General features: G+C 48.7%; 60 protein-coding genes and 1 pseudogene (2 of these 61 running past the window's edge). 42 read left to right on the top strand and 19 right to left on the bottom strand.

Translation table 11 applies throughout. From position 1 onward, the window contains the following. The 6 genes from ACFQZT_RS29730 to ACFQZT_RS29705 form a co-directional block, all read left to right on the top strand. A protein-coding gene (locus ACFQZT_RS29730; RefSeq protein ID WP_379306118.1) for a sensor domain-containing diguanylate cyclase crosses the window boundary here: on the top strand, positions 1–899 show its 3' portion. It extends 706 nt beyond the left edge of the window; only the last 899 of its 1605 coding nucleotides appear in the window; its start codon lies off the left edge, out of view; it ends in the stop codon at positions 897–899. Positions 900–1016: 117 nt separating this feature from the next. Then, positions 1017–2156, top strand: coding sequence for a hypothetical protein (locus tag ACFQZT_RS29725; protein WP_379306116.1), 1140 nt, complete (start codon positions 1017–1019; stop codon positions 2154–2156). Beyond that, positions 2149–2796: a DUF4129 domain-containing protein gene (locus ACFQZT_RS29720; RefSeq protein WP_379306115.1), complete on the top strand. Its 648-nt coding sequence runs from the start codon at positions 2149–2151 to the stop codon at positions 2794–2796. The genes ACFQZT_RS29725 and ACFQZT_RS29720 overlap by 8 nt, the downstream gene beginning before the upstream one ends. Next, positions 2783–3967, top strand: a complete 1185-nt coding sequence (locus tag ACFQZT_RS29715) for a DUF4350 domain-containing protein (RefSeq protein WP_379306113.1) — start codon at positions 2783–2785, stop codon at positions 3965–3967. The genes ACFQZT_RS29720 and ACFQZT_RS29715 overlap by 14 nt, the downstream gene beginning before the upstream one ends. Before the next feature lie 6 nt (positions 3968–3973). After that, the gene (locus ACFQZT_RS29710; RefSeq protein ID WP_379306111.1) at positions 3974–4894 is read left to right on the top strand and encodes an AAA family ATPase; all 921 of its coding nucleotides are present in this window, start codon (positions 3974–3976) and stop codon (positions 4892–4894) included. Beyond that, positions 4845–6218: a DUF58 domain-containing protein gene (locus ACFQZT_RS29705; RefSeq protein ID WP_379306109.1), complete on the top strand. Its 1374-nt coding sequence runs from the start codon at positions 4845–4847 to the stop codon at positions 6216–6218. The genes ACFQZT_RS29710 and ACFQZT_RS29705 overlap by 50 nt, the downstream gene beginning before the upstream one ends. On the opposite strand, the gene ACFQZT_RS29700 is transcribed toward ACFQZT_RS29705, so the two are convergent. Further along, on the bottom strand, positions 6213–7187 hold the full coding sequence (locus tag ACFQZT_RS29700) for a stage II sporulation protein M (RefSeq protein ID WP_379306107.1): 975 nt from the start codon (positions 7185–7187) through the stop codon (positions 6213–6215). The genes ACFQZT_RS29705 and ACFQZT_RS29700 overlap by 6 nt on opposite strands. 75 nt (positions 7188–7262) lie before the next feature. Here ACFQZT_RS29700 and ACFQZT_RS29695 point away from each other — a divergent pair, with 75 nt between their 5' ends. The 3 genes from ACFQZT_RS29695 (at position 7263) to ACFQZT_RS29685 (ending at position 9774) form a co-directional block, all read left to right on the top strand. Next, positions 7263–8060 carry an RDD family protein gene (locus ACFQZT_RS29695; protein ID WP_379306105.1) on the top strand — a complete coding sequence of 266 codons (798 nt, stop codon included), beginning with the start codon at positions 7263–7265 and terminating at the stop codon, positions 8058–8060. A 24-nt stretch (positions 8061–8084) separates the two neighbouring features. After that, a complete protein-coding gene (locus ACFQZT_RS29690) occupies positions 8085–8753 on the top strand; it encodes an NAD-dependent epimerase/dehydratase family protein (RefSeq protein ID WP_379306104.1) in 669 nt (222 codons plus the stop codon). Positions 8754–8868: 115 nt separating this feature from the next. Further along, positions 8869–9774 carry an ATP-dependent DNA ligase gene (locus ACFQZT_RS29685; protein WP_379306102.1) on the top strand — a complete coding sequence of 302 codons (906 nt, stop codon included), beginning with the start codon at positions 8869–8871 and terminating at the stop codon, positions 9772–9774. Between the two features lie 22 nt (positions 9775–9796). Here ACFQZT_RS29685 and ACFQZT_RS29680 read toward each other — a convergent pair whose 3' ends face one another. Together ACFQZT_RS29680 and ACFQZT_RS29675 are read right to left on the bottom strand one after the other, a co-directional pair. After that, positions 9797–10123 carry an ArsR/SmtB family transcription factor gene (locus ACFQZT_RS29680; RefSeq protein WP_379306100.1) on the bottom strand — a complete coding sequence of 109 codons (327 nt, stop codon included), beginning with the start codon at positions 10121–10123 and terminating at the stop codon, positions 9797–9799. Positions 10124–10772: 649 nt separating this feature from the next. After that, positions 10773–11603 carry a CPBP family intramembrane glutamic endopeptidase gene (locus ACFQZT_RS29675; RefSeq protein WP_379306099.1) on the bottom strand — a complete coding sequence of 277 codons (831 nt, stop codon included), beginning with the start codon at positions 11601–11603 and terminating at the stop codon, positions 10773–10775. 77 nt (positions 11604–11680) lie between these two features. On the opposite strand from ACFQZT_RS29675, the gene ACFQZT_RS29670 reads away from it, so the two are divergent. The 3 genes and pseudogenes from ACFQZT_RS29670 (at position 11681) to ACFQZT_RS29660 (ending at position 15173) form a co-directional block, all read left to right on the top strand. Beyond that, entirely contained in the window at positions 11681–12373 is a 693-nt protein-coding gene (locus ACFQZT_RS29670; RefSeq protein WP_379306097.1) for a response regulator transcription factor, read from the top strand. Continuing rightward, positions 12370–13800, top strand: a complete 1431-nt coding sequence (locus tag ACFQZT_RS29665; RefSeq protein WP_379306095.1) for a HAMP domain-containing sensor histidine kinase — start codon at positions 12370–12372, stop codon at positions 13798–13800. Before ACFQZT_RS29670 ends, ACFQZT_RS29665 begins: the two co-directional genes overlap by 4 nt. A 571-nt stretch (positions 13801–14371) precedes the next feature. Next, positions 14372–15173, top strand: a pseudogene (locus ACFQZT_RS29660) (NAD(P)-dependent oxidoreductase). A 6-nt stretch (positions 15174–15179) separates the two neighbouring features. Here ACFQZT_RS29660 and ACFQZT_RS29655 read toward each other — a convergent pair. Further along, positions 15180–15557, bottom strand: coding sequence for a MerR family transcriptional regulator (locus tag ACFQZT_RS29655; RefSeq protein ID WP_379306093.1), 378 nt, complete (start codon positions 15555–15557; stop codon positions 15180–15182). 90 nt (positions 15558–15647) lie between these two features. On the opposite strand from ACFQZT_RS29655, the gene ACFQZT_RS29650 reads away from it, so the two are divergent. The 3 genes from ACFQZT_RS29650 to ACFQZT_RS29640 all read left to right on the top strand — a co-directional run bounded on the left by ACFQZT_RS29650 (position 15648) and on the right by ACFQZT_RS29640 (position 18180). Next, positions 15648–16520, top strand: coding sequence for an NAD(P)-dependent oxidoreductase (locus tag ACFQZT_RS29650; RefSeq protein WP_379306091.1), 873 nt, complete (start codon positions 15648–15650; stop codon positions 16518–16520). 442 nt (positions 16521–16962) lie between these two features. Continuing rightward, the gene (locus ACFQZT_RS29645) at positions 16963–17277 is read left to right on the top strand and encodes a hypothetical protein (RefSeq protein WP_379306089.1); all 315 of its coding nucleotides are present in this window, start codon (positions 16963–16965) and stop codon (positions 17275–17277) included. Between the two features lie 48 nt (positions 17278–17325). Next, positions 17326–18180, top strand: a complete 855-nt coding sequence (locus ACFQZT_RS29640; RefSeq protein WP_379306087.1) for a hypothetical protein — start codon at positions 17326–17328, stop codon at positions 18178–18180. 397 nt (positions 18181–18577) lie between these two features. Here the strand turns inward: ACFQZT_RS29640 and ACFQZT_RS29635 are convergent, their stop codons facing one another. Then, positions 18578–19495 (bottom strand): ArsR/SmtB family transcription factor, encoded by a 918-nt coding sequence (locus ACFQZT_RS29635; RefSeq protein ID WP_379306085.1) that lies wholly within the window; start codon positions 19493–19495, stop codon positions 18578–18580. Positions 19496–19838: 343 nt separating this feature from the next. Between ACFQZT_RS29635 and ACFQZT_RS29630 the strand changes: the two genes are divergently transcribed. The 6 genes from ACFQZT_RS29630 (at position 19839) to ACFQZT_RS29605 (ending at position 26234) form a co-directional block, all read left to right on the top strand. Continuing rightward, positions 19839–21149, top strand: a complete 1311-nt coding sequence (locus ACFQZT_RS29630; protein WP_379306083.1) for an ABC transporter substrate-binding protein — start codon at positions 19839–19841, stop codon at positions 21147–21149. Between the two features lie 102 nt (positions 21150–21251). Beyond that, positions 21252–22187, top strand: coding sequence for a carbohydrate ABC transporter permease (locus tag ACFQZT_RS29625; RefSeq protein WP_379306081.1), 936 nt, complete (start codon positions 21252–21254; stop codon positions 22185–22187). 4 nt (positions 22188–22191) lie between these two features. Further along, positions 22192–23037: a carbohydrate ABC transporter permease gene (locus ACFQZT_RS29620; RefSeq protein WP_379306079.1), complete on the top strand. Its 846-nt coding sequence runs from the start codon at positions 22192–22194 to the stop codon at positions 23035–23037. Positions 23038–23090: 53 nt separating this feature from the next. After that, positions 23091–24491 carry an arabinan endo-1,5-alpha-L-arabinosidase gene (locus ACFQZT_RS29615; RefSeq protein WP_379306156.1) on the top strand — a complete coding sequence of 467 codons (1401 nt, stop codon included), beginning with the start codon at positions 23091–23093 and terminating at the stop codon, positions 24489–24491. 21 nt (positions 24492–24512) lie between these two features. After that, positions 24513–25496 (top strand): glycoside hydrolase family 43 protein, encoded by a 984-nt coding sequence (locus tag ACFQZT_RS29610; protein ID WP_379306077.1) that lies wholly within the window; start codon positions 24513–24515, stop codon positions 25494–25496. Between the two features lie 171 nt (positions 25497–25667). Further along, on the top strand, positions 25668–26234 hold the full coding sequence (locus tag ACFQZT_RS29605; protein WP_379306076.1) for a DUF1697 domain-containing protein: 567 nt from the start codon (positions 25668–25670) through the stop codon (positions 26232–26234). 28 nt (positions 26235–26262) lie between these two features. Here the strand turns inward: ACFQZT_RS29605 and ACFQZT_RS29600 are convergent, their stop codons facing one another. The 3 genes from ACFQZT_RS29600 to ACFQZT_RS29590 are packed head-to-tail and all read right to left on the bottom strand — an operon-like array spanning position 26263 to position 28010. Further along, positions 26263–27039, bottom strand: coding sequence for a spermidine synthase (locus tag ACFQZT_RS29600; protein ID WP_379306074.1), 777 nt, complete (start codon positions 27037–27039; stop codon positions 26263–26265). 56 nt (positions 27040–27095) lie between these two features. After that, positions 27096–27626, bottom strand: coding sequence for an SRPBCC family protein (locus ACFQZT_RS29595; protein ID WP_379306072.1), 531 nt, complete (start codon positions 27624–27626; stop codon positions 27096–27098). 33 nt (positions 27627–27659) lie between these two features. Further along, positions 27660–28010, bottom strand: a complete 351-nt coding sequence (locus ACFQZT_RS29590) for an ArsR/SmtB family transcription factor (RefSeq protein ID WP_379306071.1) — start codon at positions 28008–28010, stop codon at positions 27660–27662. A 196-nt stretch (positions 28011–28206) separates the two neighbouring features. On the opposite strand from ACFQZT_RS29590, the gene ACFQZT_RS29585 reads away from it, so the two are divergent. From ACFQZT_RS29585 to ACFQZT_RS29570, 4 genes are read left to right on the top strand one after another with little or no spacing between them, the layout of a single operon-like run. Beyond that, complete coding sequence (locus ACFQZT_RS29585) at positions 28207–28905, top strand: Crp/Fnr family transcriptional regulator (protein WP_379306069.1); 699 nt, start codon at positions 28207–28209, stop codon at positions 28903–28905. A 15-nt stretch (positions 28906–28920) separates the two neighbouring features. Next, positions 28921–29349, top strand: a complete 429-nt coding sequence (locus ACFQZT_RS29580; RefSeq protein WP_379306067.1) for a DMT family transporter — start codon at positions 28921–28923, stop codon at positions 29347–29349. A 21-nt stretch (positions 29350–29370) separates the two neighbouring features. After that, positions 29371–30537, top strand: coding sequence for an MFS transporter (locus ACFQZT_RS29575; RefSeq protein ID WP_379306065.1), 1167 nt, complete (start codon positions 29371–29373; stop codon positions 30535–30537). 24 nt (positions 30538–30561) lie between these two features. Further along, complete coding sequence (locus tag ACFQZT_RS29570) at positions 30562–31074, top strand: GNAT family N-acetyltransferase (protein ID WP_379306063.1); 513 nt, start codon at positions 30562–30564, stop codon at positions 31072–31074. A 45-nt stretch (positions 31075–31119) separates the two neighbouring features. Here ACFQZT_RS29570 and ACFQZT_RS29565 read toward each other — a convergent pair whose 3' ends face one another. After that, positions 31120–31293 carry a hypothetical protein gene (locus ACFQZT_RS29565; RefSeq protein WP_379306060.1) on the bottom strand — a complete coding sequence of 58 codons (174 nt, stop codon included), beginning with the start codon at positions 31291–31293 and terminating at the stop codon, positions 31120–31122. 87 nt (positions 31294–31380) lie between these two features. Here ACFQZT_RS29565 and ACFQZT_RS29560 point away from each other — a divergent pair, with 87 nt between their 5' ends. Then, positions 31381–32253, top strand: coding sequence for an aminoglycoside 6-adenylyltransferase (locus ACFQZT_RS29560; RefSeq protein WP_379306058.1), 873 nt, complete (start codon positions 31381–31383; stop codon positions 32251–32253). 199 nt (positions 32254–32452) lie between these two features. On the opposite strand, the gene ACFQZT_RS29555 is transcribed toward ACFQZT_RS29560, so the two are convergent. Together ACFQZT_RS29555 and ACFQZT_RS29550 are read right to left on the bottom strand one after the other, a co-directional pair. After that, positions 32453–32968, bottom strand: coding sequence for a CBO0543 family protein (locus ACFQZT_RS29555; RefSeq protein WP_379306056.1), 516 nt, complete (start codon positions 32966–32968; stop codon positions 32453–32455). A gap of 79 nt (positions 32969–33047) precedes the next feature. After that, the gene (locus ACFQZT_RS29550; RefSeq protein WP_379306054.1) at positions 33048–33908 is read right to left on the bottom strand and encodes a helix-turn-helix domain-containing protein; all 861 of its coding nucleotides are present in this window, start codon (positions 33906–33908) and stop codon (positions 33048–33050) included. A gap of 145 nt (positions 33909–34053) precedes the next feature. Here ACFQZT_RS29550 and melA point away from each other — a divergent pair, with 145 nt between their 5' ends. From melA to ACFQZT_RS29520, 6 genes are all read left to right on the top strand, one after another. Continuing rightward, positions 34054–35352, top strand: a complete 1299-nt coding sequence (gene melA / locus ACFQZT_RS29545) for an alpha-glucosidase/alpha-galactosidase (RefSeq protein ID WP_379306052.1) — start codon at positions 34054–34056, stop codon at positions 35350–35352. Positions 35353–35694: 342 nt separating this feature from the next. Continuing rightward, positions 35695–37290: a PucR family transcriptional regulator gene (locus ACFQZT_RS29540; protein WP_379306050.1), complete on the top strand. Its 1596-nt coding sequence runs from the start codon at positions 35695–35697 to the stop codon at positions 37288–37290. 85 nt (positions 37291–37375) lie between these two features. Next, a complete protein-coding gene (gabT, locus tag ACFQZT_RS29535; RefSeq protein ID WP_379306048.1) occupies positions 37376–38731 on the top strand; it encodes a 4-aminobutyrate--2-oxoglutarate transaminase in 1356 nt (451 codons plus the stop codon). A 25-nt stretch (positions 38732–38756) separates the two neighbouring features. Beyond that, positions 38757–40181 (top strand): aldehyde dehydrogenase family protein, encoded by a 1425-nt coding sequence (locus ACFQZT_RS29530; protein WP_379306046.1) that lies wholly within the window; start codon positions 38757–38759, stop codon positions 40179–40181. A 583-nt stretch (positions 40182–40764) separates the two neighbouring features. Further along, entirely contained in the window at positions 40765–41199 is a 435-nt protein-coding gene (locus ACFQZT_RS29525; protein WP_379306044.1) for a Calx-beta domain-containing protein, read from the top strand. Positions 41200–41443: 244 nt separating this feature from the next. Beyond that, on the top strand, positions 41444–42544 hold the full coding sequence (locus ACFQZT_RS29520) for a stalk domain-containing protein (protein ID WP_379306042.1): 1101 nt from the start codon (positions 41444–41446) through the stop codon (positions 42542–42544). A gap of 14 nt (positions 42545–42558) precedes the next feature. Here ACFQZT_RS29520 and ACFQZT_RS29515 read toward each other — a convergent pair whose 3' ends face one another. From ACFQZT_RS29515 to ACFQZT_RS29490, 6 genes are all read right to left on the bottom strand, one after another. Continuing rightward, on the bottom strand, positions 42559–43062 hold the full coding sequence (locus ACFQZT_RS29515) for a DinB family protein (protein ID WP_379306040.1): 504 nt from the start codon (positions 43060–43062) through the stop codon (positions 42559–42561). A 101-nt stretch (positions 43063–43163) separates the two neighbouring features. Continuing rightward, positions 43164–43481: a dehydrogenase gene (locus ACFQZT_RS29510; protein ID WP_379306038.1), complete on the bottom strand. Its 318-nt coding sequence runs from the start codon at positions 43479–43481 to the stop codon at positions 43164–43166. A 108-nt stretch (positions 43482–43589) separates the two neighbouring features. After that, on the bottom strand, positions 43590–44969 hold the full coding sequence (locus ACFQZT_RS29505; RefSeq protein ID WP_379306036.1) for a sensor histidine kinase: 1380 nt from the start codon (positions 44967–44969) through the stop codon (positions 43590–43592). Beyond that, positions 44966–45646 (bottom strand): response regulator transcription factor, encoded by a 681-nt coding sequence (locus ACFQZT_RS29500; RefSeq protein ID WP_379306034.1) that lies wholly within the window; start codon positions 45644–45646, stop codon positions 44966–44968. Before ACFQZT_RS29500 ends, ACFQZT_RS29505 begins: the two co-directional genes overlap by 4 nt. A 142-nt stretch (positions 45647–45788) precedes the next feature. Beyond that, a complete protein-coding gene (locus tag ACFQZT_RS29495) occupies positions 45789–46235 on the bottom strand; it encodes a cupredoxin domain-containing protein (RefSeq protein WP_379306032.1) in 447 nt (148 codons plus the stop codon). A gap of 72 nt (positions 46236–46307) precedes the next feature. Next, a complete protein-coding gene (locus ACFQZT_RS29490; RefSeq protein ID WP_379306030.1) occupies positions 46308–46778 on the bottom strand; it encodes an HPP family protein in 471 nt (156 codons plus the stop codon). Positions 46779–46922: 144 nt separating this feature from the next. Here ACFQZT_RS29490 and ACFQZT_RS29485 point away from each other — a divergent pair, with 144 nt between their 5' ends. From ACFQZT_RS29485 to ACFQZT_RS29455, 7 genes are all read left to right on the top strand, one after another. After that, complete coding sequence (locus ACFQZT_RS29485; protein ID WP_379306028.1) at positions 46923–47807, top strand: LysR family transcriptional regulator; 885 nt, start codon at positions 46923–46925, stop codon at positions 47805–47807. Positions 47808–47876: 69 nt separating this feature from the next. Beyond that, complete coding sequence (gene uptA / locus ACFQZT_RS29480; protein WP_379306026.1) at positions 47877–48482, top strand: undecaprenyl phosphate transporter UptA; 606 nt, start codon at positions 47877–47879, stop codon at positions 48480–48482. An 83-nt stretch (positions 48483–48565) separates the two neighbouring features. Continuing rightward, a complete protein-coding gene (locus ACFQZT_RS29475; RefSeq protein WP_379306024.1) occupies positions 48566–49132 on the top strand; it encodes a thioredoxin family protein in 567 nt (188 codons plus the stop codon). Between the two features lie 36 nt (positions 49133–49168). Next, the gene (locus ACFQZT_RS29470) at positions 49169–49792 is read left to right on the top strand and encodes an MBL fold metallo-hydrolase (protein WP_379306022.1); all 624 of its coding nucleotides are present in this window, start codon (positions 49169–49171) and stop codon (positions 49790–49792) included. A gap of 235 nt (positions 49793–50027) precedes the next feature. Further along, positions 50028–50351, top strand: coding sequence for a hypothetical protein (locus tag ACFQZT_RS29465; protein WP_379306020.1), 324 nt, complete (start codon positions 50028–50030; stop codon positions 50349–50351). A gap of 177 nt (positions 50352–50528) precedes the next feature. Beyond that, the gene (locus tag ACFQZT_RS29460) at positions 50529–50894 is read left to right on the top strand and encodes a cupredoxin domain-containing protein (RefSeq protein ID WP_379306018.1); all 366 of its coding nucleotides are present in this window, start codon (positions 50529–50531) and stop codon (positions 50892–50894) included. 392 nt (positions 50895–51286) lie between these two features. Then, positions 51287–52558: a methyl-accepting chemotaxis protein gene (locus ACFQZT_RS29455; RefSeq protein WP_379306016.1), complete on the top strand. Its 1272-nt coding sequence runs from the start codon at positions 51287–51289 to the stop codon at positions 52556–52558. A 48-nt stretch (positions 52559–52606) separates the two neighbouring features. On the opposite strand, the gene ACFQZT_RS29450 is transcribed toward ACFQZT_RS29455, so the two are convergent. Continuing rightward, positions 52607–52786, bottom strand: coding sequence for a hypothetical protein (locus tag ACFQZT_RS29450; protein WP_379306014.1), 180 nt, complete (start codon positions 52784–52786; stop codon positions 52607–52609). 135 nt (positions 52787–52921) lie between these two features. After that, entirely contained in the window at positions 52922–53947 is a 1026-nt protein-coding gene (locus ACFQZT_RS29445) for an acyltransferase family protein (RefSeq protein WP_379306012.1), read from the bottom strand. A gap of 180 nt (positions 53948–54127) precedes the next feature. Here ACFQZT_RS29445 and ACFQZT_RS29440 point away from each other — a divergent pair, with 180 nt between their 5' ends. The 3 genes from ACFQZT_RS29440 to ACFQZT_RS29430 all read left to right on the top strand — a co-directional run. Beyond that, positions 54128–54637 (top strand): hemerythrin domain-containing protein, encoded by a 510-nt coding sequence (locus tag ACFQZT_RS29440; RefSeq protein WP_379306010.1) that lies wholly within the window; start codon positions 54128–54130, stop codon positions 54635–54637. A 27-nt stretch (positions 54638–54664) separates the two neighbouring features. Beyond that, positions 54665–55093 carry a universal stress protein gene (locus ACFQZT_RS29435; protein ID WP_379306008.1) on the top strand — a complete coding sequence of 143 codons (429 nt, stop codon included), beginning with the start codon at positions 54665–54667 and terminating at the stop codon, positions 55091–55093. 103 nt (positions 55094–55196) lie between these two features. After that, a protein-coding gene (locus ACFQZT_RS29430) for a formate/nitrite transporter family protein (protein WP_379306006.1) crosses the window boundary here: on the top strand, positions 55197–55704 show its 5' portion. 311 nt of this gene lie beyond the right edge of the window; the window shows 508 of its 819 coding nt (coding positions 1–508); it begins with the start codon at positions 55197–55199; its stop codon lies beyond the right edge, outside the window.

The raw sequence follows: 55704 nt of genomic DNA, 5'->3' as shown, positions 1-55704 counted from the left end.
ATAAAGTCAATTCGAATGAATCATATATTGGATTTCACGGTCAGAGCGTGTATGGGCAATACAAATGGTCTTTGGGCAACAATTGGATCGTGGTTGGGGAAATCTCCAAAGATGAAGTTTTTGAGAATCTTAATGAACTGAGCATTACGATTATGGTGATCACCTTCATTGCACTTATATTGAGCTATGCGGCGGCTGTCGGCGTCACATCGCGTATCGAACGATCGATTCGTTATCTCATTCGAGGTACGAAAATCATTCAAAGCGGCAACTATGACTACAAGATCGATGAAGATAAAATTAAGCTTGCGCCCGTTGAGCTGAGACAGTTATGCAGAACGTTCAATTTAATGTCCAGTAAGCTTAAAGATAACATAACGCTGTTGGAACATTCGGCGCTTATAGACCAGCTAACGCAGATCCATAATCGACGTTATATGATGATGGAAGGCGGCAACCGATTGCAGGCCTGCATCGCAGCGGGCGATACATGTTCGGTGATGATGATCGATATTGATCGATTTAAGAAGATCAACGATACCTACGGTCACTTAATCGGGGACCGTGTCCTTCATCATGTGGCATCCCTATTGAGCCAGCATGCGGCTAAAGAGATGATCGTCGCCCGTTATGGCGGGGAAGAGTTTATTATTTTGGCGCCACACCTCAATGCGGAAGCGTGCGCCCGGCAGGCAGAGAAATTGAGACAGCAGCTGCTGGCACAGCCATATGTGGAAGAAAACATCAACATTCCGATAACGGCAAGTATCGGCGTGGCCGAGTACTCGCCAAATCCTGAATATGGAACCAATATCCTGGAAGACATGGTGTCCCGTGCTGACCACGCTCTATATCGGGCAAAGTCAGGAGGACGCAATAGAGTGGAACTAGATCGATGACGACGACGTTCGTTGATCTAGTTTTTTTGATTCATGTAAAATGTGGTCGGAAACCCGAATGTTTAGTGTATAATAGGCAGTGTGTTGAATAAATTACCAACTTTTAGGGGGATTTCCATGCTGAACACGCCGTTAAGGCCAATGGGAATTGGAAGAATCTTAGATCGAAGCTTCCAGTTGTATCGTAGACATTTTGTGAAATTAACACTAATCATGCTGATCTTATATGGTCCATTCTATTTGCTGCAGCATTTGCTGTTCTATCATGAGGCAGTGAACTCATCCGCTTCCTCTATACTGGATCAACTTCGGACTGGAGCCTCATGGCAGGATATCGTTCAATCGGGGGGGGCTTTTAAAAGAAATACGACAGGCATTGATTGGTGGAAAGTGGTTTTTTTCTTGCTAGTGCTGCTACCACTGTTCCTGCTCGGATTGATGCCGGCTTCGGTAGCATCCGTCGTGCACTTGGTGAAAGCGAATATGCTGGGTGAAGAAATACCCGATGTTGGACAACTGCTGAAAAAATCGTTTCGCCGGTTCTGGCCGTTAGCGGGCAGCACGGTTCTGAATTTGTTAATCATGGTCGGGATGTACATAGGGTTTGTACTCATTGTCGTAATCTTTGTAATGATCTTCGTGTTTGGGGCAGGCATTTCGACCGTTGTAGGCGGAGGAGCCGGCGGGGTCGCCGCATTTGGTATCCTTTTTTTCATTCTATTAGCATTAGCCATTATCGTAACTTGGTCTTATTTCTTCATTCGCTGGGGTTACTTTCTCCCGATTGTAGCGCTAGGGGAAGATTCGATTGGTCTGGGCCACAGCTGGAGATTGACGCGCAAAAATTTTTGGCGTTTATTCCTTATGTACGTCGTGCTCGTATTGATATTGTACTTTTTCCAATTGGTTATTGAATTGATTATTAACGTCGTGTTTGGCATGGGGTTGGGCGGACAACTGCTGCAAAGCCTCGTTTCCATCTTGGTCTCTCCGCTTTGGCTGCTGCCTTATGCGGTCAGCTTTTTTGATTTGAAGGTAAGGAATGAGGGGTTAGGGCTTGAATCTTTGATCAACAATACGGTACATACGGGACCGTTTGAACAGCCTTCACAGCCTGAATCGGAACTGCATGACCCGTTTGATCCATTCCAAGAACCTCACGAGCGAAACCAAGCATCGGAGATCGAACGAACCGGCAAGGAAGCTGCGCCGGAGAACGATCCAAAACCGGAGGATGCGGATAAAAAGAATGATTAGTGCAGGGCCGACTACTTCCGTACAGCAAGATAAAGAGCAGCTTCAAACCATTTTAAACCAAGATGAATATACATCTTACTACCCTAAGTCGCACGGTTCATTCTGGGATTGGCTGAAACCCTTTTGGCGTAAAATACGGAGCTTGCTGCCGGATTTTCATGTATCTGAATCGGCTAGCAATTGGCTTACGCTGGTTGTTATGGTCGTGATGCTTGGCATCGCGGTATTCGCGATCTTTTGGTTCTCGAGGCAAATCATCCGGCAGAAACGCATCCGGTCTGCGGCTTACTTGCCCGCTGGTGAGCTAAGCCGCTCCTATGAGTACTATTGGAGACAGGCGTTAGCGTTGAAACAATCAGGCGATTGGAGAGAAGGCGTGCGTTCGGTCTTCCTCTCCTTTCTGTTCTATTTGGAGTCCAAACGGTCCATTCGCGTGGAAACATGGAAGACCAATTGGGAGTATGCGGAGGAGTTGGCGGGAACTTCACCCCAGTTAGCTCCCTTATTCCAAGAAAGCTCGCTGGTGTTTGAGCGGATCTGGTACGGCAAAGAAGAGGTGACGGAAGAGCAGTTCGCTTCCATGTACGAGCAGGTGGCACAGGTGATCGGGATGGAGGTGGACGGCCATGAGACAGCTTAATAAGCTGCATGCGGGACTAGCGCTCAGCATAATGCTGTTTCTCCTGCTGGGTTACTGGACCGTAAAGCCTGCAGTTACCGATCAACCGCCTTTCTTGTCTTTTTCGGCGGATGTTGATGGGACTAAAGCTTGGAGAGAATGGCTAAGCAAGAAGCAGCAAAAGGTTAAAGAGTGGCGTTTGGGCTGGGCTTATTTGCCGAATCAAACCTCGATGCTGCTTGTTGCCATTCAGCCGTCGGTTGTAACGATGCCGGATCGCGAGAAGCTGCTCAGTTGGGTTCGGCAAGGGAATGATATGATTTTGTTCGATCAACATCCGGATGGTTGGCAGGAATGGGCGATCGATCCTGTAAAGGATGACCCGAAGGATAAAGAACGCGTGACAACGGCGAAGACGATTACAGCCTCGCCGGGTTATATCCAGACTGAAGGCTCTTTGACCGGTAAGGTGGACACGCTTTACAGGTTAAAGCCGAACGGGCAGGGACAGGATTTGTTCAGCGATGAGCAAGGCGTGCTCGCCAGACGCGTAGCCGTAGGAGCAGGCAGCATCACCGTGGTGCTGACGCCGAACTGGATGATGAATGGGACGATCGTTAAGGAGTCCCATTTTGAATTGATCTGGCCGCTGTTCGCGAAGTCCTGGAACGCCGTGTGGGTAGACGAGACCCACCACGGCTTCGGGACGAAGCCCGGACTGCTGGCCGTTTACCCCGCGTGGCTTGTGCTCGCAAGCACGCAGCTCGGCCTTGCGCTGCTGCTATGGCTTTGGCTGCGCGGCAAGCGCTTTGGCCCCGTCCACACGCCGCGGGCGTGGACGGTCCGGCGCGGCGACGAAACGCTGCAAGCTGTCGCCGCTTGGTACGAGCGCCTCGGCTATCGCGACGAGGCGCTTGCGCACCAGCAGCAGCTCCTGCGGCAGCTGCTGGCTCAGCGCTGGGGGCTCAGCCCCAGCGCCAGCACTGAGCAGGCCGCGGAAGCCGCGCGCGGCCGCTGGCCCGAGGCGCAGGCGGCGCTGCTGGCGCGCCTGCTCGGGGATCCGCCGCCGGCTGCGGGCGGCGGCGACGGCGCTTCGCCCCGCGCTGCGAAGCAGCGGGGCGTCAGTACGAAAGCGTTCGTGCAGCGAACGCGGGAGATGGGCGAGATGATCGCCTACCTGGAGAAGGAGTGAGCGAAAGTGAATCAATTGATCGAAACGATGGAGCAGCGCCTATATGGGCAGAAGCTCAATATTCGTCTGCTGGTAACAGCCATGCTGGCCGGCGGACATGTGCTGCTCGAAGGGGTGCCGGGTCTGGGGAAGACCCGAATGGCGCGCACGCTGGCCGAGTTGTCCGGCGGCGAATACCGCCGTATCCAATTTACGCCTGACTTGATGCCCGGCGACATAACCGGTAGCGTCATTTATCATATGCAAGATGCGACTTTCAGTACGATTCAAGGTCCGATTTTCACCAACGTGCTGCTTGCGGATGAAATTAACCGCTCCGGACCGAAGACCCAAGCGGCCTTGCTTGAGGCGATGGAAGAGCGTCAGGTGACGATTCAAGGAACCACCTATAAGCTTCCGGATCCTTTCTTTGTCATCGCCACGCAAAATCCCGTTGAATACGAGGGGACGTACCCGCTGCCGGAAGCGCAGCTGGATCGCTTCTTATTCAAGCTGGTGCTGGACTATCCGGGTGAAGACGCGGAAGTGGAAATCCTCCGCCGGCACGTGCCGTTCCGCCAGGAACAGGAACAATCGCTGCAGGCCGTATTGAGCCCTGAGCGGATTACTGAACTGCAGCGGCAGCTATCGGATGTCGTTGTGGAAGAATCGCTGTACACGTACATCGCTACGCTGGTTCGCAAAACACGCGAATCCAAACGTGTACAACTCGGAGCAAGCCCGCGCGCAGGCATCGCGGTATTGATGGCTAGTCGTGCTTGGGCGCTGCTGGAGGGACGTACGTACGTAACTCCCGACGATATTAAGCTAGTAGCGCGACCGGCGCTGAGGCACAGGCTGCTGCTCACGCCACAGGCGGAATTGGAGGGCGGAACCAGTGATCAAATCATCCAAGAGACGCTCGGCTCCATTCCGGTTCCTCGATAAATTCCTGCTGCAGGATTTTATCCTGCCGACAAGGCGTTTCATCGCACTCGTGGCGATTGGTGCTGCCGTTTCGCTGCTCGGTTCAGCGTTCGGTGCCGGGCTCCCGGTGTTCTGGAGTTATAACGCACTCATGATTGTTTTAAGCGTCGTCGATCTGCTCCTCCTGCCTCGGCGCAGCGTATGGACGATCCAGCGCAGGCTGCCGGATCGGATGGATGTCCGGCTGGGGTTTGAGATCGGTCTTGAGCTCCGTTCGCAGCGCCCGGAGTCTGTCCATGTAGAGCTGAGCGACGATTTGCCCGCTGTTTTCAGTGCAGTGAGAAATCGGCTCGATGGTTATTTTGACGGTTCGGAAGCGTCGTTTTTCTATACGACTATGGCCCTTGAAAGAGGAAGGTACGAACTGGGCTATGTCTGCCTTCGTTATTGGGGCGGCTTAGGGCTTTGGAAAAAGCAAGTTCGATTGGAACAAGCGGATACGATTGAGATTTATCCGGATTTGTCTCAAGTCAGGGGTGTGCTTGGCGCCGTACAGGATGCGCTTATTCTGGAAGGTCATCGGTTGTTCAAAAAACAGCGCAGCGGCTCGGAATTTCACTACATCCGCGATTATGTGCAAGGTGACGATATTCGTCACATCAACTGGAAAGCCTCGGCTCGCACAACCAAACTGATGACCAACCTTTTTCAACCGGAAAAAGGGAAGATCGTTACGCTCGTACTTGATTGCGGGAGGCAAATGGGAATCGAGCTGGAAGGCCAAGTGAAGCTTGACCGTACCTTGGAAGCCGCCTTGACAGTAGCCGCAGTCGCCTTAAAACAAGGAGATCAAGTGGCGCTGCTGGCCTACTCCAATCACGTGAAAGTGTTTGTGCCCCCAGGCAAAGGATTGCAGCACCTGCAGGAGTTAACACGGGCAGTTTACGATCTTCGGACGGATTTTGTGGAATCGAGCACCCAGATCGCGATGTCCCACGTGCTGCGCTTTCTCAAGAAACGATCGCTTGTGATGTTGTTCTCCGATATGGAGAGCTATCTGTACGATAAAGAGCTGCTGCCCTACGTGTCAAGGTTGCGCAGAGGTCATCATGTGCTCCTGCTTTCCCTGCAAGATCCGCTCCTGCATCAATGGGCGCGAATACGTGCAGAGGACAGCCGTCAAGCGTACAGGCAAAGTATTGCTCACAAGTTTACTAAAGATCGTTATGCCTATATAACGCAAATGGCCGGCCGAGGCATCCCGGTTATGGATGTCCCGGCCGACCAACTGGCGCTTAGCGCGGTCAACGTCTATTTGGATTTAAAGTCTCGCGATGCTTTATAGTCCATGTCGACTTGCTTCGTTTGCTGCATTTCTGACACCGTAGAGGTAGTACAGCGCAAGTATTAACAAGGTGATGCCTGCAATGAGATATTTGACTTCCAATGAGAGGGTGGAAGGTGTAATGTATCCCTCAATAATCCCGGCAATAACGAACAATGGAATGGTGCCGATCAAGAGCTGAGCCGACTCCTTGGCGGATTCCAAAAAACGCAATTTGCGCGGAAAAGGTCCGGGCACGAAAAAGCGGTAACCCATGTATAAACCTGCGCCACCCGCGATGAAAATCGCAGTGAGTTCAATTATTCCGTGAGGCAATATATAAGCCCAAAACACGTAGCTTTTGCCCGATTGCATGAACACAGCCGCTAAAGCGCCAACCAGGAGTCCGTTGCTGACCATCAGATAGACGGTTCCGATGCCGAGAGTCACGCCGCTGATGAAGGCCAACACAGCAACCCGAATATTATTCGTCATAATGGCGGTCGAAACGATCGGGCTGTGCAGATCACCGCGCGGGTCGGCGGTTTTGGAAGGGGCGATGTTATCCGCCATTGCTCCGGGCATGATCAGATGAAGATTGAGGGGATCGTTCCATACGGACAGGAAGCCGAGCAGACCTCCCAGCAGAAACAGCAGAAGTGCAAAGCCGACGAACAGACCTCTTGCTTGAATAAGCGCAGGAAAGTATTGGAGGAAAAACGCCTTGAGCTGTTTGCTGCTCCTGTTATTTTCTTGGTACATGGTGTTATGGGCTTGAGATACAAGATGGTTCAAATAAACGGTCGTTTCATCCGCAGGCCTGTGGGTTTGCATTGTGGCAAGGTGAACCGAAGCGATTTTGTACAGTTCGGTGAACCTGCTTAAATGTTCCGGCTGCAGGCGTCTTTTCCGCTTGGACAGTTGGAGAAGCAACTGCTCAAGCTCGGTCCACAATGCTTTGTTTTCTTTAATAAAACGCGATAGTTTCATAGGGCCCCCTAGCAAGTAGATTGCGTTTTGCGTAAGATTTATTTTACCATAATTTTGAAACAATGGGGAGACGCTATGAACGAGCCTCTGGATAAAGAACTGACGATTATGACCCCGGAGCAGGTTCAGCTGCAGTTTCAAACCGCAGGACTGGGCAGCCGGACGCTTGCGCATCTGATTGATACGTTAATTTTGTTAATCGTCAATGGCCTTTTATTATTATCTGCAGTCGGTGTCAGCAGGTTGTATGCGGGAAAATGGCTCCCGGGGGTTGCGGATTACATGATCGCGATCTTGATTATTTTGTTTATCATCTTGAATCTGGGATACTTCGTATGTACCGAGGCTTTCATGGGAGGGCAAACCCCGGGGAAGAGAGTGATAGGGCTTCGCGTCCTGCAAAATAACGGACAATCGGCAACGCTGCTATCCATTATCATTCGCAATTTGTTCCGGCTTTTGGATGTGCTGCCGAGCTCCTACTTCCTTGGGGCTGTGGTTATGCTGTTCAGCCCTAGAGATAAGCGTATCGGGGATATGGTAGCCGGGACGATCGTCGTCATCGAAGCGCGAAGCGAACGGATGAAGCGTAGACGCCGTATCGAAAAAGCATTATCGAAGTGGAAGGATAGTCTGCCTCTTGTGGAGTTGGACGAATCAAAGAGGCTAGCCATAGCGTCTGACGACTGGCAGCTCATGCAGGCTTGGATCGAACGACTTCCTACGATGCATATCGCCAGACTCCAGCAGCTTGCGATTCCGATTGCGCAGCATTTTGCGCGGAAATTAGACCATGATTTGAGCGGTCAATCCGATCTTGTTGCTTATTTAATTGTGATTTACGAGCAGATTCGAGAGGATTGGGAAGTGTAAGTTTTAAGAAAAGGAGGAGTTGCAATGACAACAACAGCGATTGTTGCAGGCGGTACAGGGCTCGTTGGCGGTGAGCTGATCCAACTTCTGCTGGCTGACCCATTCTATGATAGGGTTGTGGCACTAGTACGAAGAAGCATGAATTTGGAACACGCTAAGTTGATTCAAGTCGTGACCGATTACGACAATCTGGAAGATGTTTTGGATCCCTCTATGCTGCTGCATGCTCATGTATTCTGCACACTCGGTACGACCATCAAGCAGGCTAAAACACAAGAGCAATTTCGAAAAGTCGACTTTGAGTATCCGATGAGAGTTGGTGAAATGGTCAAAAAGCATAAGGCGGATGCTTATGCTGTCGTGACTGCGATGGGTGCGAACAGCAGCTCGTCTATTTTTTACAATCGGGTCAAAGGCGAGGTGGAAGAGGGGTTGAAGGGGCTGGAACTTCCGGCTTTATACTTGCTCCGGCCGTCGTTAATTCTCGGGGATCGGAGCGAGGCCCGACCAGGGGAGCGCATGTGGGTACTCTTATCGCGAGCTATTACACCGCTATTGATAGGTGGTTTGCGTACTTATAAGCCCATTCAGGCGAAAACAATTGCGACAGGCCTAATAAATGCGGTGAAATCGGGCGGTTCGGGCGTTCGGATTCTATCTTCGGCTCAAATTACCGAGATGGCAAAGGAGTGATGTCCATTCCAAAATATATGATAGTTGCTGCCGCTGCTTCGTTGCGCGGTTTTTTTGCGTCCATTGTTTATTATTGAAAGATAATTACAAGAATGGTTAGTGGGGGGGATTTATTATGCTCTTTACACCCATCAAGCCCATGATCCTCAGCATCGGTGAAGAAGCTTTTAACGACGAGAAGTACATATTTGAGCCAAAGTGGGACGGCTGGCGTATCTTGCTGCATAAGCAAGGAAGTCGGATTGAGGCCTATACGAGGAATGGCATAATCCTAACAAGCAAGTTTCCGGAGTTAAAGGAGGCTGCGGCTGCCATTAAGGCCCATACGGCGATCTTGGATGGAGAGGGAATTGTTTTACGCGATGGCAGACCTGTGTTCGACGATTTCGCCTATAGGGGGCGGATAAGCCAATCTGCGAGAATCAGAAGTGCAGTGTCTTCGCATCCGGCGACGTTCGTCGTGTTTGATGTTTTATATACGGACAGAGCACATCTGAATGAACCGTTGTTGGAGCGCAAGAAGCGCTTAAATGAGATTGTGGACTCAACGCCTGTTATTATGCCAACCATGTTCGTAGAAGGACAGGGGAAGGCATTGTTCGAGCTGACTGAGGAGCGGGACATGGAAGGTATCGTGGCTAAGCGAAAAGATTCCAAATACCTGCTGGATACGAGAAGTCCTGATTGGTTAAAAATCAAACACTTCAAGACCATTGATGTTGTCATCTTAGGGTACAGAACCAATCCGTTTGGACTTGTGATCGGTTTGCAATTTAGAACGGTGAAGAATAAGCCGGTTGGTATCGTCGAGTTTGGTTTTAAGCCGGAGGAAAAGCAATTATTCTTGGGACTGGCACAACAACTTCATACGGCCACGGACAATAAAACGCAATGGATAGAACCCCGCTTATGCTGCCGGATCGAATATCTGGAGCGAACAGATTCGCACCAGTTAAGGACATTGGTGTTCAGGGGATTCTTGTTTGATAAAAAGCCTGAGGAATGTGTATGGGGGCGTTAATGAGCCCTGAAATCCCATTATTCTAGGGATTCTTTTCCTTTCCTTGCAGCTCGCGCAAATAATCGTCCAAGCGATCGAATCTTTCCTCCCAGAGACGGCGGAATGACTCCATCCAAACGTTCAGATCGATGAGAGATTGTGGACGCAGCTTGTAGATCCGCCGATTGGCGACCGGATGCACCTCCACGATCCCAGCATCACTAAGTACGCGAAGATGTTTGGAAACTTGCGGCTGGTTGAGATGAAGTCGATCAGCTATCTCCCCGACGGTAAGAGGGCCGTCACGCAGCAGTTCGACCATGTTTAAGCGGTTGGGCTCGGCAAGAGCGCTGAAGGTTGTTGTATTCATGACTGAACCCACTCCAAATGAATTTGATTGCGAAGGCATGCCAAATGATTTTTTAAGGTCATCCTTATATTAGTAATTAAAGTACTTTTTTATCTTTGGTGCAAGGATTTTCACCATTGCGGTTTAGCGACCCATGGTATGGAGGTAAGAACACGGCCGAAATCGATGGAAAAAACAACAAGATCACGAGTGCGGGCTCCCTTTTTCGGGTGATGGCTAGGGGGAAACATGTGAAGGGGAATTGTACCCGGAATAAGAAGCTGTTAACCACCATGAAAGCTGCACAGCGTACAACAACAAACGGCAAGTGCACAGCTGTAGAGGTGTTTTTCATCTTTGCAGTGGGCGAGGGGAAATGAAGTCGTATCTCTAACGATGTATTGAATGCTTAGAGACGAGAAAAAAAGCAGTGTTGTACGCGGAGCGAAGCTGGAAAGATGTTTAACATCGTAACAGGCATGTGGGGATGTTGCAGTCGTGTCTCTAACGATTTTTTTCATCTTTACAGACGATACTAAGGACCTGACCATCGGCCGGGTTGTCTTATACAGATAATGGAGTATAAAAATTCGAGGCCACTGAAGCAGCCTCGTCATAGCATTTGTGGCAGGATAAGGTATACAACTTATTGTTTCTTAAGAGTAGCAGTTTATTGCTGATCTTTTAGGGACGGTTTCGGCAGCGTGAACCAGATCAGCAGTGCAATAACCGTCCAGAGCACGAGGGTTACGATGCCGGCCTCACCAGCCACGTAGGACCAGCCGGTTGTTTTCGTGTGGAACAATTGCTCCAGCCAACTGCGGGTCATATTGATGACGGTATGTATGAGGACCGCCGGCCAAAGGCTGCCGCTTTTCAAGCGCACCCATCCCATGAAGACGGATAACGGGAAAATCATGAGCGTAAACAACAGCATATCAACGAAAAGATTGCCGTCTTGATTATAGTCGTTCAGGTAAAAAGGGTAGTGGAACAGCGCCCAGATCGCGGCTGTGACAAGGATGGCTTTTCGCGCACCCATATCTTCCATAAGCTTAGGCTGCAAAAAGCCCCGCCAACCGATTTCTTCACCGAAAGCGAAAATCCCCATCGTGATAAGCATCTGCGGACTCCAAGCCATTTTCGTCATGTACGCTATGTATTCCGAAACAGTAAATTTGGCCGTTCCGGAATTTAAATATTCTGCAGTCGGCAGAGATACGAATCCAAGTAGCCAGGCAACCAGAAAACTAAGGATGATCGGGATCCCGGATAAAACGGCCACGGCGTACCATTTGACATTTCCAATTCTCCCCATTCCCGAGGCGCGCAAAGTTTCTTTTCGTCCCGGCAGCATCATGAATAACAACAGCACGATGATCAATGGCGTCATTTGACTCAAGGCTATAAAGCTTGTGTTTCTTGTAAGGTTGGCTAATAATGTGGTGATGAGCACCAGAGCGCTGTAAGCGAGGGAAGCGGTGATCCAGTTATTTTTCATGCTGCATCTATCCTTTCTGATTTCGTATAACGTCATCATAGAGGGAATTTCTCAAGAATTTATAAAGGAGCGCCGAAATGAAAGCGAAAATATTGCTTGTAGACGATGAAGAGGATATGGTTGCATTCATTCGGGATGCGCTGGAAGACTCGGGGTACGAAGTGTTTTCGGCTTTAAGAGCAGAAGAAGCGAAAGCGGAAATTGTGAAAAACAGTCCTGATTTGATCGTTTTGGATGTTATGATGCCGGACATGGACGGCTATGCTTTTTGCCGGGAAATTCGAGAGGACATCCATGTACCGATCTTATTTCTTAGCGCTAGGGAAAGTGAAGTCGATCGGATCTACGGCCTAGCTGCGGGCGGCGACGACTATTTGGTTAAACCTTTCAGTATGGGGGAGCTGAAAGCAAGGATTGAAGCGCACCTCAGGCGGGAACGGCGAGCCGGACAGCAGCAGGATCAGGGGAATCTGCACCGGGGGCCGTTTACGGTCGATCTCAAAGGATGCGAGCTTCGTTATCGCGGGCAAGCGGTGCCTTTGACTAGGCGCGAATTTGCAATCGTGGAACTGTTGGCGCTGCATCCGGGACAAATTTTTTCCCGTGATCGCATCTACGAGAAGGTGTGGGGATACGATGCGGCGGGGGACGATACAACCGTGACGGAGCATGTCAAAAATATCCGGGCCAAAGTGGCGGCCATAAACGCAGATGCCCGCTGCATCGAAACCGTATGGGGCGTTGGGTACAAATGGGAAATTGGGCCATGAAGATGTGGTCGATCAAACGCCAGTTTATCGGTTATTTCAGCCTTGTACTGGGAATTAGTTTGGTAGTCACTTTGCTCGTTTGGCTAGCGGTTTTTTGGCTTATCTCCAATCAGCCTGCATGGCTTAGACCTGCGAATTATTACGAGAAACAAATTCCGGCTATTGAAGCTTATACGGAAAAACAAGGAGATCAACTGCTGCAACCAAGTGCGCGAATGGAATTTGAACGTCTTATTCCGCAGGAGGGCATGACATATGCTGTTCTGGATAGCCATGGAGCAAAGCTGTACGGCTCTTTGGATGAAAATGAAGCAATAAACGGGAAACCGCTGGTCAGACTTCTGAATACCGGAGGGATGACGGATCGGAGCAACGCGTACAAGATTTGGCCCCTCATCAATCCGGTCGGGGAATGGAAAGGAACGCTCATTCTCAAATATTCTTTAACCGTTAGTGCAGCTAGCGAGCGGATGACGACTGTGATCCATGCAGCAAGCGTTGTGTTACTGCTCTTGCCTTTTTTACTCGTCATTCTGTTTACGTGGCTGTTAGGCAAGCGATTCGGGATGAAGCTAAGCAAACCGATCGCAGAGCTGATCGCTGGAACCAAGCGGGTACGTCAGAGGGATTTGGACTTTTCTTTTTCATATACAGGAACAAGAGAGCTGATGCAGCTTACTCAAGCATTCGAAGAGATGCGCATGGAATTACAACAGTCGCTTCAGCGGGAATGGCAGTTGGAGCAAGAAAGGCGCGACATGGTATCGGCGCTTGCCCACGATTTGAGAACCCCGATCACGATTATTCAAGGACATCTCGAGGGGCTGCTTGAAGGCGGTGCTGAGCGACCCGAACGTTTATACGGGTACTTGGCGACGATAGATAGAAATATAAAGCGGGTGGCTAAATTGGTCGGTGAAATTAATGTGGTTTCGGAGATGGAGAAGCCCGATTTTACGCTGGAGAAACGACCGGTCGATATCGAATCGTTTGTCCGTGAGAAAGCCGCTGAATTTAAAAAGCTAATCTTGCAGCGCACCTTCTATTTCAAGTACGAGGATCTTCGCAAGGAAAGTCTTCCAGTAGGCTTCGATCCTTACAGAGTATCGCAAATTATGGAGAATTTGGTGGCGAACAGTATTCGTTTTACGCCGGAACAAGGGGGCGTACGTTTCGTTGTTTCCGTCAAGGAGCGGGAATGGTATTTCGAAATATCGGACTCCGGACCTGGTTTTCCGGAGGGGGGATTAACCGTGGTTTTCGAGAAATTTTATCAAGGAGACCCTTCCAGATCGCAGCATAAAGGGCATACAGGACTTGGTTTATATATCGCAAAGCTTCTGACCGTGAAGCACGGCGGCACGATTTCGGCCTCTAATACCAATGAAGGTGGAGCATGTGTAAGGGTAACGCTGCCGGTTGTTTGAATCATTTCGAGGAGGAGAAAGATTTCGTTCCTTGGGTAATGATCTGGGGAATGTCGGTTATGGTATCCGACGCCGGTGTGCACTAGCGCTTCTCCGATTGAGGTTGTAGGGCGTTTCATTCTTAGGAGACCTTCGCCTTCGTCTACTGACTTCATCTGTAGAGAACGACGTTCTCTGATAGAGCCCAAAGGGACGCTAAAAGGGGAGGAATCTCCGTCTAGGGTTCGATTAAAGAACAAATGACCATATATAACGAACGTGGTTCTATAATTAAAGACCTTTGTTCTTTCGAGCCCCGTTTGGAACATGCCTCCAATAAAATTGCGTCTACAAGGTGCACTAATAGCGAACTTTTTCTCTAATCTGCTGACTATACCTATTTTCAATCACCCGCAGGGTGATTTTTTTTACTTTGCAGAACTCTTGACCTTTACACTAGTGTCAATCTTATAGAATACGTTGTGAACACATACAAGAGGAGGTGTTTTCATTGAGTAGTGAATTAGAAGCAAAAGAATTGGGAGTCACAGATGCGGATCGTTCGCCGGTGACGATCATCGGCCTAGGTCCGATGGGGCAGGCGCTGGCAGGTTCATTTCTCAAGAACGGCCACCCGACGACTGTATGGAACCGTTCGATCGGGAAGGCTGATGCACTTGTCGTGCAAGGAGCGAGCCTAGCGGCTACTGTCGCCGATGCGATTGCAGCGAGCCCGCTTGTGATTGTCTGCGTGCTCGATTACAACGCTGTGCACGCGATTCTCGATCCTGTGGGAGACGTCCTGAAGGGAAGGACGCTGGTGAATCTTACTGCCGACTCGCCAAAGCGGGCCCGCGAGATGGCCGGTTGGGCTGCTGGGCACGGTATCGACTACCTCGATGGGGCTATCATGACCCCGACGCCGACGATCGGTCAGCCCACGGCCGTTGTACTGTATAGCGGAGCGACGGACGTCTATGAAAAACACCGGCCGACGCTGGCCAGTCTGGGCGGTACGGCCACGCATCTCGGTACGGATCCCGGCCGTGCAGCTGCGTTCGACGTAGCCCTGTTGGATATTTACTGGACATTCGTGAGCGGTTACGTACATGCGCTTACCTTAGCACGCGCGGAGAATATCTCGGCGAAGGAACTCGCCGTGTATGCCCAAGGAATCACCGGCATACTTCCAGGGATCATGACCGATTTTGCCCGGCAGGTCGATGAGGGTCATTCATATTATTCTCACTACCGAGGCTCATGGAATCGATGCCAGTGTTCTGAGCGCTGCCAAGGCCATCGTACAGCGGGCGATTGATGAGGGCCACGGCAGCGACGGTTTCCCGCGACTGACCGAGATGCTTCGGAAGCGGTCGTCGTTGCCTGAAGCCTAAGATCAGCTATGTCACGATACCCAGCCGTTCCCTTTTTTTCTTCATGATGCGGATTTGCTTCTCCAACCGGTGTTGCAGCGTGGCCAAGGAATTCAGTTGGCTGTTGATTTTTTCTAATTTATCTTCGTAGGCTTTCAACATGTCATCGCAATATCCGTTCTTTGCGGAATTGCTATCCTTACAACTTAAAACTTGCTCGATTTCATTGGTTGTCATGCCTAAGCTTAGATATACCTGGACGTTTCGGATGCGCTCGACTGCGGATTCGTCGAACTCCCGATAATCGTTATCCAGGCGCATGGACGTAATTAACTTTTTCTTTTCATAATGCCTGATGGATCGAGCACTGACACCGGTTGATTTAGACAATTGACTGATCTTCAACGGACACGCCTCCCTGTCATAAATGTCAGTCTCCATTATAAAGCATGACATTGGTGTCAAGGTCAATAAAAATAATTGGAGGATATATACATGAGTGAAGTAACTATTATTGGTTTAGGCCCAATGGGCATAGCGCTCACTCGCGCGCTGTTAAAGGATGGCTACCGTGTCACAGTCTGGAACCGGACGGCGGAGAAGGCTGATCCGCTGGTGCGGGAGGGAGCCGTTCTGGCCTCCAATGCAGCTTCTGCGGTAGAAGCAAGTCCTATCACGATCATTTGCGTAGCCAACTATGAGACTTCGTACAAGATACTTGATACAAAGGAGGTAATCCCTGCCCTCGCTGATCGGGTGCTGATTCAGCTTACCACCGGAAGCCCCAAAGAGGCACGTGACTATGAAGCATGGGCACATAAGCACGCTGCCGACTATCTCGACGGCGCCATTGCTGCAACTCCGGGGCAGATGGGAAGGCCGGAGACCACTATTTTCGTATCGGGCGCACGCACAGCATTGCTGAAGAGCGAGGCCATTCTTAAGAGCCTAGCGGGTAATGTTCCTTATTTAGGAGAGCAGGCCGGTTCGGCTTCTGCCTTCGATCTGGGATTTCTCTCCTACTTATACGGTTCGTTTCTGGGATTCATGCACGGTGCACGCATTTTCGAATCGGAGGGTCATCGCGTGGATGCCCTCGGATCCATGCTTCTCACCATCGCTCCATTCATCGGGGAGATGATCAAACACATGGGTGAAACGATTCAAAAAGGGGATTTTGAGAACCCGGAAAGCTCATTGAAGACCTCTGCGGTAGGCTTGGAAATGTTTCTGCAGCAAGCCCGGGAAGCGAAGATCAACGCCGAGTTTCCGGCGTTCGCTATGGGGCTTTTCAAGAGAGCGATGGAAGCGGGCTATGGCGATGAGAAAGTTGCAGCGATCATCAAGGTGCTGCGCGAGGAAGTCTGAATTCTATCATCCAATTATCGGATTACTTTAAGCACAGGCAACGTTTGAAACATTTGAAGGGGAAATGTACCAAGGAATAAGGGGCTAACCACTATGAAAGCTGCAAGGCGTACAACAACAAATAGTAAGTTCGCAGCTGCAGAGATGTTTTTCATCGTTGCGGTGGGTGAGGGGAAATGAAGTCGTGTCTCTAACGATGTTTTGAATGCTTACAGACGAGAAAAAAAGCAGCTTTGTACGCGGAGCGAAGCTGGTAAGATGTTAAACATCGTTGCTGACATGTGGGGATGTTGCAGTCGTGTCTCTAACAATATTTTTCATCTTTACAGACGAAAAGTGGGTGTAGTTGAAAATGCTGGACGAATAACGGTTCAAATAAATTGGATAAAAATGGTCTGGAGGGGAACTATTTAATAAAAAGACGATGTGGAGGCTTGCAAAAATGTTGAATTTAACCGAGCTCGAAAATGTTCATGCGGATATTGAGGCCGTTCATGAGGTTGTCGGGCACTTAAAGGCTCGAGTCGATGGCACATCGATCGAGATTCTGATCCTTAAGAATCAAGCCGGCACTTATTTTTATGAGCTCAGTCATTATTACCGGGGAGCAGACAATGCTGGTCCTGTTACTGCCATGGAAAATCGGTATTCCTCCATAGAAGAGGCAGCCAAGGGGGCGCTCCAGTCAGCTACGATGTGTTACCGCAGCACCGATGAAGGTGGAGCTTGGCTGAGAAACGAATCCTTTCTTCACTAACTTTAAGAGGGTTGATTGCAGAATCGGTGAATGAAAGGATGGGTTAGGATGCAGCAAGATTTACTTTCGGACTTAGAGCAGCTCATCATCGCACTCAAACAAAAAGAAGCGGAGACCGTTTATACGGTTCCGGTTGAGATCATGAATGCCGTAAAAAAGGCGAAAAACCTGGAAAATCTTCTACACGAAATATTTCTTGCCGTTAACGGCAGCGGCGGAATTAATTTAATCAGCATCATACGCAGAGAGTTTGGCATGAGAGCGGAGCTCGCCAATCATATCGACCGATGGGCGCCTTACAGTAAGGAGCAATTCGAGGATAAACTCCATGATGCGATTGACCGGGCTGAGATTCGTCCGGGCAAGATGGGGTTGTTTTTTGAAGGTTCCGTTGACAAAAAAGGAATGGCAGAAGCTCTCCGGTTGCTGAAAGACATCGCACATGCAGCGGTTAGGTGCCAGTTCAATCCGAAGCGTGCCGGAACGGATGCGTATATTGAAATACTGGATCATCTCATCCAGTTTTATGGGCTTCCGAATACGCATGCGGCCGGCAATATGATTAATTACAGGAGTCTGATTTCCTCCGATCGACTTTACGCCATGTCGGGGAACAACGATATCATCACAGCCGCCTTGAAAGCTCATGCCAGAACCTGGTATCAACATGCATCGTTTACATTTCTGGAGAGCAGGGACTGGTATTACACGTATGAGTCCGTTCGGGAGTATTTGTACATCTTAAATGGGGAGCAGTTGGAGCGTTTGCGCGACGACGCAATCCAATATATCCGCGATGAATTCAACATGCTCAAAGCCAAGCCGGATCTGCACAGAGCGGAGCAGTTGAAGACCATGCTGGAAACAGCATTGAGCTGGGAGGCTCCGACCGCGGCTATCTAAAGTGAAAGGGCAATCGGAATCTCTGGATTCCTGTTGCCCTGTATAAGGTCAAGCCATCTTGAAAGTTGCAAAGCGGGAAACAACAAACAGCAAGTACACAACTGCAAAGGTGTTTTTCATCGTTACGGACATGTGGGGATATCGGAGTTGTGTCTCGAACGATGTTTTTCATCTTTACAGACGAGAAAAAAAGCAGCTGTGTACGCCAAGTGAGGCTGGAGAAGTGTTTTTTATCGTTACAGACATGCGGGATGTTGGAATCGTGTCTCAAACGATATTTTTCATCTTTACAGACGAGAAGACGGAGGATTGTCAAAGACAAGCTCGATGCCAAATATACGGCTTTAAGACAAGAACCTGGCCATCGGCCAGGTTCTTTTCATCTGAAATCAGTGGGCTATTCTTCCTGGTTGGTATACAGAACCCTCGCCAGCAAATCCTGGTTGTAGTTGCCAAAATGCTGGCCATAGATCGTTAATCCGCGCTTATTCTTCGATTTATCGTCCACAGCCATTTTGAAATTAATCTCACTCTTATAGTCCAGGTTGATATCGGACAAAGTGACGTCGGAAATGCGGCAGCCGTCGATGAAGCTGCCTTCGTCATTCACACGGATCAGCTTGAGCACCCCGTATTGATTAAGGTGCGGAGGCCACCAATCCGGGTTGAACGTGCCTCGCGCATCGCCGAAATCGCCCGGACTTGTCCAATAGCCAATCTCTTGGTCATTGATATAAAAATAAATATCGGAAGGATAGTTGTTACAGTAGCCGGGCGCTTCCGAGCTTAGCTCCATCGAAAACTGAATTTCTTTGAAAGTCTGATTCGGCTTTAAATAGTTCGGAATGCGGTATTCGAGAAAGCCTTCCGACAGCCAGATGATCTGGGAATCGATCCGCTGCGGATCGGCAAAATAGCGGGGATCGTCGAAATCGCCGATAATGCTGTCTTTTGTCGCAAGACCGCAGGTAGGCAGTGCTTGATAGTTGCTGTAATGGCCCACTTTCATATTAACTTCGTAGAGGTTATCGATTTCCTTGCTGCGCAGATCCACCATGAGCTTCTCTTCATTGAGGTAGCAAATCTTCTGAATGCCATGTTTGCCGACGGCGGTATTGATCTCGATTAAACCGCTTTCTTCCAGTTTTTTAATATGCATCGTAATGGCGCCATTGGTGAGATTCAATTTATTCGCCAAATCATTTAGATTCAGGCTTTGGTTTTTGGCCAAGAGCTCAAGAATTTCAATTCGAATCTCTGAGCTTAATGCTTTAAATATATTTAAACCAGAGCGGAGCTCTTTGATATAGATCATATGGCCTATCCCCTTGTTTATTTTAAATTTATTATAAATGATTGGGGGGCATAAAGGAAGAGTACCGAGCCAATATTTGTTAATTACATAAAAGAAAGCGGATTCATATATAAAAAGTTAAATTTATTCAGGTTTATTCGAAATATACCTGGTGTTTATTTTAAAATAAACAGATATAATAAAGAAAATGACGTAAGCGCATTCAAAAATTTCCTTGACAAAAATTTCAAGCAAAAATAAAATAATAATATAAAATGATTTAGATTTATCTAAAGCAAATCATTTTCAACATTAGAAATTGCTCGCAATCATTCATACCAATTTTTGAAGGGGGAAAGGATCAATGAAGAAAGCAATTGTCACAGCAATGGTATTGGTTCTCAGCATGGTCTTGGTATTGTCGGGGTGCAGCACAAGCACTTCAAGCGGAGGGTCAGGGGATTCGGGAGGGAAGAAGGGTGCCTCTACGAAGCTGGTTCTTTGGACATTCAATGAACTGCATGGCAAGTTCTATCAAAGCATGGCGGAGATGTGGAACAAAGCGAATCCTGATAAACAGATCGAATTGCAAGCGGATACACTGCCATACGATGATATGCACAATAAGCTGTTGGTTGCTCTGCAATCCGGTACCGGAGCTCCTGACTTGGCGGACATTGAGATCAGTAAATTCCCCAATTTTCTCAAAGGCACGCCTCAGTTGGCTGAGCTAAACAGCATTGTTGAGCCGGAATTGAAGAACATCGTGAAATCCAGGGTGGATATTTACGCGAAAGACGGCAAATATTACGGCATCGACTTCCATGTTGGCGCAGCAGTAATTTACTACAATAAAGAAATTCTCGATAAAGCGGGCGTGAATGCGGATTCCATCGTGACCTGGGCCGATTATGAAGAAGCCGGCAAAAAAGTGCTTGCAGCTACAGGCAAGCCGATGACGACGCTGGAAACATCCGACCAATGGTCGTTCTGGCCGCTCATTTCCCAGCAAAAATCCGATTACTTGGATAAAGACGGCAAAGTGATCCTCGATAATGACATCAACACCAAAACACTGCAATACCTGCAAAATCTCATTAAAGAAAAAGTGGCGGTTCCTGCGCCAGGCGGCGGTCATCATGCCGAAGAGTACTACGGCTTCATGAACAAAGGCGGCGCAGCTTCCGTCTGGATGCCAATGTGGTACATGGGCCGTTTCACCGACTACATGCCGGATCTCAAAGGCAAAATCATCATCAAACCGATGCCGGTTTGGGAAAAAGGCCAATTCCGCTCGGCAGGTATGGGCGGTACGGGAACAGCGGTTACCAAACAATCCAAAAATCAAGATTTGGCGATGAAGTTCCTCGCCTATGCGAAGCTTTCCAAAGAAGGCAACATTCAAATCTGGAAGCAGCTTGGTTTTGACCCGATTCGCATCGAGGTATGGAGTTCGCCGGAGCTGCAAGAAGAAAACAAATTCACTCAATTCTTCGGTAAAGATATCTTCAAAACGCTTGAATCCGTGAAAAATGAAATCTATCCGGTCAACGTAGGCGAGAAGATACCTGTGGTTTCGGATGCGGTAAAAACAAAAATCATGCCGAGCGTGCTGCAAGACGGAAAAGACGCTGCGCAAACGCTGAAAGATGTTTCGAACGAATTGCGGAAGTAACACGAACGACTGACAGATAGAGCACCGTCACTAGCTTTGTGAATAGCGAGACTATTTGCAAGGCTAGTGATTCATGCTTTCGTATTGGAGAGGAGGGCTAGGATGGAAACTCAACAAGTGGCTGCAACAACAGTTACAAAGAAACGGGCTGCCGGCGGCGGGCTGCTTTATTCGCAAAAGGTTGCGCCCTACGTATTTGTATTGCCGTTTGTCCTTTCATTCTTGATTTTTTTCGCTTATCCCGTTGTCAGCACGGTGATCATGAGCTTCCAAGAAGTGCTGCCGGATCATACGCGCTTTATCGGTATGGATAACTATAGAAAGCTGTTCAACCCGGATTTTTACAAGGCTTTGCTGAATAACACGAAGTATACATTCTGGACGCTTCTTATCCTGATTCCTATTCCATTGGTGCTGGCCGTTTTTTTGAATTCGAAAATCATGAAGGCGCGCAATTTTTTTCGGGCCTCTCTTTTTATTCCGGCCTTAACGTCCGTGGTTGTGGCAGGCACGATCTTTAGATTGATTTTCGGGGAGCTGGACGGTTCCTTATTGAACTCGTTCATGCATATGATTGGGCTGGAGAGCCAGAAATGGCTGAGAAGCTCGGGCACGGCGATGTTCGCTATGGTGCTGCTCGCTGCCTGGCGCTGGACGGGCATTAACATCTTGTATTTCTTATCGGCTTTGCAAAGCATCCCGAATGAACTTTATGAATCCGCCGAGATCGACGGCGCCGGCATCTGGCAGAAGTTCCGTAATATTACGCTTCCGCTCTTGAAGCCGGTGACGATTTACGTATTGACGATTAGCATCTATGGCGGCTATTCGATGTTCGTCGAGAGCTACACGATCTTTAGCGGCAATAACTCGCCGAATCAGATCGGTCTGACGATGATCGGCTACATTTATAAGCAGGGCCTGGAATCGAACAATCTCGGCTTCGGCTCGGCGATCGGTCTGACGCTGCTCGTGATCACGCTGCTCGTCAATATGGTGCAATTAAAATCTTTCGGATTATTCAAAAAGGAGGAGTAAATCGATGAAAGAACGCGGATCCTGGTCGCTGCCGGCCGTCCTGATGCTCCTTCTGTTTATCGTACTTGCGATTGCCTCGATTTTCCCCTTGTACGCTCTATTTCTAGCATCGCTAAAGCCATCCAAGGAACTGCTGCGCTACGGTCTGAATGTAAAGCTGCAGTGGGATTTGATGAGCTTGAAAAACTACACGTTCATCTTGTCGGGCGAAGCCAAAAACTATTTTAATTGGTACAAAAACAGCCTCGTGATCACGGTGATTTTCACGGTAGTCAGCTTGCTTTTCTCCTCTATGGTCGGGTATGGTCTCGCCAAATATAATTTCAAAGGCAAGAACCTGATCTTCACCATGGTGCTGCTCGTCATGATGATTCCGGTGGAGATTATTATGCTTCCTCTTTACAAACTTACAATCGGCTTGAAGTTGATCAACACCATCGCAGGGGTCATTCTGCCCTTTGCCGTTGCGCCGCTGCCGATTTTTTTCTTCCGCCAATATGCGGCGGATCTGCCGAAAGATTTTCTCGATGCGGGCCGTATCGACGGATGCTCGGAGTACGGGATCTTCTTCCGTATTATGGTGCCGCTGATGGCCCCGGCCTTTGGTGCGATGACGATTTTGCAAGCAATGGGAAGCTGGAACAACTTCTTATGGCCGTTAATCGTACTGCGAACAAATGAAAGTTTTACGCTGCCAATTGGGCTGTCCAGCCTGCTCACGCCGTATGGCAACAATTACGACATTCTGGTGGCGGGCTCGGTGCTGGCCATTCTGCCGATCTTGATCCTGTTCGTGTTCTTCCAGCGTTACTTCGTCTCAGGGTTAACCGTCGGTGGGGTAAAAGGTTAATGGGGTTAAGGAACACGGGGCGGCAAGTGAATAGGCTTGGCAAAACATTAGGCATCGTCTTGTTGATAGGATCGCTGCTGGCGGGATGCACCAGCCGAGCGGTACCGAAGCCGGTGTACCCCTCAGCGCCCATCGACTACCCGATGTATGATGTGAAGAATGCGGACAATGAGCAGGAGTGGCACGTGAACAACGCTCACGATCCTTCCATTGTCAAAGACAGGGACATCTATTACGTGTTCTCCACGGATGTGAAAGCGTCCGGAACGCTGCGTCCCGGCATCATGGTGCGGAAGTCGAAGGACTTGATCGCCTGGGACTGGGTCGGCTATGCGTTCAAGGAAGGCATCCCGAAGTCGGCGCTCGCATGGACGAAAGCGACGAACTTGTGGGCGCCTGACGTGGCGAAGTTCGGAGACACGTACTACCTGTACTATGCGGCCTCGCAGTTCGGGACGAACCAATCAGTCATCGGCGTGGCCACGAGCGCTTCGATCGAGGGGCCATGGGCCGATCAGGGCGCTGTCGTGCAGACGCAGCGCGGAGACGAGCCGAACGCCATCGATCCGAATATCGTCCGCGATGCGGACGGTCAGCCCTGGATGGCGTATGGGTCTTTCTTCGGCGGGATCTATATCGCGCCGATTGACGCTGCGACAGGGAAGCTGAAGGAGCAGGGCTTCGGGCGCAAGATCGCAAGCCGGGATCACAAGACGGCCGAGGGCGCGATCGAAGGGCCGTATATCATTTACAACAAAGAGACGAAAAAGTACTACCTCTTCGCCTCGTACGATTCGCTTTTCAAAGATTACAACGTCCGGGTCGGACGTTCGGATGCGATAACCGGCCCATACCTCGATATGAATGGGCGGGATCTTAATGATCCGACCTCGGCGCCGGCCGGCGAGATCGGCAATAAGCTGATCGGCGGATACAGCTTCTCGCAGGGCGAGGGCTGGATCGCGCCGGGGCATAATTCCGTGCTGCAGGATGGCGGCAGCACGTACATGGTTCATCACGCGCGGGGCGAGACGCGCACGTCGTGGCCCTACCTGCACGTCCGGCAGATGCTTTGGACGAAGGACGGCTGGCCGGTCGTTTCGCCGGAACGCTATGCCGGCGAGAAGGTGCAGCCGATCCCCAAGGCGTCCATCGCCGGCACGTGGGAGCGTATCTATCACGAGAAGGCCACGAATGGTCGCGTGAAGGCGAAGCCGCTGACGCTGTTCTCGAACGGCAAGGCGGAGGGTGAGCCTGGGAGCGGAACTTGGTCGTTTGACGGCGACCATACGATGACGCTCACGTGGCATGAAGGTGAAGCGGCAGGACGGACCGAAGAGCTATTGCTCCTCCCCTCCTGGGACTGGGAATTACAACGTCCTGCGCTTGTATTTACCGGGCTGGATCGGAGTGGAACAGCCGTATGGGGCAAACAGATAAGTGACAAGAAATAGATATAAAGAGAGGGAACCTACATGCATTCATCAGAGAAATTGGTGCGCGAAACTTTCGTCAATCCGGTCATTGAGCAGCGGGCCGATCCGTGGGTATATAAGCACACTGACGGGTACTACTATTTCACTGCGTCCGTACCCGACTATGACCGGATCGAGGTGCGCAGAGCACGGGGCATCCAAGAACTTGCCGCTGCCGACTCAGTTACAGTATGGCGCAAATACGCGACGGGACTCATGAGCGCCAACATCTGGGCGCCGGAGATTCATTATATCGCTGGCAAATGGTATATCTATTTTGCAGCGGCACGGACGACAGAAACGAATAACGGCCTGTTTGATCACCGTATGTTCGTGCTTGAAAATGCCTCGGAGAATCCGCTAGAGGGTGAATGGTTGGAAAAGGGCCAGCTTCGCACGAATTGGGAATCGTTCTCCCTAGATGCGACCCAATTCGAGCATCGTGGCGTCCACTATCTCGTATGGGCGCAAAAGGACCCGGCCATTTACGGCAACTCCAACCTGTACATCGCTCCGCTTGAGAATCCTTGGACGATTCGCGGACAGCAGGTCATGATCGCAAAGCCTGAATATGACTGGGAAATCATAGGTTTTCACGTGAATGAAGGTGCAGCCGTGCTCAAAAAGAACGGCAAAATCTTCATCAGCTACTCGGCCAGTGCGACCGACTACAACTATGCGATGGGGCTGCTGACCGCATCGGCGGACAGCGATTTGCTGGACCCGAACTCATGGAGCAAAAGCCAGTCGCCCGTGTTCACAACGAATGAAACAAACGGACAGTATGGCCCCGGGCATAACAGTTTTACTGTTTCGCGGGACGGTAGTGAGGATATCTTGATCTACCATGCCCGGAATTACAAGGAAATCGTAGGCGATCCGCTGTATGATCCGAACCGTCACATGCGTGCGCAGCGTCTGGGCTGGCACGAAGACGGAACGCCGAATTTTGGCATCCCTGTTGCTGATGGAGAACCGGTGTAACTGCATAAAACGAAGCAGCATTCCCGGCTTGATGTCGAGGGTGCTGTTTTTTAGTTGACCGGAACAGAACGTTTGCGAATAGGCGGGCCACGTGCAGAAGCGTTGTTTCCATGGTAAAGTATGGATATTGGTTGTGGAAGTTACAATTTCAAAAAAAAGGTTGTGGGATAGATGACGATCTATATCGCGCTGTTGCGAGGGATTAACGTTGGTGGCAAGCATAAGATCAAGATGGCTGATTTGAAGCGCATATTTGAAACAATGGGCCTAAGCCGGGTTCAAACGTATATTCAAAGCGGTAATGTCCTGTTCGTATCGGATGAGGAGGAAGAGCCGCTTCGCAAGCGTCTCGAACAGGAGATCGAGGTGGAGTATGGCTTCCCAGTACCTGTTATATTAAGAACCTCTGACGAGTTGAAAAGGGTAACCGCGAATTGCCCGTTCTCGGAGGAAACCATTTCCGAAGCGGAGGCATCGAATGAAGGCGAGAGCCTTTATGTCTCCTTCATGCTTGAGGAGCCTTCGCAGGAAAAGGTTGAACGGTTGGAAGCTTACAGAAGTAAAGACGAACATTATCGGATTGTGGGCAAGGAGGTCTTTCTTTTATTCCATCGTAGTGTCCGCGATTCTAAACTTGCGAACAACCTTCATAAGCTGGATGTTCCATCAACTGTGCGCAATTGGAAAACGACAAATAAGCTCGTTGAACTTGCAAGTGCAATGGAGGTAAATGTATAGACAGGCACTAAACCTCCAGTGATTTCGTTCATCGCTCGTCCATAATGATATGTCCTTGCCCGGGTTCAAATTCGGTGAAACCGGCCATATGGCGCAGTTGGAACCCGATTGGCTTGTTTCTGCCCATAATAATGACATTCTGTATGTCGGTGGCGCGTTCGGATCGTAAGGAAAAGGATTTGGTATAAGCAAATTCTTCGCTAAGAGTTCTATGAATAGCGTTAATTAACTTGTCATTCTCACCTTTTCCCATCAGATTCATGATGATCGATCCCTGGGATTCAAGTTTACTTTTGGCGATTTGGAAAAATTGCTTGGATATTAAATGACACGGGGTTCCTTTATCGGTGAAGGCGTCTAAAATAAGATAGTCATAGGTATGCGGTTCTTCACTGCTGAGCAAAAGGCGTCCGTCGCCAACGATTACATTATTCTTACGGTAGCCGAAGTAGGTTTTGCTTATTTCGACTACGTTGCCGTCAAGCTCGGCGATTTTAAATCGCTTATCTGAAAAATGGCCGGCGATTGTCCCTATGCCATGCCCGATGACAAATACGTCTTCAAATGACGGGTTGTTGAACGCCATTAAGTGGATAATGGCCCTCGGATATTCAAATACGATCCGTTCCGGATCATTCAAGTCCATTGCCCCTTGGATAGCCTCGTTTGAAAATTGCAAAACACGGAAATGCCCCTTCTCGCCGTATAACTCCGTAGTCTCGTATACGGAAATTTCATGGCTGTTGCCGAATGTCTTCAACAGGATCTGCAAGTCATTGTACTCCCTCAAGGATATAGTATCCATAACAAAAACCTCCTCTTACTTGAGAAGGAGGTTTTGCTATTCTTTTAGCCAATCGTTCAGGCTTTCGCAAGGTAATCGGCAAGTTGTTCGAAGGTTCCGCCAAAGCCTTGTTTCATACTTTCGTGCATAGCCGCAAAGAATTGGAGTTCTTCCTCTGTCGCGTTAATAGGGCCGCCTCTGAGCGTTAGCGTCGTCTTGCCTTCGTGCTCGGTTAAGGTCAAGGTGTTCATGATTTCCAGCGGAAAGACAGCGCTAAAAGGAGGCCTGATCGTATTGCCCTCTTCATCGGAAAAGGAATTCGTGTAGACGATTTTCTCGGGCGGGGTGATTTCACCGTAGACAAACTTGCCCCACATGACGTTTCCGTCCGGCGATGTCATGCTGTAGTGAAAAATGCCGCCAGGGCGGAGATCCAACTTGGAGACACTGAGCGTTAAGCCTTTCGGTCCCCACCATTGCGCTAAGCGCTCAGCTTCGGTCCACGCCTTGAATACAAGTTCTCGCGGCGCATCAAAGCTGCGGGTGATAACCAGTTCGTTCCCTTCCATTTTCGTCGTGATGTTGTTTGCTGCATTGTTTTCAGCCATGTTATCCCTGCCTCCATTATTTTAATTTTGCCGTTACTCTTTGTTTGTACCGCTTTTGTCGCCTTGTTTCTTTTCCTGACGCTGCAGTTGCTGAAGATAATCATCCAATCGATCGAATCTCTCCTCCCAGATGCGGCGAAAAGAGTCCAACCAAGTGTTAAACTCTTGCAGGGACTGGGGTCTCAGCTTATAGATCCGCCGATTTGCGATTGGGTGCATATCGACAAGTCCGGCTTCGCTAAGTACGCGGAGATGTTTGGAAACTTGCGGTTGTGCAAGCCCAAGCCGATCGGCGATTTCCCCCACAGTAAGGGGGCCGTCGCGCAACAGTTCAATGATGTTCAAACGGTTGGATTCGGCAAGAGCACTAAAAATGCTATTCATGTACATAATATACTTCGCATGGAATATTCTTGTCAAGGAATATATGTGCGTGGATCAGCAATGCGTACCTTTGCATTCGTAGATGAAGACGGTTAAATTAGAAAAGGACATATGTCCTATTTGCAATTTGCTTTTATTCCATACACTGAATTGCAGGATAGCGCCAATGTGGTGCTATTGGAGCGGAGGATGTAGATTGCAGAAAATAAGCGATATCCAAGTTATTCAGGCGCTTATGCAAAAAAATGGTTTGGTCGACGTGTTTGGGCCCGAAGCTGTAGGAGAAATGGAGCTCAGAACCTATGCCGATCGAGAGATGGTTTGCTCCATGGGCGATACGCTGGATGGCTTGTACGTGCTTGTGTCGGGCAAACTGAAGGTCTATACGCTGCTGCCGAACGGCAAGACGATGCTGCTGCGGTTTTCCAGACCGCCGGCCCTGATCGGGGATGTGGAGTGGATGGCGCAATACCCCGTCAAAAATAATGTGGAAGCCGTCGGCGCTTGCTCGCTGCTTATCATAACCCGGGAGCTGATTCTTGAGAAAGAAGCGAATAACCCTGCATTTCTATGGTTTATGATCCAGAATCTGAGCCATAAACTGTATACGCTCGGCAATGCTTCAGCGATGAATTTGCTTTATCCGGTGGAAAATCGGTTCGCAAGCTATTTGCTTTCTCTGCTTTCACAGAAGGATGGCTTGGAGCAAGCGGAGGAAATACGCACATCTACACTGACGGAAACAGCAGAGATGCTTGGGACCAGCTATCGTCACTTGAATCGTGTTATTCATCGTTTGATTCAAGATGGTGTGCTCGTACGGAAAAAAGGGCGGCTCATTGTATTGAACGAACACAAATTGAGAGAGCTGGCAGGCAATCATTTGTACAACTAGGAAGGGGCTAAGAGCTTGGCGGGAATTCTATATTCATTATTAGCTGGTGTTTTTATTGCTATTCAAGGTGTCTTAAACACCAAGTTGAGTGAAAAAGCGGGGTTTTGGTTAACGAACACCATCGTGCACGGGTCTGGCTTTCTGGTATCGTTAATCCTGTTTGCACTGATTCGCGACGGCAGTTTGAGCCAATTGCAAAATGTGAACAAAGGCTATATGCTTGGCGGAATGTTCGGCGTGGCGATCGTATTCTCGGTCATGAAAGGAATCGGTCAGCTGGGGCCTGCATATTCGATAGCGATTTTACTTGTAGCTCAGTTAATTTTCGCTTTAGTCATTGATACATTTGGATTATTTGGCGTATCGGCTGTGCCGCTGGCTTGGAATAAGCTAGCGGGAGTCTTCATTATTATTGCGGGCATTGTTGTTTTTAAATTAAGATAGCTGAAAGGTTCAGGGATTTCGATGAATTCAACCTATTTATTACGGACGTTTAATTTTCTTTACTTTGCACTTCTAGCTTTATTCGTTTCCTTTCTACCGGTCTACATGGATGCGCAGGGTCTCCCGACTTCGAAGATCGGACTTATTATTGGCACCGGGGGGATTGTCACGATCTTTTCCCAACCATTATGGGGGATGATAAGCGACCGGACGAAAACTGTTAAAAAGATAATGCTGCTTCTGCTAGTCTGCTCTACCTTTGTTGGGTATTTTTTGTACGCTTCGGGTAGTTTTATAGTGCTCTTGCTCTTTACCATGTTGCTTTATTTCTTCTTGATGCCATTAGATCCGCTTACGGAAAGTCTCAATTTTCAAACGGCTGAGGCAAATAAAGTGAGCTATGGCTCGGTTCGTACGTTCGGAGCAGTCGGGTACGCGGTCATGTCGCTTGTTGTCGGCTATGCGATGCTGTATTTTGGCATGCAAAGCCTTGCGTTGTTGTTTGCGGGAATCGGGGTGATCGGTTTTCTGGTCTGTCTCGGCTTGCCGGATGCGCCGGCGACGGGGAAGCCGGTATCGATCAAAAGTTTGCGCAATTTTTTGAGTCACCGCGAGACAGTTTGGTTTCTGGTACTGATTTTTGTTTCTGCGGTACCTCAGCGTATCAATGATACTTATCTTGGCGTCTATATCCGGCAATTGGGCGGAACCTCTGACCTGGTCGGTCAAGCATGGTTTCTGGCTGCGGGAAGTGAGATTCTCGTCTTTGCGCTTAGTTTCTGGTGGTTGCGAAAAGGGAAAGAGATGATTCTCATAGCGTTTGCCAGCTTCTTTTATGCTTTGCGGTTCTTTCTGTCGGCATGGATCACTGATCCGCACTGGTTAACGTATTTGCAGCTGCTGCAGATCTTTACATTCCCTGTTTTTTACTCCGCGGCCATCCAATATCTTTACCGGATCGTTCCTGAGGAGTGGAAGGCCACGGGGCAGACGGTGCTGGCTTTACTTTTCTTTGGAGTTTCGGGCATCGTAGCTTCCTATCTTGGCGGGTGGGTGTATGAAGTCTTGGGAGGCCACAAGTTGTATTTGTCGATATCGGTGCTTTCTACGGCTGGGTTGCTGCTCAGTTTCGTCCTGCATAGAAGGTATGGGCAAAGATTCGAGAGTGCCAAGATCGTAGCGAGGTAATCATTGTTTGGGAGGTTGCTCATTGTGGAAATACGTAGAATTGGGCATGAAGAAATTCCCGAGGTGCATAAGCTGATGATCGACGTGGTGTCGCGTCTTCCCGCTCAATCGTTTTTCGCTATGGACGATGAGGACAGCTTGCACGCTCTTATAGAAAATCAAGGGGAGATCTATGGCGCTTATGTGGAAGCCCGTCTCGTTGCCTACACGGTACTTGCATTCCCCGGACCCGGGTCAAAAAATCTGGGAAGGGAGTTTGGCGTGCCGGAGACAGAGCTGACGCGGGTGGCCGTTCTGGATGCAACCGTCGTGCATGAATCCGCAAGGGGACAAGGTTTGCAGCGTCGCTTTCACGAGCTGAGGGAAGAGCGTGCTAGGGCTCGCGGCTGCTTACATCTGTACTCGACGGTTCATCCGGACAATCACGTCAGCCGGCGTAATTTGGAGGCATCAGGCTTCTTGCTTCAATTCACCCGTCCCATGTATGGCGGCCTGCCAAGGCATTGTTATGCAAAACGGCTTATTTATCCGAACTAGAAAAAAAGCAATAGCCCTTCGCTTTAGGGTTATTGCTTTTCTTTGTTACTCCAGACGGTAATCGTCCGTCTTCTCTCCGTCTTCCCATATTTCTACGAAAAGAGCATCGCAATTTTCAAAATCGGACGTTTTGAAGGAAAGGGCTCTTTCCTCGTCCGTGCCTACATAAACATTGTCCATTCCATCTTCGTTAAACGAGAGGATTACGTATATTTTCATGCATCTCTACCTCCACATACTGATTCTTTGCATTATATCACAATGGCTTTTATGATTAATATCAATCAGATATAAGGGAGGGCTCGAATGCGAAACGAGGAAGAGATGCTAGCGCTCATCGTTGGTTATGCCGAAAAAAATGAACAGGTAAGGGCAGTCATCATGAATGGATCGCGACTGAATAAGAATGCGCCGCGCGATTGTTTTCAGGATTATGACATCGTCTATGTGGTCACGGAGGTTGATTCCTTCGTACGCGAGCGTGACTGGATCCAACAGTTCGGTGAAATGATGATTATGCAGATGCCGGAAGAAATGGGTTCTGAGCTTCGGGAGTCTTATGACTTTTTTAATTTTCTCATGCAATTTACAGACGGCAATCGAATTGATCTGAATTTGTACACGGCGGAGAGGTTTAGTCAGGTGGAAAGGGATAGCTTGAGCCTGCTGCTTCTTGATAAAGATGGCCGGATCGATCCCTTTCCGCCGCCAAGCGACTCCGATTATATCACATTGCGGCCGTCCGCCAAGCAATTCGCAAACTGCTGCAATGAATTCTGGTGGGTTAGCACCTATATCGTCAAAGGACTATGGAGAGGCGAAGTGCTCTACGCGAAACAAATGTTGGAGCAACCGGTGCGGGACATGCTGATTAAGATGCTGCGATGGCACGTGGGCATTCGTTCCGGTTTTACCGTCGATTCGGGGAAATATGGTAAATATTTCGAGAAACAACTGACGCCAGAGCAGTGGGATCAACTGATGAGCACATACCCCGACGCTAATTACGATCATATCTGGCAGGCGCTGTTTAACATGGTTGATCTCTTTAGACAAATTGCGTTGGAAGTCGCCGCGCATCTGGGGTACGAATACCCTCATGACGATGATCGAAGAGTCACCGCCCATCTTGTTCATGTGAGGGATTTGCCTCAAGATGCTGAACGGATGTATCCATAAACAAATCCAAGGGTATGGTGACAAATAGGTAGGCTAGTAGAGGTGTTTTTCATCGTTGCAATGGGCGAGGGGAAATGAAGTCGTGTCTCTAACGATACTTTCCATCTTTACAGACGAGAAGATGGCGGATTAACAAAGACAAGTTCGTTCACGAACGTACCGCAGTAGACCAAGACCTGAGGAGCTGCCTCAGGTTTTTTCATTTCATCTTTTCAAGGGTAACATTGAATAAAACAATAAGCAGTCCTGTATAGACGACAGAGCAGGCAATGCCGATTAGAGGATTGCGGAAATGGACGCGCAGCATGATAAACATGATGATATCGAAAAGTGTTGACCATAATAGATTCCACCGGTTGTGGTAGGTAATCGCTCCCAATTTCACTGAAATATATTCGAGCACGACAAAAAGAGCTGTGAATAAAAGGATATACTTGAACCTTTGCAAAAGCGAACGATCTGCCGGATAATGCGAGAGATAAACCCATGTCGAGAGGGGCATGCCAATCAAGCAAAGCAGCAGAATGGGGATCATGGCGTATTTCACACCGTTGGGCTCCATCTGCCAGAGCTGATAATTATAACAAATCAATTCGTATAACAAATTGCTGAGTGACGCGAATAGAATCGTCGGATAATAGGGTTTCCAGTTGCGATCGGCGAGTTTGAAGGCAGCTAGAATCCAAAGAATTGAATATAGGACAGCAACCAACACGGACCAACTCCTTCTTAAGGTAGATTACCCGAAAGAAAGATTAACATACAATTCATTTCATTCATTAATATGGTAAGTTTCACAGAAAATTAGCGCACTGCTTTCGATAAGCGGAAGGAGCCACGCCGTTCCATTTGCGAAATTGCTTGGAAAAATACAAAGCATCGTTGAATCCGACCGAAGAGGCAACCTGATCAATGGTCATAGAGGTTTCCAGCAGCTGCTTCGCGCGTTCCATTCGAATTTTGAGCAAATATTGCATCGGGGACAGTCCGATATATTGCTTGAACATTTTGCATAAATAAGTACGATGATAGCCAATCGAATGGGCCAATGATTCTATAGAGACAGTCTGCGTGTATTGAAGTTCCAAATAACGAACCGCTTGAGAAACTTGGCGCTCAATCTCGGATTCAGCCACGCGTTTATCGGTAACCCGATGCCGGTTGGTCTGTCCAAGCCTACTTAGCAGGAGACGCAGCCAACCTCCGGCTTCCATATCCTCAAGCACCGGATAGTCCGACTGCTGAAAGCTGGAACGGATTTGGCGGTATACGTGCCGAATGGCGCGGGGATTGCTGCCCGAGATGACGGCATTCTCAGGAGTGACTCCCATGGAAGATAACGTCATGCCAACGGCTCGGCCGGCGAAAGCAACCCATGCATAATGCCAAGGTTGGTCTGCATCTGCGATATAGCTGAACAGCTCGCCAGGGAAGATGACGAACGTGTCCCCGGATCTGCAGCGGTAAGAGCGATCACGCATTTCGAAGACGCCCTCTCCGGAGAGGACCGTATGAATCAGGTAGTAATCATGCACGGCAGGGCCCATTTGATGCAGAGGGATGGGCTTGCCTTCTCCGCTAAATAGCACCGATATATCTGCGTTGGTGGTAAGAGGATTAATGTTGATCGTAAAATAAGAGTGTTCCGGATTCATAGGATCACCTCTTGCTTTTTTCTCATAGGGTAGCGTAAAAAACTAAAAATGTCCATATTGCTGTTCGTTCGATCCATATGCATCATTAAGCCGCTGAGCTATAGTGAAGTGGAGAAGAACAAGACAATATGGAGGCGACGAACCTATGTCCAAAATTACTTTTTTAGGTGCAGGAAGTACCGTATTTGCCAAAAATGTACTTGGCGATTGTATGCTGACGCCTGCTCTTCAGGGCTTTGAACTAGCGTTATTTGACATTGATCATGTGCGGTTGCAGGATTCCGCAAATATGCTGAATAACATCAAAAAGACGAGCGGAAGCACATGTGTTGTGAAAGCGTATACGGACCGGAAGGAAGCCCTGCGCGGAGCCAAATATGTGGTCAATGCCATCCAGGTTGGCGGCTATGATCCTTGCACCATTACGGATTTTGAAATCCCGAAAAAATACGGCCTGCGTCAAACGATTGCCGACACGGTCGGTATCGGAGGGATCTTCCGCAACCTCCGCACAATTCCAGTGATGCTCGATTTTGCCGCTGACATTCGCGAGGTTTGTCCGGATGCATGGTTCCTCAATTACACTAACCCGATGGCGGTGTTAACGAATGTGATGAACACCTACGGCGGCGTTCGCACCGTTGGACTTTGCCATAGTGTGCAAGCTTGTATTCCCGGCTTATTCGACAGCTTGGGCATCGATAAGGAAGGCGTCAAAGCCAAGATTGCCGGAATCAACCATATGGCATGGCTGCTTGAAGTAACCAAAGACGGTGTCGATTTATATCCGGAGATTAAAAAACGGGCGGCTGAGAAACAAAAAGAAAAGCATTGGGACATGGTCCGCTATGAAATGATGCTGAAATTCGGCCATTACATCACAGAGTCTTCGGAACACAATGCCGAATACCATCCTTATTTCATCAAACGGAATTATCCGGAGCTGATCGACCGTTTCAACATTCCGCTGGATGAATACCCGCGCCGCTGTATTGAGCAGATTGCGCGCTGGGGAAAAATGCGTGACGATCTCGTAAACGATACGAATCTGACGCATGAACGCTCTCACGAATATGCTTCCTACATCTTTGAAGCGATGGAAACCGATATTCCGTTCAAAATCGGCGGCAACGTTATGAACACCGGCCTGATCACCAACTTGCCGCGCGAAGCATGCGTAGAGGTGCCTTGCTTGGTCGACCGCAATGGCGTCATTCCTACCTATGTAGGCGACCTGCCTCCGCAATGTGCGGCGCTCAACCGGACGAACATCAATACGCAGCTGCTGACGATCGAAGCGGCGATTACGCGCAAGCGCGAGCACATTTATCATGCAGCGATGCTCGATCCGCATACATCTGCGGAGCTTTCTATGGATGATATTATCGCAATGTGCGACGATCTTATCGAAGCGCACGGCAAATGGCTGCCAGAATATCACTAAAAGAACATGACAAAAATAAAAGCCAGAAATCCTTGATTGTAAAGGGTTTCTGGCTTTTTTAAATTAGCAAGTTTGACCCTACGGGGCGCTAATTGATGTGTAATGATGTTTTTCAGCGTTGCAAACGTAAAAGCAAAATGGAAACGGGCCAATAGCGATGTTTCCCATCGTTGCTTGTTTGAAGTGGGCAGATGCCATACTTGGATATACACACTAGGATCGACAGGAAGATATGAAAATGCTCACCCTCCAAGCGGATTAAACTCGCATATGCTTCTAAAGAGTTTATAATGGCATTATAAACTCTTCAGAAGTGCAACTCTATACACGGAGCGTAAACAAATGAAATTAAACGAAGCGTTAAGCCTTAGTTCTTTATCGCGTGTGCGAATCGTTGCTGGTGCGGACTCCCTCGAACGCACGATCCGCTGGACGCATGTCGTTGATTTGCCGGATCCATTGCCATGGGTAAATCCTGGGGATCTTATGCTGACCACGGGGTATGCCTGGCCGCGGGACGATGACCAGCAGCGGGATCTCATCCGTGTTTTTGCGGAAATAGGTCTGGCAGGGCTTGGATTTGCGGTGCCCAATTTTTTCGAAAGCATCCCTGCCGCGACCCGCGAAGCTGCGGAAAAGCACCATTTCCCATTGCTGGAAATCCCTTGGGAAATCCCTTTTTCCTCGATTACCAAAGAAGTTCATGGAGCGATCATTGCGAATCAATATGAACTGCTGGAGCAATCCGAGGCCATTCACCGGGAGCTGATGCGAAGCGCGGTGGAAGCAGAGAGCTTGCAAGACATTGCCGTATTGCTGGGCAGATTAATTGGCCGCAGCTTGACGATCGAGCATCCGGACGGAGCATTGCTGGCATCATGCATCAGGCATGAAGAAGCAGCGGAATGGCGACCGATGGAAGATGAAGGCTTCACGACCGGGATGATCCGGGAAAATTGCTCATTTCTGAAAGCTATGGCGGATACGAATACACAGCCCTTGCATGTGCCCGCAGATGATGGCAATAGCCTGCCGGCCAGATATGTGTGGCCGATTCATATCAAGAAAGAATTGGTCGGACTGCTTTGGGTAATCGAAGGTGAGTTCTCGTTGACCGAGCTAGAAATCCGGGCGATAGAGCACGCTTCCTTGGTAACGGCCTTGCACATCTCAGGTCTCAGACAACGGGTCTCCTTTGAAGCGCAGATTGGACTATCCTTTCTGGAATCGCTCCAGGAAGGCTCCTTTCAACCGACACTTCAATCGCTCAAACGCGCGGAAATATTACGGTTTGATCCGGAGGGTACGTACCGGATGGGCCTGCTTTCCTTAATTTTGCCTGTGCCCTTGTCACCCGAAGGGATTGTAAAGCGCGAGAGGTTTGTAGAAAGACTTCGCAGAGCAATGCTGACTCTAGGGGTGCCTACACTTTTATCCTACAACCAGAATCAGATTACATTTCTCCTGCCGGAACGATTAACCGGCAAAGAGATTTGGCAGAAGTTTCAGAATGAAACGACTCTATTGTTTGCTGTAAGCCGAGCGCATAAAGGAATTGTTGGCGTCCAAAAGGGGTATCAGGAGGTCGTTTCGATGCTTCCGCATCTGACGCCCGGCGACTTTTACGATTATGAAGATCTGTTAGTGCCCAGACTTCTTCTGGGTGAAGAGGATGCCAGAGAGCTGTTCCTGGAAAAAATGTTCAAACCGCTTCAGCAAACTCGCAATGGAGACGTGCTTGTCGAGACACTCGTGGAAGCGGCACGCCATGGGTTTCAGCATAAGAAAACCGCAGAGAAGCTTAGCATTCATCCGAAAACGCTGCGTTATCGTCTGGATAAAGCCATCGAAATCGGCGGCTTTTCGCTGGATGACGAAGACACGCGGTTTAAGATACAGCTTGCAGCACGTATTTTATCCCTTAAGTATAATAAATAAGGGGTAAATTTAGCTGAATGCGCCATATTCTTTATCCCTTTGTGAGTATACAATATAGAAAAATGATCATAAGGGAGATAAAAACATGGATAAAAAACGTAAATTTGTATCTGTAGCGACCGATCTGCCTGGCGTTAAAACGAGAGAACTTTTGGATAAGAGAAAGCAGTATGTATCTAACGGCGTAGGCAATAATTTCCCTTTGTTTGTGCAAAAAGCACAGGGCGCTTTGCTGCTCGATGTAGACGGTAATGTCTTCCTGGATTTTGTTGGTGCTATCGGTACGATCAACGCCGGGCACTGCCCGACAGAAGTCGTCGAAGCGATCAAGAAGCAAGTCGAGCAGTACATTCACACTTGCTTCCACGTCGGCATGTATGAGCCTTATGTGGCATTAGCTGAAAAGTTGGCAAGCATTACCCCCGGCAGCTTTGCGAAGAAGGCAATGTTCCTGAACAGCGGAGCGGAAGCCGTCGAGAATGCCGTCAAAATCGCCCGGAAATATACCGGAAGAACGGGCATCGTATCATTTACGCGCGGATTCCATGGAAGAACGCTGCTCGGCATGTCCCTTACGAGCAAAGTCAAACCGTATAAATTCCAAATGGGGCCATTTGCGCCGGCTACTTATAAAGCGTCGTTCCCCTATCCGTTTCATCGTCCGGAATCGATGACGGAAGAGCAATACTCACAGTTCTGTGTAAACCAGTTTGAGGACTTCCTGCTGACGGAAGCGGCACCCGAAGAGCTGGCAGCCGTCATTATGGAGCCGGTACAAGGCGAAGGCGGATTCATTGTTCCTCCGAAATCGTTTGTTAAGGGAGTTTATGACATCTGCAAGAAACACAACATTTTGTTTATCGCCGATGAAATTCAAACAGGCTTCGGACGGACGGGGAGCATGTTTGCTTGTGAGCATTTTGGCATCGAGCCGGATCTTATTACGTTGTCCAAGTCCATGGCGGCGGGTCTGCCGATCAGCGCGGTTGTTGGAAGAGCGGAAATAATGGACGCCCCGAACCCGGGAGAAATTGGCGGCACCTACGGCGGAAGCCCGCTTGGCTGCGTGGCTGCGCTGGCGGTCATTGAGAAGATGGAACGTGAGGATCTGGGCGGACGCTCCCAAGAAATTGGGGCGACGATTATGAACCACTTCGCTTCCTTGCAAAAAGAATTCCCGGTAATCGGAGACGTACGTGGTCTTGGCGCGATGTGTGCGATTGAGTTCGTCGAACCGGATACCCGCAAGCCGGCTAAAGATTTTGTTGCAAAATTGATTAGGGCCTGCTATGAGAGAGGCGTTATTCTGCTGAGCGCAGGCATTTACGGCAACGTCATTCGCTTCCTGACTCCGCTTGTGATTACTGACGAGCAGTTGCAGGAAGGATTAGAGATTATCAGCGAAGCGTTGGCAGAACTTTACGTACCTGTTCAAAATTAAAGCTGCACTTCGGGGAGGCAATGCCATGATTAGCAAACATTTGATCATTAATGGAAAATACGTTGAGACAAAGTCGTATACGACACTGTACGCTCCATATTCCAAAGAAGCGCTCGCAGAGATCGCAAGCGCAACCTTGCAGGACGTAGAGCAGGCCATTGAGGCTGCAGTACGTTGTAAACCGCAGATGCGAAGCATGCCTGCCCACCAGCGGGCGGGTATTCTGGAGCGGGTATCCGGTTTGCTCGGGTCCCGCCGGGAGGAAGCGGCGCGGATCATTGCCCTGGAAGCGGCTAAGCCGATGAAGGCGGCTCTCGTCGAGGTAGATCGGACGATCCAAACCTATAAATTCGCCGCCGAGGAAGCGAAGCGCATTCACGGCGAGACGATATCGCTGGATGCCGCCCCGGGAGGGGAAGGTCGAATGGCTTACACGGTTCGGGAACCGATGGGTGTCGTTGGCGCGATCACACCGTTTAACTTCCCAATGAATTTGGTCGCGCACAAGCTGGGGCCAGCAATTGCAGCGGGAAATACCATCGTGCTGAAGCCAGCGGAGCAGACACCGCTATCGGCGTACTTCGTAGCCGAGTTATTCATGGAAGCGGGACTGCCTGCGGGCGCATTGAACGTGTTGAGTGGCGATGGCAGGGTGATCGGCGACAAGATTGTGACCGATCCGCGAGTGAGCGTCATCACCTTCACGGGAAGCGCAAGTGTCGGCATCAGCATCCGCGCCAAAGCGGGACTCAAGCGGGTCACGCTGGAATTAGGTTCGAATGCGGCAGTCATTATCGACAAGAATGCCGATGTCGATAAGGCGATTGCACGTTCTGTGACAGGCGCTTTTTCTTTTCAAGGACAAGTGTGTGTCTCCTTACAGCGCATATATGTTCATGAAGAGAAGTATGAGGAGTTCGTTCGGAAATTTGTTGCTTCTGCGGCCGAGCTGAAGATCGGTGACCCGCTGGATGGGGCGACTGACGTATCTGCTTTGATTTCGGAACGCGAAGTGAAGCGAACCTTGGATTGGATTGAGGAGGCAAGGCAGCAAGGAGCCGAAGTCGCTCTGGGAGGGACAGCGAAAGACGGCATTCTGATGCCGACTGTGCTGCTGGGTGTTCCGACCTCTTCGCAAGTATCTTGCAAAGAAGTATTTGCTCCGATTGTGCTCATCAATAAGGTTCAGTCGGTGGACGAAGCCATCGATCTCGTGAACGATTCCGTTTACGGGCTGCAGGCAGGCGTTTATACCGAGAATGTGCATACTGCTCTGGATGCCGCAGATAAACTCCATGTAGGTGGCGTTATGATCAATGACATTCCTACATTCCGCGTCGATCATATGCCTTACGGCGGTGTAAAGGAAAGCGGCGTTGGACGCGAGGGCTTAAAATACGCGATAGAGGAAATGACGGAAATGAAACTGGTTGTCTTTAATCGGAATTAATGTCCGTCACCGGAAGAAGGAAGACACCTGATTTATACGAAGTTTTGCTGAGACTTGGGCAGACTCGTATGACGGACCGCCTTCAGTAGCATTTGTCTAGAAGGAAGTGGAATGACATTCCCCTATTCTTGAGAAGAGCGCACAACAATTGAAAAGATGGAACGTGAGTACGTTAAGCGAGGGGAATGGGCTCTTCGAAAGCCGAAACTACTGAATAGCGGATTATCGTTCCTCTTACACTTTCAAATCGGACGTTTTTTAGAAAATAACGTACTCACGTTCCACCAATGCGGCCCCTTTATTCGTAAAGAGCAGAATGCAGGTGTAACAAGCATTCAGCTTGTATAGTCCCAGAATTTATACCAAAAAACCTCCATTCCACTAGAAGAGTGGATATAGAGGTTTTTTTTCTGCATTTCAACAAGAAAGTGTAGAAATTCACAATCGTTTTGTTAGGTCTGATACAGAATGTATCAAATGCATTGAGCTATACTCATAGTGCGTCTTATATTCCAATGAGGGGAGGATCATTGTTTCATTTTTGTTTTTATGTTTATTAACTTAATCTAGGAGGAATATATCAATGATAAAGATCTTGTCCGCCATGTCAAGCCGTCGCGCCAAATTTGTTCTCGCTTCAAGCCTAGCAGCGCTGCTGTACGTTTGCGGCCATTCTGAGGTTTACGCTAACTCGGCTGGTCAGCTTCAGCTCGACTCGGCCGAATATTCGGTTGCCGAAGGAGACGGTTTCGTGACACTCTCCGTTTCCCGCATGTACGGGGCTAGCGGAACGGTGTCCGTACCTTATTACATCACTGGCGGAACGGCTACGGAAGGCGTTGATTTTAAAGCGGCGAGCGGTGAATTGACGTTTGGCGACGGTGAAACATTCAAAACGATTGAAATCCCCATCATTGACGATCATGAGATCGAAAATACCGAGGGATATGGATCGATATCACCATTTACGATAACGATCAATGGAATCCGGATCCTTGGTATTGATGTTCATAATTGAAAAAAAATCTCCGTTTTGTGTCATTTCCCACAGAATGCACCTTCCAAATTATGTATGATTAGACAGGATTCAATGCGGTGGCCACCAAGTTGACGCAGACCGACCCAGTAACCCTCAGGTTGTTCTCACTCTACAAGTACTTCATCATAATTTCGATTGGAAAGTTTCTCTCCCCCTATATTTTTCCTTTTAAAGCCCATCCCATGAGTAGTTTGATTCATCAGCAGAAAAGGAGTATCCACAAGTGAAAATAAGTATGTTTAAGAAGCCGCTAAGCCTCTTTTTTAGCCTGCTGCTTTTCTTTGCCCTTGCCTCGCAAACTGCGTTCGCCGCTGAGGATCATGTCAAAGTGATGTTGGATGGTAAGCCGCTTCAATTTGACGGGGCTAGACCAGTTATCGTCGAAGGCAATACCCTTGTGCCGTTTCGAAAATTATTTGAAGCCCTAGGCTTTCAAGTAAAATGGGAAGACTCAGGCGCTGTACAGCATGCAATCGGAACGAAGGACAGTCTCGTCATCGATCTTACGATCAACGGCCCAAGCGCAAAAGTAAATGGCAATGCGGTTTCATTGGAAGTGCCTGCACAAATAATCGATGGCAGCACTATGGTCCCCCTGCGGTTCGTAGCGGAAAACAGCGGGAGAGCAGTCACTTTTGCAAATGTTGGCGATTCGTTTGTTATTCATATAGGCAAAAGCGAAGCTGTGGCCTGCACGCCGCCGGCTGGCGGTAACTTTGCTGCCTTCCTCGACATGATGAAAGCTTACAATGAAGTGAAAGGTTATTCATTCCAAGGCACCATGCACATGAAATCCAATGATTCGGACATGACGATGAAGCTGGAAGGAGATATTATGCTTCAGCCGGAATTTGCCCAGCACGTTAAGTCCACTATGCAGATGGCTGGAATGGATATGAATCAAGAGATCATTATGATCAAAAATAAAGCCTATACCAAGGACTCCGTAACAGGAAAATGGACGACGACAGATGTACCAAGCGACGGCATATCTGAAGAAGATCTATCCACTTTCTTCACATGTGAGGCATTAGGTGCAATTAAAGAGATCAAAGTTGAACCGAAAGGCGACGAAATTGTCGTTGACGTCGATTATGATGCGCAAAAGTACGATCAAATCGTGCTCAAGCAAAGCAGCTCCGGTTCCACAACGGTTGCTTTAAAACAGCATTATGTCATTGACGCCAAAACGAATTTGCCAAAGACCATTGCCTTTAAAATGGATTCGAAAGATGAGAATGGAACCTTAACCATGCAGGCCGACTACTCGTATACATTTGGTCCTGTTCAGCCCATATCACCTCCGGAGGGCATGAATAAATAATTGCGGCGAAGATTTTATTCCGAATACCAGTACAAAGCATATTCGGTCATGACCGAAGGAATTCCGATCTGGCGCAGCATGGCTGTTATATTCCCGCGATGATAGGTGCCGTGATTGACGACTTGGAGGACCATTTCCGCTAAACTAGTTTCACGAACGCCCGCATAAGGATTATCCAATGTAATTAACGCCTCCAGATTTTCTTGGCGGTGCAGAAATGATTTAAAGTCTTCAAACAAATTGAGAAATTTGCTCTCGAGTTCTGTCAGACTCAAGGCTTCCATCTCTTGTTGCATCGGCTGGGCATGCGACATGGCTTCGCTCATCGAGTGTCCGGACAACATCGCCAGCCATCCGCAATCGACGACATAGATGTGAGAAAGCGCCTTTGCAAGAGAAGAAAATACACTTTGAATATCTTGGGTGTAAACGGCTTGCGGCAGTTCTTTTAACCGATTGATGATCGTTTTCATAGCCCATACGTGGTAGTCATACATTTGAATGGCGTGATTTGTCATATGAATTCCTCCAATTGTTGTGTTTCTTCTTAATTGGATAATAACAAAGTCACCCTGACAACATTCTGTCAGGGTGACTTTGTTATTTTAAATTTAAAATCTTATCCGCCGAATGCGTTTCGGAAAGCTTGATTCAGCACAGACACTTCAACATTCCATATAGGTGCAATGTCAGGACCGACATGCTCATCGAACCAATCGGCAAGCGCTTTGCGGTTGCTGCCGTTCTCGACAATGAAAGGGAGGTTCAGCATGACCTTTTTCACATAAAGCTCCTCGGCTTCCGCCATTTGCTCCGGTGAGACCCACACTTTGAGCCGCTTAACGGTACGATACAGCTCTTTGCTGCATGCGCGCCGAATCCCTCTCGCAGTCGGGAATTGCTGTTTATGCTTTTCGTTCGTTTGATTTTTCATCATGGAAGCATCCACGCTCCTCTCTACTGCTATGTGTATGCATCGAGAGGGTGTATAGCCACTGGAGGCATGAGCCCGCAGCGCCCAAGTTCATCGTCCCTAAGCGGGGCGTTACAAATGGGGAAGTCTGACTTCGAAGGTGGCGCCTTTACCGATATCACTGTGCACCGCAACGGTGCCCTGGTGGAGATCGACGATTTTCTTGGCGATGGATAGTCCGAGTCCGCTCCCGGAGCGAGCGCGATTCCTTGCTTTATCAGCTTTGTAGAAGCGATCAAAGATATGCGGAAGTTCCGCCGCGGGGATGCCAATGCCCGTATCGCTGATCTTGACGGCGATTTCGGCCGGCAGCTTCTCAATCTCCACACGCAGCGTATCTCCCGGTCGGCAAAATTTAATGCTGTTCGTGATAAAATTGAGCCAAACCTGGTAGAGCAGCTGAGGATCTGCGTTGATTTCGATCTCCGGCAGTTCAAGTTCAATGGCAAGCTGCTTTTCTGTCCACTGCCACTCGGTCACGATCAAAATTTGCCGGATTTGCTCATCCAAGCGGTAAACGGAGCGCTTTACAACGTCTTGTTCTTTGTCTAACGATGCCAAGGTCAGCAGTTGCTTGCTTAACGACGATAAACGCTTGCTTTCATCCAAAATAATTTGCAGATAACGTTCTCTTTCTTCTTCGGATGTTTCTTTATCCAAAATCGAGCCTGCGAATCCTTGTATGGACGTCAACGGGGATTGAATTTCATGCGAGACGTTAGCCACAAATTCTTGTCTCATATTGTCCAGTTGCTTGAGCGATTGAGCCATCTGCGTGAAATCCCGTGCCAAATCCCCGATTTCATCCCGCCGAGATACATCCATAGCGATCTCATAATCGCCGCCGACGATTCGATTCGTCGCTTCCCTCAGCTTTTTAACGGGTTTAACGATATACTGTGAGAACAGGACGATCAGAATGATGCTGAACATAAACGTCAGCCCCAGGAGAAAGGCCATCAAAATGCGCACGTCCCCGATTTGCTGCTCCAGATTGGGCCGCACGAAAATCGCTAGCGTTTTCCCCTTGATCTGGATGGGAACCCCGATACTGTTAGAGATGCTATTTTCAAAAAAACCGGTTACCATTAAAAAATGCCGCTCCTGCAAGACACCCCGATATGTTTCCCCGGCGAGAACGCGTCTTACTTGTTCAGGATCGATCTGCTGATGTTTGAAAGGAGCCCCATAAAACGTACCTTCCATCTGCTCGTTAACCGCATAGATTTGAAACCCCATGTTGGCGATATGGGTGAAGTATGATGCCGGATCAAGATCGGGCGTCTGCTCGTAGAGGGTGCGGATTTGTTCCGCGATATTCATGATTTTTTGCTCGTTTTCTCCACGCAATGTCTTTACATAATAAGCGTTGGAGAGGATAAGCGCGAGCAGGCTGCTGACCATGGCAATGAGAATAAAAGTAACAACGATACGGATATATAACGTTTTCATCTTTCATTCGCCTCAAGTTTATAGCCGAGCCCGCGCACGGTCGTAATGACGAAATCATCCGTTTTCTCATAAAATCGCTCACGCAGGCGCTTGATATGCACATCAATCGTGCGGCTGTCGCCTTCATAGTCCGTCCCCCATACCAGCTGAATCAACTGCTCTCTGGTGAAAATGCGGCCCGGATGACTGGCTAATTGCGCCAGTAATTGAAATTCCTTGAGCGGCAGCAGCAGCGATTCCTCGCCGATACGCACTTCATAACTTTTGCGGTCGATCACAGTATTATTTAATGTGATCACTTCCGAGGACACAAGCTGATAGCGGCGCAGCAATGCCCTAGCCCGAAACAGCAGCTCTTTGGGCTCGAAGGGTTTAACCATGTAGTCGTCCGTTCCGGATGAGAATCCTCTCTCTTTGTCTTCGAGTGCTCCCTTGGCCGTGAGCAAAATGACGGGGATATCGTAATGCTCGCGTATTTCCGAGCAGAGTTCCAAACCGTTTTTAGCAGGCATCATCACATCTACGACAGCTAGATGAATTTGCTCGGTTTCCATAAGCGCCGAAGCTGTTTCGCCATTATCCGCCTCCAACACGGCATACCCTTCCTTTGAAAATAAAAAACGCAAAAGCTCGCGAATGTGAGCGTCGTCATCGACAACGAGTATATTGGTTTTCATGGGCCCAGCACCTTCCCCTGGCAATCTTAGAACATTGGGAACAGTGTAAACGAAAAAGCCCCTTATTTCCACTATTAGGCATAGAACCCGTTCAAAAGGGTTTAAGCTAAGAGCAGCATATAAGGGGTGGTCATAAGAAAATTTAATCGACAACGATGTAGCCGATCATAGGGCCTCCATGCGCAATGTCGGCATGCGTCATACAGATGAGACGGAATATGCCTTCCTGTTGAGGCGTAAAGGTGACGACGGTTTCTTTTCCTTTCTTAACTTCTCCGCTGATATTCAGCCCTTCGATTAAAAAGGGATGGCTCTCACCGTTCACGCCGTAGATGCTGAGTTTGACCTTCTCGCCCTTATGCACGACGATAGTGCCTGGGTCCCAGCGGTAGGCTTCAATCGTTTTCCCATCGCTGGTCGTCGACTTGAATTCGCCCGTCACCATGTGAATCGTTCGTTCGACTATCGGTTCTGCAAGCGTAGGGATGATGCGACCCCGGTTTGCATACAGCAAGCCGGAGAGGATCAGAAGCAGCGCGGCTGCTGCAAGAAGGAGATGCGTGCGTTTAATCACAATGATTCGGGACATGGCTGGTCCGCCTCCTGTACAAGGGTCTTGTCTTGTACATCTTATGCAGAGGCTTGTCAGCGCATGATTAAGTTACCACCACTTCGTGGGATAACTCACCTTTGTTGCCCGGTGATAGCCCAGCGCCACAAGCACGAGCAGCACCGCGCCAAGCAGCACCGGCGTGAACAAGAAGCTCCATTTCGCGCCGGTTAGCATCACAAGCAGCGGGTCTGCACCGGCCGGCGGATGGAGTGTGCGCGACATCAGCATAAGCGCAATGGCGGCGCCGACGGCGAGTGCCAAGCTCCATGCATGCACGCCGAAAGCGGTCAAGGCGCAAAGCCCGACGAGCGTGCTGAGCGCGTGGCCGCCGACAAGGCTTCGCGGCTGTGCGAGCGGGCTTTGCGGCAGGGCAAAGGCGATGACGCAGGAAGCGCCGAATGGCGCCATCAGCAGCGAGACCTTCGCAGCATCGCCGAGCAAGCCGCACACCAGGATGGCCAAGAAGCCGCCGCCACCCGGCAGCAGGATGCTCAGAACAGATTTTATAGTCGGATTCATCTCAAACACTCCTCTTTGCTTTTATTGAGTCCGATGATATCATGGATCATATATATTTGAATAACGAATGATTTCGATATTAGGTATTTGTAAATTCGATGGATTGGCGGTGAAAACGTGATTGAGCATATGGATGGACGCAGTATGAAAACCTTTGTGACGGTCATGGAGGAGCAGAGCTTCAGCAAAGCAGCCTTACGGCTCGGATACGTACAATCAACGGTGACGATGCATATTCATCAATTGGAGCAGATGCTGGGCAAGCCATTGTTTCGGCGGCTGCCCCGCGGTGTCGAGCTCACTGAAGCCGGCAAAGAGGTGGCGCCGTTCGCTTACCGCTTCCTGCAATTGGGCGAGTCGCTCCAGGACAAAATGAATGGTCTTGATGAGCCCAAAGGGACCGTTCGTTTAAGAGCGCTCGAATCGTTTTGCGTGCCGCATATGCCAAAGCTGTTGCCGGAGGTCTTCGAACGATATCCACAAATCCAATTGCATCTCGAAACCGGGTTTCAGCGCGATATTACGCAAGAAGTGGCGGCGTACCGGGTAGATCTGGGAATTGTACCGCGCAATCCGCAAGCGCGTAATCTCGAATTCATTCCGCTTCTTGAGGACGTGCTTGTTTGGGTGGGTTCCCCGGGTCTTGTCCGTACGATGGATGAGGAAGGATGGGGTGCGGCTGCATCCACCAAAGTGATCGGTTTCGGCGGCCGCTGCATTTACCAGACCATGGCCGGACAGCAACTCACCGGGAAGGGGATTTCCGCTTTTACCTCGCTTGAATTCGATAGCTCTGAGATGATAAAGCAGACGGTTATTTGTGGAATGGGTCTGGCTCTCCTCCCTCTAACCGCTGTGGAAAAGGAACTAAGAGCAGGCAAGCTTGCACAGCTTGCATCCGAGAAACCGATTCCTGTTGAACACGGGCTTATTCATGTGAAAGGCAAGGAGTTGAGCGCTCCGGTTCGAGCTTGCAAAGAGCGGATCATTTCCTTCTTTCAGGAACAACATAGCAGCGAAACTGGTTGAAGCGATCTTGTCTATGGTAGAATATCAGTTAGACAAGATAAGGATAATTTTGTGGAGAGAGGGCTAAGAATGGGTGAGTTTATTCACAATGTTTTGTTGTATTTGGAAGGGCTCGGCTACTGGGGGATTTTCCTTGGATTAATGCTCGAGGTCATTCCTAATGAGCTATTGCTGGCCTATGCGGGCTATCTGGTGTCCAAAGGCGAAATTAACTTTATCGGTGCCATTATTTGCGCCGTAGTCGGCGGTACGTTAGCGCAAATTGTGCTTTATTGGATCGGTCGTTACGGAGGCAGACCGTTTTTGGAGAGGTACGGCAAATATTTGCTGATCAGCAAGCATCATATTGATGTGGCTGAAGATTGGTTTAACCGCTATGGCACGGGCATGATTTTCACAGCTCGATTCATCCCGATCGTACGTCATGCGATTTCTATTCCCGGCGGTATGGCCAAAATGCCTCTAGGCAAATTCACGCTCTACACTAGCCTTGCCCTTGTTCCATACTCGATCTTGTATGTATATCTCGGGAAGAAGCTTGGTGATAATTGGGAGACCATTAACCAAATAGCCGGTCCGACCATTAAGAAACTCATTATCGCAGCCATCGTGCTGACAATTCTGTATGTCGCCTACCAATTTTATGTGAAAAGAAAAGCGAAATCGCAAAAATAAGCCCAAATCAATTTGGAGCTTTTGCCTATATTTGCTACAATTATACTAGGAATTAAAAGATAAACATTGGAGGTTGGAGACGGATGACTACGAATCTTGCAAACAAGCTGCGCACGGGCTTAAAGCCGCAGCAATTTATTGACGGCATGACCAAGAACCAGGAGCAATTTCTCGCCTATTACAACGGATTCGAATGGGCGAATGAAGAGGACCAAGAGTTCTTTGAATCGCTGAACAATCGCGACGATTTGCGCTGCCTCATCGTAGCTGCGGATTGGTGCGGAGACGTGGTTCGCAATGTGCCGGTCGTATTCAAAGCGTTGGAGAACAGTGGAGTTCCTACAGAAGTACTAATCATCGAGCAAAATTACGATGTTATCGACCAGTTTCTTACTGGCGGTGGAAGAGGCATTCCGAAAGTGATTTTCACGGATACTGGCGGTTTTGTATTAGGTCATTGGGGGCCGCGTCCTGCTCATGTTCAAGCAGTTATGACACAGTTCAAGCAAGAGAACCCGGATCGTGAAGCGCCGGACTACAACGAGAAAATCCAAGTGGCCAGAGCCGAAATGGGCCGCCAATATGGCGAAGGCAACGGCTATCATGCCGTTATCGTTAAAGAACTTCGTGAGTTAATCTCTACCTTCTAAATTCAAATAAGCGCAAAAGATTGAGAGCGAATCGCTATGATTAAGATTGATTCTTTTCCTTTGGGACCCTTAAGTACGAATGCTTACTTGCTTTCTGACCCGGAAACCAAGAAGGGCATCATTATCGATCCCGGCATGAACCCGCAGCCTCTGATCAAAAAGATTGCCGATCTGGAGATCGAGGCGATTCTGCTGACGCATGCGCACTTCGATCATATCGGAGGCGTTGACCAAATCCGCAAGCTCAAAGGCTGTCCGGTGTACATCCACGATCTGGAGGCGGATTGGCTGACCAATCCGAAGAAGAACGGCTCCGCGCGCTGGCCGGAGCTGGGCGCGGCGATTGAAACCGAGCCCGCGGAATATGCGCTGGACGAAGGCCAAACGCTCGAATTCCTCGGGATTCGGCTGCAAGTGTTCCACACGCCCGGTCATTCTCCGGGGAGTGTGAGCTTCTTGTACGACAAGCACTTGTTTAGCGGTGACGTGCTGTTTAAGCTGTCGGTAGGCCGCACCGACCTGGCGGGTGGCGACTCGAATACGCTGCTCGATTCGATTCAAGAGAAGCTGTTCGTTCTGGACGATGACGTGATCGTCTATCCCGGACACGGCGCCAAGACGACAATTGGCTTCGAAAGAGACAATAATCCATATGTGTGAAGAAAAGGGCTGTCCGATCTGCGGGCAATCCTTTTTGCGTCTGAAAAATGATATGCAGCATGGATGGACAAATGGTTATAGCTCGTTCGCCCATGACAGCTAACCATTTTTGGGTGATCTGGGTGTTTACCGTGTTCGAGGTAGGTGCTCTCCCATAGACTGATGTTGTAAGTAATTCACCTAAACCTAATGATAACTACAACATTAGCTTCTAAATTGAGGAGGTGCTTTTCTCATGGAACATGTAAAACCAGGCTATGTAGCACCGGTATATCCGGCACAGCCGATGCCGATGCCGATGCCGGCGCCAATGCCGATGCCAGCCCCGATGCCTGCACCAATGCCGATCGCGCAAGCTCCGATTTACAAACCCGTGCATAATGACATTCATCTGCATGCATCTTACCAACAAACGTCCGTTGTATTCCCTAAACCGGTTGCTCATGTAGCAGCAGCCCCTGTAGCAGCAGCCCCTTATAGCTCGGCTGGAAGTATTCTTGTTCTTTTCATCCTGCTGGTTATTATTACAAGAGGCTTTATTTCACACCACAAATGCTAGGATAGAACTTCGCTTGTATCCCTGCACTCCGATCAAGGAGATGTGGGGATTTTTTTATGGCCAGACACGAAATCTCCAAATTCCGCTGCTTGGTGTGTGATGATCCTCACAGTAGGCTCCCCATATCCTTGTTACACTTGTTAGGCAGTAGAACATGCGAAAATGGAGGGGTGTAGGATGAAGAAGCAAATTGTGAGTTTGGCTATGTTGGTTGTTATGTCGCTGGTATTTGCAGCATGCGGCAATGATGCGGGTACGTCCTCAAAAACAGCCGCCGGGGAGACCAAAGAGATCACCATTCATGCGAAAAATTTTGAATTCGATCAAAAGGAAATACGTGTGAATAAAGGGGATACGGTCAAACTAACCCTGGAAAATACGCAAGGGAGCCATTCGGTTAAAATTGACGGGTACAACAAAGAAATTCAGGCAGGCAAAACGGTCACCTTCACAGCGGATAAAACCGGCGAGTTTAAGTTTATTTGCAATGTATTCTGCGGCCAGGGCCACGGCGAAATGACAGGCAAACTGATCGTACAATAAGTTTACGTTTCAGTCAGTGACAGAACATCTGTCACTGATTTTTTTGTGTCAGTTTAGCGGTTAAAATAAAGCGCGAGTTAGAGCTGTGAAGCATTTGAAGGGGAAATGTACCCGGAATAAGGCGTTGCAGACAGGTGGGGATGCTGCCGGCGTGTCTCGAACGATATTTTTCATCTTTACAGACGAGAAGATGGCGGATTGACGAAGACAAGTTCGTTCCCAAACGTACGGCTTTAGACAAAGATCCAGCCGCAGCCTCAGGTTTTTCTCATGAATTTGCCCATGGCTATGATCAATATCACAGCGCGAGCAATTCTGGAATGATGTAATGGAAGCATCCACTTATGGAATGTGGGTACGACATCAAATGTAGAAGCGAAGGTGTGATACTAATGAAATTGGGCGTAGTTGGAAAAATTGTATTTGGCATTATCAGCGTATCCATGGTGACCTATGGCTGTAGTGCTTTCTTTATTTTTTATTTGAAAGATCGGATTGCTCCTGGTGTTTCGGATTGGATATACCTCTCTATTGTTCTATCGCTTGGTATTTTTTGGACTGGCTTATTAGGATGGTTCGGCGCATCGTGGTTCATAAAACCGTTAGTCCGGTTGACTAACGCGGCGAATGAAGCGGCAACAGGCAACTTGCAAGTGCAGATTCCAATGTACCGCTCCAATGACGAAATTCGCTTACTCAGTCAGTCATTTGAAAAAATGATTACAAATCTGCGGCAGATGATTATCGATATTTCTGACAATGTTTCATTTACGGATAACCATGCCGGGGCTTTAAGCGGCGGTATGCTTCAAGCATCCAAGCAGATCGAATTCATTGCGGGTGCTGCGGAAGTGATATCCGGCGGCGCCACGGAACAAGCCATTTCAGCACAAGGGACTTTACAAGCTGTTGTACAGATTAAACAAGCCGCTAGTGAAATCGGGAGACAAGCGGGAGAGTCACAGCAAGTTTCCAAAGAGATGCTGCAAACGATTGAGGAAAGCGAAAATATCGTGCGTTCGCTCGTGCAAGGGATGCTGAACTTGGCCGTATCGAATCGGGAGTCCCTCGAGGTTGCCACACAGCTGCGTGATAATGCGAAGGAAATCCGGAGTATTTCCCAGGTTGTCGGAGATATCGCAGAACAGACCCATCTGCTTGCATTAAATGCTTCGATTGAGGCGGCAAGAGCGGGCGAACATGGCTCCGGATTTATGGTGGTAGCGGGGGAGATTCGCAAATTGGCCGAACAAAGCTCGATAGCTGTGAAGGATATTGCTCAGTTAATCAACCGGATTGATACGGATATAACCGGAGTTGTCTCCAAAATTACCGCGCAAGAGCAGCTTGCAAGCCGCGAAGTCGTGCATGGAGAGGAAGGGAAAACTGCACTCGACCGGATCAACGGCGCCGTATTGGAAACTGCAAAAGCCGTTGAAACCATTGCCGGCAGCATAACTGATCAGATCCGGCAGATTGAGGGCGCTTTGGTTAAGACGAACAAAGTGGCGGAGATTGCCAATCATATTTCTTTGGAAACGAAACAGGTTGCATCTTCCGTTCAAGAACAAATGGCTGTTATGGAAGAACTATCTTCGTCGTCGGAAATGTTGAAAAGTCAGGCCAATCTGCTGAATTCCAAAATAAACGTGTTTCATCTCTAGTTGATTATTTAAGAGGGACAACAGGTCTGTTATTCCTCTTTTCCCATTTCACCATAAATACTCTTCTTGAAGGCCTGCTTGCTGCAGAAAATTCATACATTCATTTTTTTCTCTAGCAATATCGTCTGCAGGAAGGTCACCTGTCTTTTCAACAAAGGCAGCCCCGAACTCGTCGTAAAAATCATCACGTAACATGTTGAGGATTTCATCTTTTAGTTCTTGCATCATAACCAACTCCTTGTTGTTTTTGTGATTTTACTATACTGCTAACTAATGCCATTGTATGTGATTTATTTCACAATCAAAAAATCAATTTACACTTTGCGTAGGAATAGACAGTTATACCTTTTCTTGCTCCATCCTCTACCGGCGGATAGATGTGCTTTTTTTCATGATGAACCTGTTCAAGAAAGTAAGTTTTGGTTCAATCAGAGGCCTGCATACTTTCCTGACCCACGATTGAGACAATAAACAGGTAAGGGCTACAGCAAACAATAGTACAATAGCCGAGTGCCACCCTTTATTCACATGTGCAAATAGACCGACCGCTATGGCCCCTTTGATGATAAATCCTTGCAGGAGAAACACGTATACCGTATATTTTCCCCAGTCGGTCAGCTTGGAGGATACCGCAGGGACTAAGCTTAAGAAGCAAAGGGATGCGATAGCTTCAAGCACGTAAATACCAATGCGATATAAGCCCGCATACCAACCGGAGGTGCCTAGTTCCAAGAACGTATAGCTACTGTAGAGCCATTTGGGATTTATAGGAATGATGTATAGAAAGACAGCCACGACAGCAGTCAGTACGATACTAATCCCTTTAAACAATTGCATAAATGTTCGCTGATGGATATCAAAGCGGAAATAATAACCTGCCAGAAAAAAAGGGAAAAACACAAACGTTCTTGAGAAGCTGAGCCAAGCTCCTGTAAACGGCAAGTATCCAATGATTATCCCGATCAAAATGGAAACCAGAAATGGGCGTCTCAATGAAGCAAATAAAGGGAGCAGTAGTTTCCAACACAGGTGACTTAGCAGAAACCATACCAAGGAATAAGGAATGAAAAACGAGTGGCGTGTGCCAGGTACGTGGAAAAATAGTGCGTCCATAAGCGAATATAAGCTTTGAAAGATGAAGTACTGGTATACAATTTCTGTCAAGCTCTCAAAACCTTGCCGATTAAAGCGGAAATGTTTCGAAAAATATCCCATTACCAAGGCGAACATGGGGATATGAAACGTATAGATCCAGAGGTAAAAAGTATGAAAAGTCTCGCTTTGATCGATTAGCGGTTCTATACTATTGGCTACGACAACAAGTAAAATTAATAGAAATTTGGCATTAAGCATAAAGGTGGTTGCTGGATCCTGATGCTGTTTTTCCATAAGTGACGCCCCCTGAGTCGCTTTTGATGATTAATTTCAACATTATGGTATAGCGCAGTTGGGGGCGGTCGCTATGATAAAAATCACGGCTGATGGATTCAAGGTTGTGATTATTTTCACAGCTCTTCCAAAAGGAAAGGAATACAATGAGTGTAACGAAACCTAAGGAGGTCGTCAGGCATGGTTATCGATTTTGGTCTGCCGCATGATCCGGAACAAGTCCTTAGCATGAAAAAGGCGATACAGCGGCTTAAGGATGAACATAAAGCTTTGAGAGTGGAGCTGGAAGTTGTTCAGGCTAAAGGGAAGGAAATGATTGCATGCTTGCACTCAGCCGAATCGGCACGATTGCTCGAAGAAATACGGGAGCACATGACCGTGTTCGTCAAACATCTGGAAGACCACGAGAACTGGGAAGAGCAAGAGTTGTTTCCGCTATTCTATAACTTCTTGAGCAAGAACATGGACAGCGCCATATTCATCTCTAGATGGGTTCTGGAGGAGGATCACAAGCAAGCGGAACGATTTGTTCGGGCATTCCTGGAAGCATCGGAGGGAAGGTCGATGATAGAAATCACTTCGCTTTTTCAAATATCTTGCTCCGTTTTAGCCGAGCATTTGACTTCCGAAGAGGATATGTTTTTCCCGGTTGTCGAGCAGATCTTGAATCATGGAACGATCTATCAATGATATCCAAAACGAAGGAAGGTGCTTATTATGTTTTGTTCGAAAGTACTGGTGGCTTTTGATGGTTCTGAACTATCTGAAAAGGCATTGGGCAGAGCTGCGCTCATAGCAAAGAGGGATCCGCAAATTGCAGTTAAGGTTCTTGTTGTTAGACCGCAGATGCAGGGCGACAGTATGTATGCGTTGATCGATGAAAGCCTTTTTGATTCGGACGCAGTGTATTGGGACGAAATTGTGAATAAGGTGGAACACAGCTTGAGTCAGTTCAAGAATTCTCATTCTGTAACCTTGATTCAGGGATCACCTCAGACCGAAATCTTGCGATTCGCCGAGAAGCAAAAATGTGATTTGATCCTTATGGGAAGCAGAGGTTTAACGGGGATCAAAGAACTGCTGCTGGGAAGTGTCAGTCATTATGTTGTCCAGCATGCGAAGATTCCTGTTCTCATCGAGAAATAGAACGGTTAAAGGATACGCTTCTCTCCCTTTTATGGAGGGAAACCGTGTCCTTTTTTTAGTATGACATTGTGGATATTTTCACAAAAATGAGGAGGCGAGAACGATGGGGTTCGCGAAACCGGAGGCGATTTGGGAACGTTCCGTGGAAGCCGGGGAGAAAAAGACAAAGTTGGCATTTAGGAACCAAGTGACGCTAGGATTTTTAGGGGGAGCCTACATCTCCTTAGGCTTTTTGTTATATATCCGGGTAAGCGCCTCTGTGCCGGCTGCCTGGAGCGATGCAGGAGGATGGATTGGGGCAGCGTTTTTCCCGATTGGTTTGATTTTGACATTGGTCGCCGGCGGAGAACTGCTGACTGGCAATATGATGGCCGTACCGGCAGCTTATCTTGCGGGAAGAATTCGCTTGCGTCAAGTTGTAAAGAATTGGATGGTCATTACTGTAAGTAATTTCATAGGAGCCCTATTTGTTGCCTATGCGTTTGGGCATTTGATAGGATTAACGGAACATGGTATATATTTGGAGAAAATCATCAAGATTGTGCATGCCAAGACAGATGAATCGTTCCTTACGGCATTGCTTTCCGGGATCGGCTGTAATTGGCTCGTTG

The sequence above is a fragment of the Paenibacillus sp. GCM10027628 genome, assembly GCF_042676385.1.
GTDB lineage: Bacteria > Bacillota > Bacilli > Paenibacillales > NBRC-103111 > Paenibacillus_E.
The sequence above is the reverse complement of the archived record's forward strand: the minus strand, read 5'-3'. Positions and strand labels throughout refer to the sequence as shown.

What these genes read in the sequence shown, in the direction of transcription:
- ACFQZT_RS29725 (WP_379306116.1), top strand. Translation starts at nt 1,017, where the DNA reads ATGCTGAACACGCCGTTAAGGCCAATGGGAATTGGAAGAATCTTAGAT.
- ACFQZT_RS29720 (WP_379306115.1), top strand. Translation starts at nt 2,149, where the DNA reads ATGATTAGTGCAGGGCCGACTACTTCCGTACAGCAAGATAAAGAGCAG.
- ACFQZT_RS29715 (WP_379306113.1), top strand. Translation starts at nt 2,783, where the DNA reads ATGAGACAGCTTAATAAGCTGCATGCGGGACTAGCGCTCAGCATAATG.
- ACFQZT_RS29700 (WP_379306107.1), bottom strand. Translation starts at nt 7,187, where the DNA reads ATGAAACTATCGCGTTTTATTAAAGAAAACAAAGCATTGTGGACCGAG.
- ACFQZT_RS29695 (WP_379306105.1), top strand. Translation starts at nt 7,263, where the DNA reads ATGAACGAGCCTCTGGATAAAGAACTGACGATTATGACCCCGGAGCAG.
- ACFQZT_RS29690 (WP_379306104.1), top strand. Translation starts at nt 8,085, where the DNA reads ATGACAACAACAGCGATTGTTGCAGGCGGTACAGGGCTCGTTGGCGGT.
- ACFQZT_RS29685 (WP_379306102.1), top strand. Translation starts at nt 8,869, where the DNA reads ATGCTCTTTACACCCATCAAGCCCATGATCCTCAGCATCGGTGAAGAA.
- ACFQZT_RS29680 (WP_379306100.1), bottom strand. Translation starts at nt 10,123, where the DNA reads ATGAATACAACAACCTTCAGCGCTCTTGCCGAGCCCAACCGCTTAAAC.
- ACFQZT_RS29675 (WP_379306099.1), bottom strand. Translation starts at nt 11,603, where the DNA reads ATGAAAAATAACTGGATCACCGCTTCCCTCGCTTACAGCGCTCTGGTG.
- ACFQZT_RS29670 (WP_379306097.1), top strand. Translation starts at nt 11,681, where the DNA reads ATGAAAGCGAAAATATTGCTTGTAGACGATGAAGAGGATATGGTTGCA.
- ACFQZT_RS29665 (WP_379306095.1), top strand. Translation starts at nt 12,370, where the DNA reads ATGAAGATGTGGTCGATCAAACGCCAGTTTATCGGTTATTTCAGCCTT.
- ACFQZT_RS29650 (WP_379306091.1), top strand. Translation starts at nt 15,648, where the DNA reads ATGAGTGAAGTAACTATTATTGGTTTAGGCCCAATGGGCATAGCGCTC.
- ACFQZT_RS29645 (WP_379306089.1), top strand. Translation starts at nt 16,963, where the DNA reads ATGTTGAATTTAACCGAGCTCGAAAATGTTCATGCGGATATTGAGGCC.
- ACFQZT_RS29640 (WP_379306087.1), top strand. Translation starts at nt 17,326, where the DNA reads ATGCAGCAAGATTTACTTTCGGACTTAGAGCAGCTCATCATCGCACTC.
- ACFQZT_RS29635 (WP_379306085.1), bottom strand. Translation starts at nt 19,495, where the DNA reads ATGATCTATATCAAAGAGCTCCGCTCTGGTTTAAATATATTTAAAGCA.
- ACFQZT_RS29630 (WP_379306083.1), top strand. Translation starts at nt 19,839, where the DNA reads ATGAAGAAAGCAATTGTCACAGCAATGGTATTGGTTCTCAGCATGGTC.
- ACFQZT_RS29625 (WP_379306081.1), top strand. Translation starts at nt 21,252, where the DNA reads ATGGAAACTCAACAAGTGGCTGCAACAACAGTTACAAAGAAACGGGCT.
- ACFQZT_RS29620 (WP_379306079.1), top strand. Translation starts at nt 22,192, where the DNA reads ATGAAAGAACGCGGATCCTGGTCGCTGCCGGCCGTCCTGATGCTCCTT.
- ACFQZT_RS29610 (WP_379306077.1), top strand. Translation starts at nt 24,513, where the DNA reads ATGCATTCATCAGAGAAATTGGTGCGCGAAACTTTCGTCAATCCGGTC.
- ACFQZT_RS29605 (WP_379306076.1), top strand. Translation starts at nt 25,668, where the DNA reads ATGACGATCTATATCGCGCTGTTGCGAGGGATTAACGTTGGTGGCAAG.
- ACFQZT_RS29600 (WP_379306074.1), bottom strand. Translation starts at nt 27,039, where the DNA reads ATGGATACTATATCCTTGAGGGAGTACAATGACTTGCAGATCCTGTTG.
- ACFQZT_RS29595 (WP_379306072.1), bottom strand. Translation starts at nt 27,626, where the DNA reads ATGGCTGAAAACAATGCAGCAAACAACATCACGACGAAAATGGAAGGG.
- ACFQZT_RS29590 (WP_379306071.1), bottom strand. Translation starts at nt 28,010, where the DNA reads ATGAATAGCATTTTTAGTGCTCTTGCCGAATCCAACCGTTTGAACATC.
- ACFQZT_RS29575 (WP_379306065.1), top strand. Translation starts at nt 29,371, where the DNA reads ATGAATTCAACCTATTTATTACGGACGTTTAATTTTCTTTACTTTGCA.
- ACFQZT_RS29565 (WP_379306060.1), bottom strand. Translation starts at nt 31,293, where the DNA reads ATGAAAATATACGTAATCCTCTCGTTTAACGAAGATGGAATGGACAAT.
- ACFQZT_RS29560 (WP_379306058.1), top strand. Translation starts at nt 31,381, where the DNA reads ATGCGAAACGAGGAAGAGATGCTAGCGCTCATCGTTGGTTATGCCGAA.
- ACFQZT_RS29550 (WP_379306054.1), bottom strand. Translation starts at nt 33,908, where the DNA reads ATGAATCCGGAACACTCTTATTTTACGATCAACATTAATCCTCTTACC.
- melA (WP_379306052.1), top strand. Translation starts at nt 34,054, where the DNA reads ATGTCCAAAATTACTTTTTTAGGTGCAGGAAGTACCGTATTTGCCAAA.
- ACFQZT_RS29540 (WP_379306050.1), top strand. Translation starts at nt 35,695, where the DNA reads ATGAAATTAAACGAAGCGTTAAGCCTTAGTTCTTTATCGCGTGTGCGA.
- gabT (WP_379306048.1), top strand. Translation starts at nt 37,376, where the DNA reads ATGGATAAAAAACGTAAATTTGTATCTGTAGCGACCGATCTGCCTGGC.
- ACFQZT_RS29530 (WP_379306046.1), top strand. Translation starts at nt 38,757, where the DNA reads ATGATTAGCAAACATTTGATCATTAATGGAAAATACGTTGAGACAAAG.
- ACFQZT_RS29525 (WP_379306044.1), top strand. Translation starts at nt 40,765, where the DNA reads ATGATAAAGATCTTGTCCGCCATGTCAAGCCGTCGCGCCAAATTTGTT.
- ACFQZT_RS29515 (WP_379306040.1), bottom strand. Translation starts at nt 43,062, where the DNA reads ATGACAAATCACGCCATTCAAATGTATGACTACCACGTATGGGCTATG.
- ACFQZT_RS29510 (WP_379306038.1), bottom strand. Translation starts at nt 43,481, where the DNA reads ATGATGAAAAATCAAACGAACGAAAAGCATAAACAGCAATTCCCGACT.
- ACFQZT_RS29505 (WP_379306036.1), bottom strand. Translation starts at nt 44,969, where the DNA reads ATGAAAACGTTATATATCCGTATCGTTGTTACTTTTATTCTCATTGCC.
- ACFQZT_RS29500 (WP_379306034.1), bottom strand. Translation starts at nt 45,646, where the DNA reads ATGAAAACCAATATACTCGTTGTCGATGACGACGCTCACATTCGCGAG.
- ACFQZT_RS29495 (WP_379306032.1), bottom strand. Translation starts at nt 46,235, where the DNA reads ATGTCCCGAATCATTGTGATTAAACGCACGCATCTCCTTCTTGCAGCA.
- ACFQZT_RS29490 (WP_379306030.1), bottom strand. Translation starts at nt 46,778, where the DNA reads ATGAATCCGACTATAAAATCTGTTCTGAGCATCCTGCTGCCGGGTGGC.
- ACFQZT_RS29485 (WP_379306028.1), top strand. Translation starts at nt 46,923, where the DNA reads ATGAAAACCTTTGTGACGGTCATGGAGGAGCAGAGCTTCAGCAAAGCA.
- uptA (WP_379306026.1), top strand. Translation starts at nt 47,877, where the DNA reads ATGGGTGAGTTTATTCACAATGTTTTGTTGTATTTGGAAGGGCTCGGC.
- ACFQZT_RS29475 (WP_379306024.1), top strand. Translation starts at nt 48,566, where the DNA reads ATGACTACGAATCTTGCAAACAAGCTGCGCACGGGCTTAAAGCCGCAG.
- ACFQZT_RS29470 (WP_379306022.1), top strand. Translation starts at nt 49,169, where the DNA reads ATGATTAAGATTGATTCTTTTCCTTTGGGACCCTTAAGTACGAATGCT.
- ACFQZT_RS29465 (WP_379306020.1), top strand. Translation starts at nt 50,028, where the DNA reads ATGGAACATGTAAAACCAGGCTATGTAGCACCGGTATATCCGGCACAG.
- ACFQZT_RS29460 (WP_379306018.1), top strand. Translation starts at nt 50,529, where the DNA reads ATGAAGAAGCAAATTGTGAGTTTGGCTATGTTGGTTGTTATGTCGCTG.
- ACFQZT_RS29455 (WP_379306016.1), top strand. Translation starts at nt 51,287, where the DNA reads ATGAAATTGGGCGTAGTTGGAAAAATTGTATTTGGCATTATCAGCGTA.
- ACFQZT_RS29450 (WP_379306014.1), bottom strand. Translation starts at nt 52,786, where the DNA reads ATGATGCAAGAACTAAAAGATGAAATCCTCAACATGTTACGTGATGAT.
- ACFQZT_RS29445 (WP_379306012.1), bottom strand. Translation starts at nt 53,947, where the DNA reads ATGGAAAAACAGCATCAGGATCCAGCAACCACCTTTATGCTTAATGCC.
- ACFQZT_RS29440 (WP_379306010.1), top strand. Translation starts at nt 54,128, where the DNA reads ATGGTTATCGATTTTGGTCTGCCGCATGATCCGGAACAAGTCCTTAGC.
- ACFQZT_RS29435 (WP_379306008.1), top strand. Translation starts at nt 54,665, where the DNA reads ATGTTTTGTTCGAAAGTACTGGTGGCTTTTGATGGTTCTGAACTATCT.